Below are 57671 nucleotides of genomic sequence, written 5' to 3' on the forward strand. Positions count from 1 at the left end.
CAATGTGACGGTCTCCTGGAACACCTTCGAGGACCACTTCAAGGGCTCACTCGTCGACCACAGCGACAAGAACTCGGGCGAGGACACCGGGCACTTGAAGGTCACGTACCCTCACCATCACTTCAGCGACGTCTACTCGCGCATCCCCATCCTGCGGTTCGGCACCGGCCACTTCTACAACAACTACGTCCGAGGCGCCGGTACCGCCGCACATTCCCGTAGGGGTGCTCAAACGCACGTCGAGAACAACGTCTTCCGAACGACGAAGATCGCGGTCACGACGGGCCGGAGCAGCGATGTGGACGGCTACGCGAACCTGCGCCGAAACGACCTCGGCTGCGCCGCCACCGAGATCTCCCGTACCCGCACATTCACCAGCCCGCCCTACAGCTGGTCCGCCGGACCCGTCTCGTCGGTCGTCGCCTCCGTCACGGCTCAGGCGGGCGCCGGAAGGCTCTGACCAGGCGGTCCGGACACCCTGCCGGGCCCCCGGTCCCGTCGGGGCCCGGCCGGCGAGGTCCTCCACACTTTGCGGCACGGATATGCGGCACACGGCCTGTGCGGCGTGCCGCTTCCGGGCCCCGGCGGCGACATCGGCAGGGGGTCAGTCTCCGCGCTTGCGCCGCCAGGGCCAGCGCCGGTGCCTGCCGCCCTCTCGGCTTTGCCGTCTGTGCCCACCTTGACGGGCGCGGCTCCAGAACCAGCCGGCCGGTGGCTCGTCGGACCGCCACGGCTCGCGTTCCGGATACCCCTCTTCTTTCCACCGGGCGGCCAGTTGCCGGGTGCGGGCCGCCGGTTCGTTCACATCGGCCGCACGGACGAATGCCTCGTCGAATTCGAGGGACTCCGCCTCCTCACCCACCGAAGAGGATTCCGGACCGCGTGCATCCGCCGGCCCGCCCGTCCCGGAGTCCGGTGTCCCTGAACCCGGGGTCCCGGAGTCCGGCGCCTCGGGCTCTGACGTCCCGTGTTCCGGTGCCTTTTCCTCGGGAGCAGCCGCCTCTTCCGGCTCTCGCCCCGGCCGGGGCTCGTGGCTGCCCTCGCCGCCGCCCGGGCCTCCGGCCCGGTCGCCTCCGCTGGTCATGGCGCATGCGCCTCCTCTTACCTTTCCAGGTTACGAGGGGACCGCTTCTGCTGGTTTCCCGGGCAGGGTGAGAAATGTATGAGAACTACCGACATAAGCGCCACGGGGAATGGGGTGCCTCTGTCAAGGCTTCCACGAGCACTGATGGTGATCTGGACCGGCCGCCGAGGGGCTGCTGAACGGTGTTCACCCCGCCTGGGCGGATGTGTCCGGGGGCAAGGCTTGGGTGAGAAAGGCGCGCATCGCGTCGGCAACGGTGTCGAGGTGGCTTTCGAGGAGGAAGTGACCTCCACCCGCCACCAATTGGACCTGGGCGTTCTCAAGATCCTTGGTGAATGCGCGGGCTCCCTCGGGGCCGAAAATCTTGTCTTCCGCGCCCCAGATGGCCAGCAACGGTACCTGGGTGGTGCGGAAGTACTCGTGGAGCCGGGGATAGAGGGGCGGGTTGGTGGCGTAGTCGCGGAAGAGGTCGAGTTGAATCCGGTCGAGGCCCGGGCGCGAGATCTCCCGGTGATCAGTGGCCCAGGTATCCGGGTCGATCAGTTCTGGTTCGGCGACGCCGTGCAGGTACTGCCACCGAATGGCTTCCTCGCTCAGCGCCTCACGCAGCGCGGCTTCCGTCGAAGGGCTCGGCGACTGCGCGTATGCCCAGACCGGGGCCCAGAAGTCGGAGACGAATCCTTCGTCGTAGGCATTCCCGTTCTGCGTGACGATCGCGGTGACAGCGCGCGGGTGCCGCAGCGCGAGGCGCCAGCCGATGGGGGCTCCGTAGTCCTGCACATAGAGCGCGTACCGCTCCAGGCCGAGATCGCTCAGCAGCCTTTCGGTGACGTCGGTGAGAGCGTCGAAACCGTAGGCGAACTCGTCGGCCGGCGGGGTGGCGGACTGCCCGAACCCCAGGTGGTCAGGGGCGACGACATGGAACCGGTCGGCCAGTGCGGGAATAAGCCGCCGGAACATCCGCGAGCTGGTGGGATACCCGTGCAGCAGGACGATGGTGGGCGCATCGGCGGGGCCGGCTTCCCGGTAGAACACGCGGTGTCCGAGCACGGAGGTGTAGCGATGCCGTATCTCGACCATGAGTAACCCCTTAAAGGTGTGAGTGTGGTTAGGTACGCCACAGGCTGCTTCCCGAGCGGGTAACCTGTCAAGCCCTGCAAGCTGGTTACGAGTGAGGCGGAGGTGGGATGTTCGGCGAGGAAGCGCTGCTCGAAGCGCTGAACAGCACGCCCGTCGTGGACGGGGTTCCACGTGATCTGTGGCTGGATGGTCCCGCGCTGAGCCGGTGGGCGGTCCAGCACGGCGGTGACGGCGGGCCCACGGAGCAGGAGTGGCTCAGGAAGACCCGGGACGCACTCCAGAGGGTGGTTCGCGGAGAGAGCGGACCGGAGGCCCTGACCGCGCTCGTCGCGGGCGCGCACAAGGTGCCCCACCTGAGCGCAGAGGGCCTGGACTGGATCCTGGAAGTCGAAGCGGACCGGCGACCAGCCGTCGAACTGGTCCTCACCTGGGCCCATATCCAGAAGGAACTGCCCGGCAGACTACGGCCGTGCGCGAACAGCGACTGCCGGCTGTTCCTGGTGGACCACAGCCGTGCCAACACCGCGCGATGGTGCTCGATGAGAACCTGCGGCAACCGGCTCAAAGCCCGTCGGCACCACGAGCGGCAACGGCAGGCCGAAGGGAGAACGGCGCCGCCCCGCGCTGACCGGTGAGCCGCCTCTGCTGAGGCGGGAGGTACTCCTGACGCGACCGTGCGAGGCAGGCTGCTGACCCGGGGATCACCAGCATGTCGGGGAGGCACCCTCGCTCCGGATCATGCCGGACACCGACGACCCCGGCGGTCACGTCACGGCCGTCCTGGCCCCTGACGAGGTTGCTGGACCGGCACTCGCGCGACGCGCAGATCGGCATGGAGACCGCCACCCCGGCCGTCCCCGCCATCGACGCGGGAACCGCGTTCTGGCGCAGCGTGGAGCGGCACGAAGTCAGCACCAAGTCAGTACCCGCGCTCTCTTCGACGGTCCTGCCGCGAGGCGGAACGGATCCCGACTGTCCGCTCCGCGAGCGATGCCGCGGACCATGAGGGTCCCCGGTCTTCTCTTTTGTTCGTCCGGGCGGGCAGGCGGCTTGTTTTGGGACGCGTTTCGGAGTTTCCGGTGTGAGAGATTCTCGTCATTCCGCTTTACTGGCGCTGTAATTCTTCGATTGCAGGAGAGCGGCATTCACCAACCGGTCGCGTTATCGGGCTCGTGAAGCGGAACCGGGGATTGTTCGGAAACCGGGAATTGCGGCTTGCTGCCGGAGGTGACGCCGGACGCACGTGTGTGGCGCGCCCCTGCTGTCGTAGGTCCCGGCCGACCGCCCAGCCGGTTCAGCCGCTCCGTGGCGTAGCAGCGCCCGGTGCGCCCTTGTGCCGAGGGGAGGTGCTGACGCCTTCCGCGGGATTCGGGGAGCAGGTGGTGCCGGGTCTGTGAATCGACCGCTCCGAAGGTGCGGCGGCACGAGGGGGCAGGAGTAATGCCCGTCGAATCGGGTCCGGGGTGGTTCGTCGGCGCCTCGGGCGATTGGAGCGGGCAGTGGATTCATGCATTTCGCCGGCCGTGGAAACCTGCGGTTTCCGGTGGAACCCGGACTCCTGACTCGGTTGGCCGGTGCACCGAACCGCACTGGGTTGCCGTGACAGCTGGGTGACAGGTCGATGACAGCCGGTTCCGTGTTCAAAGTCGTTCCGGTACGTGGTCGGCGGGCCGGTCCTTGGGTGTGTCACCTGGGAGGGGTCGCCTTCTGAGGGTGTCGCCTTCCGGGTGAGGGGTGCCGGCCGGATCGCCCGCGGCGTCATGTGACCTGGAAGGTTAAAACCGTCCGTATCCGGAATATCGGACCAACCGTGAAAACGTACGTGTGGTCGAGACATTGAAGAATTGGTCCTGCCGATGTTTTGGATTGGGCTCCCGGTGGAAGTTCAGCGACGACTTGGAGGCTTAGTCGCGTCGGGCAGTTCATGGCGGCGGCATCCTCTGCGGGGAGATAAATCCTCCGCCGAACCCGCCCGATTCGCATATCACTGTGCTAGCTTGTGGCTTGACCATTCCTTGACCAGTGCATGCCTGGCGTGACTTCTCGGATCCGAAGCCGGCCGACTATGGCTTCGTGAAATCGAGTCACTGGGTATGCGCTTTACGCATCGTGACTACGGGGGTGTTTATGCGATGTTTAAATGGGGTATTGCGGCGTTGGCAGGGCATGGGTGCCAGGGGGTTCGGTGTTCGGTAACGAGGCGCCCTGGGAACTCGCTGAACTCATCCACCAATTGCGGCGGAACGCCGGTCTCACCCAGCGGGAAATGGCGGAGCGCGCCAAGATCAGCGTGGCGGGCCTGCGTGACCTCGAACAACGGCGGGTGACGCGGCCGAGAGTCAGCACGCTCCGCCGCATCGCGGCTGCTTTGGAGCTGTCTCCGGCCGAGACACATGAGCTCGTGCGCGTCGGGTCCCTGGGGCCGATGCTGGCCCACGACCTGCGCCTCCGTGTGCTCGGCCCGCAGTCGATCTCGGTCGATGGCGAATCGGTCAATCTCGGCTCGGAGCGGCAGCGCACGATGCTCGCGCTGCTCGCGATCTCCCCCGGCGTCCCGATCAGCCTGGATTTCCTGATCGACGCCGCCTGGGGAGAGGGGGCGGTCCCCAAGGTGGACCTGGTCCGCTCCCAGATGTCGCGGCTGCGCCGGCGGATCCAGCCCAGGGACCAGAAGGAACCCGTCCTGGTCTCGCTGAACGGTGGATACGCGCTTCGGGTGGAGGACGGCCAGCTCGATCTGCTGGTCTTCCGCCGCCTGGTGGCCTCCGCCCGGCGCGACTGCGAGGCCGGCCGCACCGAGGCGGCGGTGATCACCTATCGGCAGGCCATGGGCCTGTTGCGGGACAAGCCGCTCGCCGACCTGCCCGGGGTGCAGGAACTCCCCATGCTGGCCGGCCTCCGGCGCGAGCTGGAGACGGCACTCCTGGAGTACGCCGACTCCGCAGCCGGCATCGGCCGGCACGAGGAGGTGCTCACTCCGCTGTACCGCTTCGCGGAATCCAACCCCCTGCACGAGTCCGTGCACGCCCGGCTGATGACCGCACTGGCCGGCTCCGGACAGCCCGCCGTCGCGCTGGAGCTGTTCGAGACGCTGCGCGGTCAGCTCGCCGATGAACTCGGTGTTGATCCAGGAGCGTTGGTACGCGAGACGCATCAAGCCATCCTGCGTGGTGTGCCCGCACGGGCGCAGCTGGTGTCGGTGCCGCCGTTGCAGGGGAACGCGGACCCGTCGCAGCCGGTTCCGACTCAGCTTCCGGCCGACGTCAACGGCTTCTCCGGCCGGAGCGAGGAGCTCGCCCACCTCGATGCGATATGGGAACAAGGCCGGGCCCAGCCGGCGGTGGTGATCGTGACTCTGCCGGGCAGGCCGGGGGTCGGCAAGTCCAGTCTCGCGGTGCACTGGGCGCACCGCGTCGCCGAGACGTTTCCCGATGGACAGCTCTACGCGGAGCTGGGCCAGTGCTGCTCGGCCGACGTGGTGCGCGACTTCCTGCTCGCGCTGGGGGTCGGGCCCGGACAAGTGCCCGACAGCCTGACCAGCCGGTCGGCACTGTTGCGCAGCCTGCTGACCGGCAAGCGGGTGCTCATGGTGCTGGACAACGCGGTCGGCACCGACCAGGTGCGTCCGTTGCTGCCCGGTTCCCGTGGCTGCGCGGCGCTGGTGACCAGCCGTGATCCGCTGTGCGGGCTGGTCGCGTCGGAAGGGGCCCGGCCGCTGATCGTGGACACACTCCCGGAGGCCGACTCGCTGACATTGCTTCAGCGCAGGCTGGGCGCGGCCCGCGCCATGGCCGAGCCGAAGGCCATGCGCGAGATCCTGGCTCTGTGCGAAGGGCTGCCCGCGGCGCTGGCCGCGGTGGCGACCCGGGCGCTGACCGATCCTCGGCTGTCGCTCTCGATCCTGGCCAAGGAATTGCGTGAGGGGTACCTGCCGGCCACATGGGAGACCGACAGCCCCTTACAGCACATCTCGTGAGAGCCGTTCGAGCCGGCCGTCACCGGGCCGGTGCGCCGTGGTTACGTGCGGGAAGTGCGGGGGACGGCGTAGGAGAATCTGTCCCCCGCCCACGCCGACCGGGAAGCGACTGAGTCGAGCCGTTCGAGAGCCTCGGCAGACAGGGACACGTCCGCCGCGGTGGCGTTCTCCGCGAGCCTGGCGGGGCTGCGGGTGCCAGGGATGGCCGCTACGTCCTCACCCTGTGCCAGCAGCCAGGCGAGAGCCAACTGCCCCGGTGTGATGTCGAGTTCCTCACTCAGCTTCGTCAGCTCGGCAAGGCTCGCGTTGTTCCTCGTCAAGGCGTCGCCCTGGAAGCGCTGGTCGGGGAGGCGGTCGTCGTGGGCGCCCAGCTCCTCCAGCCTGAGCGTGCCGGTGAGGTACCCCCGGCCGAGCGGGCTGAAGCCGACGATGCCGATGCCTAGCCTGCGCGCGAGAGGCACCACATCGTCCTCCAACTCCCGCCAGAACAGCGACCACTCGTACTGGATGGTGCTGATCGGGGCCGCCGCCGCGGCGCGCGCCAGCTCCTCCGGGCTGCTCTCGGAGAGACCGAGATAGCGCACCTTGCCCTCGGCCACCAGCTCGGCCATGACTCCGACGCTCTCCTCCACCGGCACCGTCGGATCGACACGGTGCAGGTAGTACAGGTCGATGTAGTCGGTGCCCAGACGGGAGAGCGAATCCTCGCAGAAGCGGCGGATCCGGTCCGGACGGGCGTTGAGGCTGGGCGGGTCTCCTTGCTTCTCCCGCCAGATACCGAACTTCGTGGCCAGCACGGCCTGTTCACGCCTGCCCGCGATGCCGCGGCCGACGAGTTCCTCGTTGTGTCCGGCGCCGTAGCTCATCGAGGTGTCGATGAGCGTCACACCGAGGTCGATCGCCCGCTGGATGGTCCGTACGGACTCGGCGTCGTCGGCGGGCCCGTAGTCCTGCGACATTCCCATGCACCCCAGGCCGATGGCCGAGGTGGTGAGGCCGTGGCTGCCCAGGGCTCTGGTGATCACGACAGCCTCCCGGGCAGCGCGCAGTAGTTGAGCACCAGCACGTCACGGTGCCCCACCTGGCCAGGGTCGGCCGCCGCGATCGGTGTGACCTGGTGGTAGGTGCGCTGATCGTCCCCGAGCAGCAGGTCACCGGGCTCGGACAGGGTGACGGTGCGCAGCAGGTCCTGCTTCTCGTCGTACGTGGTGCTCTCGCCACCGGTGACGTTGAGCCGGTCGATCAGCAGCGAACCGACGAAGGTGACACCGTCGCGGTGGCGGCCCTCGGGAGCGGGCTGCCCTATCTTCTCGCCGGCGATGATGCGCACCGGATGCAGCTTGATCAGCCACCGCCGGGTGTCGTCCACCTCGGTGAAGATCCGGCCGAGCGATGTCAACAGCGGGGCCAGCAGCGGATCTCCGGTGAAGGCGTCGGTGAGCGGCTCGTACACCCGGTCCACGCCGCCGTTGAGATGGTTGAAGAACTTCTCCTGCCGGTACGGCTCGTGCGGCAGGAGAGTGAGCTCTTCGGTGCCCGGGCTGTACTCGTACTGGCCGTAGCGGCGGTAACGGTAGGTGCCCCCGTCCGCCATGAACGTGTCGATCTCAAGGTCGTCCCAGTTCCGGGCGAACCGCTGCCAGTCCTCGGCGGTGGCGCCCGTGATCTCCGACAGTTCCCGGGACGTCACCAGGTGCTCGCCCGTACCGGACAGCGCGTCCGCGACGGTGCGTGCGGGGCTGCTCAGAGTGGTGTTGCCTGACATGGCGGTCCTTTCCAAGTCGAGCCGCTGCTCTGCCGGGGACGCTCGAACGCGTTCCCCGGCCACCCATACTGGTCCGGTGTCCCGACGGTCGGCGAACACCTCTTGCGGTGAGCGCGGCACCGAGCACGCTGGTCAACCGCGCTGTGACGGCGCTGCGGCGGATGCGCTACGGGGCTCGGGCACGAGGCCGGCCGGTGGGCGACCCGCTGCCCCGGGTTCCGTAGGAAACCCGCAGTGAGCCCTGTTTCACCGCGTGATCCCGTGTGTCACCAGGGCGGCTCGCGGCGCGGGCCCGGCCGTGGCGCGCCCGCGCGCGACCCGTTCCCCCACCACGATGGAACCTCTGATCCGACCGCAGCGGGGAGAACCATGACCGACCGGGGCGCGAAGGCGCACGCCGCGGACGGCGGACCGGACGCACACCGCCGGGCGGCGGCCATCGCCCCGACCCCGTGGGCAAGCCCTGATCGCGAGGAGGCAGCACGTCATGGCCGGAGCGACAAACGGAGTGTTCCACGAGAAGACCTCGCCGTTCCTGCGCGAGAAGCTGGCCGCAACCCCGGCCGATTTCCTGCGGCGGCAGTACCTCGTGGACCCGGCCGAGCCCTCGGCCAAGCCCCTGGAGGTCGACCGGCACTACCACTCCGAGGTCGAGGCGCTCTTCGAGGGCAGGGTGCTGCGCGGGGTGGAGAAGCTGTACCGGCGCACCGTACTGGTCGAGCCGACGAGCGTGTGTGCGGCGCACTGCCGCTGGTGCATTCGCGGCCAGTACGACACCTTCACCCTGCGCGAGGACGAACTCGAACTCATCGCCCGGTACTGCGGGACGGCGCCGGAGAACGCGGATGTGCGAGAAGTCCTCGTCACCGGCGGCGACCCGCTGATGCTGGTCAGACAGCTCGATTTCCTGCTGGACGCGCTGGAGCGGCACGCGCCCAACGTGGAGGTGGTGCGCATCGGCACTCGGGTGCCGCTCCAGGACCCGCGCCGCGTCGATGACCGGATGGTCCGTGCCCTGCGGTCCAGATCGACGTTCCGCATCGAGATCGCCACCCACGTCAACCACCCCGGTGAACTCTTTCCCGAAGTGCGGGCGGCCTACCAGCGGTTGCATGAGGCGGGAGTGACCGTCTACGACCAGACCGTGCTGCTGCGCGGCGTCAACGACGACCTGGACACCCTGGTCGATCTGGTCGAGGAGCTTCGCGGGCTGCGCATCGAGATGCACTACCTGTTCCACTGTGTGCCGCTCCGCGGCATGGACCACCACCGCACGACGTTGGACGAGGGGCTGCGGCTGGCCCGGCGGCTCACCTCGTCCGGCCTGACATCGGGCCGGGCGAAGCCGATGTTCACCGTGATGACCGACATCGGCAAGATCACTCTCTACGAGGGCACCATCCTGGAGAGAGAGCCCAGCGGCCGGGTACTGCTGGCGTCCGGCTACTCCTACGAGGACCGCCTCAAGTGGACCCCCAGCTGGCAGCTGCCGGACAGCGCGCACGTCGGCGACGACGGCCTGCTCCGGGTCTGGTACCTGGACAGCACGGCTGATGCCGCGCCGCTCCCCGTCGCCGTGGGGGCCGAGGAGGGGAACAGGTGAGCGCCGGGGGCCGGCTCATCCCGCACCGTGCCACCTCCGGCGAGCCCGTGCCGCTGTCGTTCGCCCAGCACGGCATCTGGATCGCCGACCAGCTCCACCCGGGCGAGCCCACCTACACCACGCCGATGGCGGTGCGGCTGCGCGGGCCGCTGCGCCGGGCCGCGCTGATCGGGGCGATAGCCGACATCGTGGCGCGGCACGAGGCGCTGCGCACCACCATCCGCGCCCCCGAGGGCAGGCCGTGGCAGTGCGTCCGGGCGTCCGTGCCACCGGCGGTGACCACCACGGACCTCACCGGGTCGCCGCCGGCGGAACGGTACCCCGCCGCGGTGGCGGATGCCACGGAGCGGGCCGGGCAGTACCTCGACCCTGCCGAGCCGATGGGCCGGTTCCACCTCTACCGGCTCGCCGACGATGATCACTTGCTGTTCCTGGCGGTGCATCACCTGGTCTGGGACGGCTGGTCGATCAGTGTCTTCTTCCGGGATCTCTCGGAGTGTTACCGGGCACGGGTCGCCGGCGGCAGGCCGGACCTGCCCGCGCTGCCGGTCCAGTACGCCGACTACACCCTGTGGCAGCGCGACCGGTTCGCCACCGCCGGCACCACATCCGCCGACCTCGACCACTGGCGTGCGGAGCTGTCGGGCGATCTGGCGCCGTTCGAGCTGCCCCGGGTCCTGCCGGGCGGCGGCGACGGCGGCAATGCGGGCGCTGTGACCCGACTGCTCGTACCCGCGGATGAGTTGCGGCCGATCCGCGCGTTCGCCCGCGCCGAGCGGGTGTCGCTGTTCATGATGCTCAAGGCGGCACTGCACGCGGCGTTGCACCGGCTCACCGGTGTGCCGAAGGTGGCCACCGTGTTCCCGTCGGCCAACCGGGACGCGGCCGAACTGGAGAACCTCATCGGGCTGTTCGTCAACCAGCTGGTGCTGCGTACCGACTGCGCCGGTGATCCGTCCTTCCGCACCTTGCTGCACCAGGTCCGGGCAAAGGCCCTGCGCGCCTTCCGCCACGCCGAGCTGCCGTTCGAGTGGCTGGTGCGCGAACTCGGTATCGACCGGGACTCCAGCCGCAATCCTCTGGACCAAGTGCGGCTGGGTTTCCAGAACGCCACCGATGCGTCGCTGCTCGACCTGCCCGGAGTGCACGGCGAAGTCGTCGAGCTGCACAGCGGGGCCGCCAAGGAGAAGCTCGACCTGGTGGCGTGGGAGCAGCCGGCCGGGCTGGAACTGGTCGCGGCCTACAACACCGGGGTGTTCGACGAACTCGCGGCGAACCGGCTGCTGCGCAGGCTGGCACAGGTCATGTCCGCGGCCTGCGCCGACCCCGAACGCCCCCTGTCCGAACTGCCGTTGCTGGTGGAGGGCGAGCAGGTGGAACTGGCGCGGGCAGCTCGGGCCGCGCCGGGCGACGAGCCGGCGGCGACGGTGCACGAGCTGCTCGCCGCCCGGATCGCCCGCGTACCCGAGGCGACCGCGCTGGTGTGCGGCGTCGAATCGGTGTCCTACCGGGAGCTGGGGGAGCGGGCGGACCTGCTCGCCCGGATCCTGCGTGACCGGGGAGTGCGCCGTGGCGTCGCGGTCGGCGTGTACCTCGGCCGCTCGATCGACTTCGCGATCGTCGCACTGGCCGTCTTCCGTGCCGGCGGGTACTACGTGCCGCTGGACCCCGATGTGCCGCCCGCCCGCACCGAGTTCCTGCTGGCCGACACCGCGCCCGCAGCGCTGGTCACCTCCGCCGCGCTCGCTGCGGCCCTGCCTGCGACGGCCGCCCCCGTGGTGGCACTGGAGCCCGGCTGGCACGAACGGATGCGGGATCCCGGCGGGGCACTGGCCGGTCACGGGTCCGGCGCGGACTACGCCTACGTCATGTACACCTCCGGCTCCACCGGCCGGCCCAAGGCGGCCACCATCCCGCACAAAAGCGTCGTGGACGTGGTCCGCCATCAGCAGCGCGTCATGCCGCTCGGGGCCGGCGACCGGGTGCAGCACCGGGCGCCGCTGACGTTCGACGTTTCCGTCATGGAGCTGTTCTGGACGCTGTGCTCCGGCGCCACGGTCGTCGTAGCGCCGGACGCGGCAGCGGACGTGCGGGCGCTGGCCCGGCATGCACAGGCGCAGCGGGTGACCGCGATGTTCCTGGTGCCCTCGCTGATCCGCGCGTTCCTGGCCGCCGGCCCGCCCGCGCTGCCGCACTTGCGGGCACTGTTCTGTACCGGTGAAGCGCTCACCCCGGAGCTGATCCGACGGGTGCGGGAGTTCGCGCCCGAGGTCACCCTGGTCAACATCTACGGAGCGACCGAGGCGTCGGTCTACGCCACCACCTGGTCCCTCCCACCGGGCGACGAAGTGCCGCCCGAGGTACCGGTCGGGGCCCCCAGGCCCGGGGTGCGCTGCCATGTCCTCGATGCCGGGCTGCGACCGCTGCCGGCGGGCAGCCCGGGCGAGCTGTACCAGGGCGGGGACGCGGTCGCCCCGGAGTGCGGCTACCTCGGCCGGCCCGCGCTGACCGCGGAGCGGTTCGTGCCCGACCCGTTCAGCGCTGTGCCCGGAGCGCGCCTGTACCGGACAGGGGATCTCCTGCGGATGTGCCGGGACGGCAGCCTCTACTACGCGGGCCGGGCGGACCGGCAGCTCAAGCGGGACGGCGTGCGCATCGAGCCCGGCGAGATCCAGGCGGTGCTGGAGAGCCGTCCGGACGTGGCGCACGCCCATGTCACCGAGTACACCGAAGGGGACATCAGCCACCTCGTCGCGTACGTGGTGCCGTTGCCCGGGGCGGATGTGGACGTGGCGGCGGCCCGGAGCGCGGCTGCCGCGGCGCTTCCCCGGCAGCTGGTGCCCTCCCGGTACGTACGCCTGGACAGCCTCCCCCTGACGGAGAACGGCAAGATCGACACGCGGGCGCTGCCGCTGCCTGCGGCCTGGGCACCGGACCGGGCGGGGCGGCGCGTGGCGCCCTGCGGCGGCGCGGAGCAGACCGTCACCGAGTGCGTCGCCGAACTGCTCGGCCTGGAACACGTCTGGGCCGACGACGACTTCTTCCACCTGGGCGGGACGTCGTTGCGGGCCGCCGAGCTGGCGTACCGGCTGGGCAAGGAGTTCGGCACGCCGGCGGACGTACGTGCGGTCTTCGAGGCACGGTCCATGGCCGAGCTGGCCGAGCGCGTGGCAGGCGGTGGCGATCACGGCGCGGGGGAGCGCGAGTTGCCGCTCGCCGCCGACGCCCGGCTCGATCCGTCGATCACCGTCGACGGTACGGAACCGGTCGATGCGGAGCGTGTCAGCGACCCCCGGCACGTGCTGCTGACCGGCGCCACCGGTTTCGTGGGCGCGTTCTTGCTGCGCGAGCTGCTGGACCGGACGCGCGCGCATGTGTACTGCCTGGTCCGCGCCACTGACGACGCGGCGGCCACACAGCGTGTCGAGGACGTGCTGCGCTCGTTCGGGCTGTGGGACGGCGCGGTGCCCTCGCGGACGACCGCCCTCGCGGGGGACTTGAGCCTTCCGCTGCTGGGCCTCGGCGAGGGACGGTTCGACGGCCTGGCGGTGACGCTGGACGCCATTCATCACAACGGCGCGAGGGTGAACCACCTGGAGTCCTACGAGCGGCTGCGGCCACCGAACGTCTCCGGCACGGTGGAGGTCCTGCGCCTGGCCACCACCCGGCGGCTGAAGCCCGTGCACTTCGTGTCCACGACCGGCCTGGCATACGGCACCGGCCACAACCCCCCGGTGCTGGCCGAGAACCGGCGAGTGCCGCCGGCCGAAGTGCTGCCCAACGGCTATGTGGCCAGCAAGTGGGTGGCCGAGGAGCTGGTTCATGCCGCGGGCGAGCGCGGCGTACCGGTCGTGACGTACCGCCCTGGCCGGGTCAGCGGCCACTCCGCCACGGGTGCGGCGGGCGCCGATGACGCGTTCTGGAACCTGGTGCGGGCGATGAGCCTCATCGGCGCGGCCCCCGCCCTCGAACTCACCGCGGACCTGGTGCCGGTCGATCACGTGGCAGGCGCGATCGTTCACCTCTCGCGACGACCCGGTTGCTTCGGCACCACGTTCCATGTGACGAATCCGCGGCCGGTACCGGTCGGCCTGGTCATCGACCGGCTGCGGGCGATGGGCCGTCCCATGGAGCCGATCCCGGCAGCGCAGTGGCAAGACCGGCTGTCCTCGGCAGCTGTCGGGGACCCCTCGCTGAGCCTGGTCGCCGCCCAGACCGAGGCCGCCGGTGCGCTCGGCCCCGTCGTGTTCGCCCGGGACAACACCGAGCGCGCACTGGCAGGCGCTCCCGTGCCGGGCGCCGAAGTGAGCGAACAACTGCTGGACCGGTACCTGGAGTACTTCGTCCGCAGCGGATTCCTCCCGGCTCCCTCGGCGAGTGAGCGAAGGTGACCGATTACCTGTCCCCTAAATTCCGGCCACCTCGCACCCGGCTCCCCGCGCAACGCCCGCATTGTCGAGGCGAATCGAACGGAAATCGGCCGGAAGGAGAGGCCGGGCCCCGGTGGACGCCGCGTTCGGAGCCCTCGCTTCCGGCCCGGCGGCCTCCGGGTCGAACATGCCCAACTGGGCAGGGCCGCGAGGGGTATTGGACTAGGGGCTTTCCGGTGAGTAGCGTGCTTTCCTATGTTGCCGGGCCCGGATCGGCCCACATTTCGGTTCGCAGCCGCTTGTCACTCCCTGTCCGTTACACACATTCAGCGATGAGGTAGAAAGTGCCCGCGCAAGAGACGATCAGCCACGACGGGTACGACCCGCACTCCGTGATCGACAAATGGATCCGGGTGTGGGAGGAGCGGCGGGTGTTCGAGGCACAGGGCCTCACCGCTGACGAGGACGGCGAGCGGCCCCGCTCCTTCCTCGTCAGCATGTACCCGTACCCCTCCGGTGACCTGCACATGGGCCACGCCGAGGTGTACGCGATCAGCGACGCCTCGGCCCGGTTCGCCCGGCTGCGCGGCGACAACGTCCTGAACCCGATCGGCTGGGACTCCTTCGGTCTGCCGGCGGAGAACGCCGCCCTCCGGCGCAACCTGGATCCACGGGAGTGGACCTACGGCAACATCGACATCCAGGCCGATTCCTTCCGCCACATCGGAGTCTCCTTCGACTGGCGCACCCGGCTGCACACTTCGGACCCCGAGTACTACCGCTGGAACCAGTGGCTGTTCCTCCGCCTGTTCGAGAAGGGACTCGCCTACCGCAAGTCCGCGGCGGTCAACTGGTGCCCGGTGGACAAGACCGTGCTCGCCAACGAGCAGGTCCTCCAGGGGAAGTGCGAACGGTGCGGAACGGACGTCGAGCCCCGTGAGCTCACCCAGTGGTTCTTCCGCACCACGGACTACGCGCAGCGGATGCTCGATGACATGGCGCAGCTGGAGGGCAAATGGCCGGGAGAGATCCTGGCCATGCAGCGCAACTGGATCGGCCGCTCCGAAGGGGCGTACATCGACTTCGCGGTCGAGGGCCGGGACGAGCCCGTACGGGTGTTCAGCACCCGGCCCGACACCCTGTACGGCGCGACATTCTTCGTGGTGGCCGCCGACTCCCCGCTGGCGGCGGAGGTGTGCGCTCCCGAGCAGCGGGCCGAGTTCGACGAATACGTGCAGAAGGTGCGCACCCGGAACGACGTCGAGCGCCTGGCCACGGACCGGCCCAAGACCGGTGTCGCGCTGAACCGCTGTGCGGTGAATCCGGTCAACGGGGAGAAGCTCCCCATCTACGCCGCCGACTACGTGCTGTCCAGCTACGGCACCGGCGCGGTCATGGCGGTACCCGCTCACGACCAGCGCGACCTGGACTTCGCCAAGGTGATGGGCCTGCCCGTGAGGAGGGTCCTGGACACCGGCGAGCCGGATCCTGCCGAGAGCGGGGTGGCCACCACCGCGGACGGCACGCTGATCAACTCCGGACGGTTCGACGGCCTGAGCAAGCAGGAGGCGATCGCCGCCGTCACCGCCGAGCTGGTCGAGTGCGGCGCGGGCGAGGCGGCGGTGAACTACCGGCTGCGCGACTGGCTGCTGTCCCGGCAGAGGTACTGGGGCACGCCGATCCCGATCGTCCACTGCTCCTCCTGCGGCGAGGTGCCCGTCCCCGACGACCAGCTGCCCGTACGGCTGCCGGAGAGCGGCTACGAACTCCGCCCGGAGAGCGGAGTATCGCCGCTGGCGAGCGCCGCCGAGTGGGCCCGGGTGTCCTGCCCGCGCTGCGGCGGGGAGGCGGAGCGGGACACCGACACGATGGACACCTTCGTGGACTCCTCCTGGTACTTCCTGCGCTATCCCAACCCGGACTACACCGACGGCCCGTTCGACCCGGAGGGTGTGCGGCGGTGGCTGCCGGTGGACGAGTACGTCGGCGGCAAGGAGCACGCCACCGGGCACTTGATGTACGCCCGGTTCATCACCAAGGTGCTCTACGACCTGGGCATGGTCGACTTCGTCGAGCCCTTCACCCGGCTGACCAACCAGGGCCAGGTGGTCATGGACGGCAAGGCGATGAGCAAGAGCCTGGGCAACCTGGTCAACCTCCAGGACCAGATCGCCCGGTACGGGCCTGACGCCGTGCGGGTCACCATGGTGTTCGCGGGCCCTCCCGAGGACGACATCGACTGGGCGGACGTCTCCCCGACCGGCTCGGTGAAGTGGCTCGCGCGGGTGTGGAGGCTCTGCGGCGACGTCGCGACGGAGAGCTCGGGCGCGGTCGAGGACGGCGATCTGCCGCTGCGCAAGCGGGTGCACCGGCTGTTGGCCGAGACCACGGCGCTGATGGAGCGCAAGCGCTTCAACGTGGCTGTCGCCCGCTTGATGGAGCTGACCAGCGCGCTGCGCAAGGCTGTTGACACGGGCCCCGGGCCGGCGGACCCCGCCGTACGCGAGGGCGCTGAGGCCCTCGCCAGGATGCTGTCCTGCTTCGCACCGTTCACCGCGGAGGAGGCATGGGAGCGCCTGGGCGGCGAGGCATCGGTGATCGAGCACGGCTGGCCGGTGACGGACCCCGCGCTGGCCGCCGAGGAGAGGGTGACCTGTGTGGTGCAGGTGGCGGGCAAGGTGCGTGCCCGTCTGGAGGTCGATCCCTCGATCGGTGAGGACGCGTTGCGCTCCCTGGCCCTGGCCTCGGAGAAGGTCGCGGAGGCCCTGGGCGGCGCCGAGGTCGCCCGTGTGATCGTCCGCCCGCCCGGGCTGGTCAACGTCGTGCCGCGCAAGGGCTGAGCGCCGGTACGGCCCGTACCCGTGGTCGTGCCAGGCCGCGCGGATGCCCCGCCAGGACGGCGGGGCATCCGCGCGTAGGGGGCCGGCCGCCGCTCTCAGCCATCGCCCAGTTCGGCGAGGAGTTTCTCGACCTCCTCGTCCGACATGGCCGCCACATGGCGATGCCGGGCCGTGACATCGGCCAGGTGTCCGGGGGCGGGCTCCAGCGCACGCACCTCCCCGGCCAGGGCGGCGATCGTGGCGGCGCCGAACGTGGTCTGAAGAGGCAGGTCCACGCCGAACAGGTCGTTCAGGCGGACGGTCAGCCGGCTTGCCAGGAGGGAGTGGCCGCCCAGGGCGTAGAAGTCGTCGTGGATGTGCGCCGGGCGGTCGGGCAGCTCCAGTACGTCGTACCAGGTGTCGGCGATCAGCTCCTCCAGCGCGTCCCTGGGGCCGACGACCGCCTCCGGCGGCAGCGGGTCGGGGAGGGCGTCGCGGTCGATCTTGCCGTTGACGGTCAGTGGTATGTCATCGAGTACGACGACGAGCGCGGGCACCATGTGCTCAGGCAGCCGGGCCGCGGCATGCCCCCGTACCGCCTCCGCCAGCCCTGGGCCCTCCCCGGGGCGCGGCACCACGTACCCGAGCAGGCGGCCGGACCGGGCGATGACCGCGGCCCGCGTCACCGCGGGGTGCTCCGAGAGCACCGCCGCTACCTCGGCGGGCTCGACGCGGAAGCCACGAACCTGCACCTGGTCGTCGGACCGGCCGTGGAAGCACAGGGCGCCCTCCGGCAGCCTGGCGGCCACGTCACCCGTGCGATAGACGCGGCTGCCCGGCGGACCCGACGGGTCGGGCAGGAACCGCTCGGCTGTCAGCCCGGGACGGTTCAGGTAGCCCCGGGCGAGCCCGGCCCCGCCGACGTACAGTTCGCCGCGTGCCCCGTCGGCGACCGGCCGCGCGTCCTCGTCGAGCAGCTGAACGCGCACCCCCGCGATCGGATGGCCGATGGGAGGCACGCCGGGTGCGCCTGGCGGTACCGTGGCCGCCGTGGTCACGACGCAGGCTTCGGTCGGTCCGTAGTGGTTGACCAGCGCATACGGCAGGCCGGGAGGCGGGGTGGTGGTGAGCGCGTCCCCTCCGGTCAGCAGGGTGCGCAGCCGCGGGGACGGGGTGGGCAGCCGTAGCACTTCCTGCGCCAGTGGAGTGGGCAGGAACGTCACGGTGATCCCTTCGGCCGTCAGCCACGCGAGCAGCCGCTCGGGCCGCGACCGGTCCTCCTCGCCCGGCAGGTGCAGCACGGCGCCCGAGGCGAGTGTGGGCCACACCTCCCACACCGAGGCGTCGAAGCCGAGTGCCGCGACGTGCGCGGTGTGCTCACCCGGCCCGAGCCCGTAGCGGCGCACGTGCCAGGCGACAAGGTTGGCCAGACCGGAGTGCGGGACCATGACGCCTTTGGGAGTCCCGGTCGAGCCCGATGTGTGGATGACGTAGGCCAGGTTGTCCGGCAGCACCGGCACGTCCGGTACGCGCACCGGCCGGGCCGCGACGGCCGCCGCTTCGCGGGTCAGGTCCAGGTGCGCCGCTGCGGCCGGGGCCGGCACCGCCCCCCGCCCCTGAGTGATCAGGACCGCCGGGGCCGCGTCCGCCACCACATGCTCGATCCGGGCGGACGGCTGGGCCGGGTCCACCGGGAGGTAGGCCCCGCCCGCCTTGAGCACGGCGAGCTGCGCGATGACCGACTCCGCGGACCGGCGCAGGTGGACGGCGACCCGCGACTCCGGCTCCACGCCGAGGCCGGTCAGCTGATGTGCGAGCTGATTGGCGCGCTCGTCCAGCTCCCGGTAGCTCAGCGTTCCGGAGGCGCTCACGATCGCGGGGGCGTCGGGCCGGGCAGCCGCGCACGCCGCGACCTGCTGGTGGACGGGGGCGGTCACCGGGTGCTCCCGGCCTCGCGGCGGTGCAGCAGCGGGCGGCGGCGGTGCAGGAAGCCCAGCATGGCGGGCACCGGACTGATGATCCGGGGCCGGGAGCCCACGCCGTCGAGGCGCCGTTCGCGCACGTCCGGCAGCTGCGACCAGTGGCTGGCCGGACTGAGGTGATGTTCCTGGTGGTAACCGTCGTTGAACGCGATGAGGTTGTAGAAGGTGCCGTAGTAACTGACCGAGTCGGCAAGCCGGTCCGAGGGGTCGGCACCGTAATGCCGGAAGTAGTTCTGGATGTTGACGAGGACCAGCGCGACGAAGAAGGCCGGCAGGTAGACCAGCAGCGTCCACTGCCAGGAGATCCATACGAGTCCGGCGAGTGCCAGGCAGTGCGCGGCACGGTCGGCCTGGACCTGACGGAGTTCGTGGGTGCGTCTCGGCTCCCGTTTGTGCGCGAGCGAGAGCAGTTTCCGTTCGCCCGGCCCGACCCGCCACAGCCGGCGCACCATCAGCACTTCCCGGACCCGGTCCGCGAGGGTGTCCAGCGCACCGAGGACGATGTAGCGCCCCAGCGGGGCGTGTTCACCGTCCCGGCCGTCGCGGTAGGTCGAGGACGTGTCACGGGTGGTGCCGTCCTCGCCGACCGGGTCGTTGTTGAAGCGATGGTGGTTGCGCACATGTGTCAGGTGGTACGCCTGCACGGACTGCCCGATGTTGGCGGAGTTCAGCAGCGACCCCACCGCGTTCAGCCGGGCGGACGCGAACCACGGGACGTGGGTGAACAGATGGGAGACCACGATGATGTTGTAAGCGGTCATCACCGCGACGAGTACCCCGCCGCCCACCCCGGCCCACGCCGGGGACGAGTCCCACCGTGTCGCCACCCAGACCGTCAGTGCCGGCTGCGCCAGGCTGTAGCCGAGCAGTAACGCGTCCTTGGGCGTGTGCTTCCAGATCCGCACGGTGACTCCTCAGATATACGAGCGCAGCGAACCGCGGCGGCGCACGTCGAGCGTCGCGCAGTGGAACGAGCCGCCGAAGCTGTTGAAGTTCCGGAAGTTGCACAGGACCGGGGTGAAGCCGAAGTTCTTGAGCGTCTGGATCATCGGCTCGTCCTGACGCTCCACGATCACCCGGTCCTCGTCCAGCATCAGGATGTTCATGTTGATCCACTTGCTGGTCATGTACAGCGGGTGGGCGTCGGGAATGACCGGCTGAGGGGCGGCCATGACGTCCCAGTCCTTGAAGAGGTCCGGCACCTTCGGCACCCGCTCCGGGTTGATGAGCAGCTTCCCCGGGGCCATCGGTACCAGGGTCGCGTCGATGTGCATGGGGTGCGTGTCGCTGAACTCGAACACGTGGACGCGGTATTCGTCACCGAGGTGGCGCCGCAGCCACTCGATGCCGAAATCATTGGTCACATTGCTCTTCTGCGCGATGATGTCGCGCCCGCACCGGGTGAAGTCCGCGGCGTCGAAGGTCGGCTCGAACTCGGTGACGACCAGGCGGGGGGAGCCGTCCGGGCCGGGGCCGTCGGTCCACTCCTGGTCGAACTGCTCGTCCGTCAGCTCGGGCCTCGGACCGGCGCTCCACCTGGCGCCGCCCCGGAAATACTCCTTGAGCAGCGGCCGGTAGGCCAGCGATTCGTAGTAGCGGGAGCGCCAGGCCATCGGGCACTCGATGATGTCGTCGCCGACCACCAGCAGCGCGTCGCGCGGCATCGCGGCGTACATGCCACTGCTGGACCAGTGCAGCGTGCTGTAGGTCGTGCGCTGCGCAATCGGCTCCGGCCGCCGCACGGCCACGCCCTCCGCTTCGAGGATGTGCGCGAACTCCTCCAGCTCCCGGCGCGCGGCCTCGACCCGCTCGGCCGGGAACGGCCGGCCCGCGTGGCGGCGGAACGTCGCGTGCATGTCCTGCGGCAGCACCGGGGGCAGCGCCTCGTGCCACGGCGGGAAGCTCGCGTCGTCGACGATCCCGACGATGACCTCCTCCAGGGGGTCCCACTCGGTGTACGAGCACACGGGCCCGGCCGGAACGGTGTCGTGGGGCTCGGTCATCGGATCTGCCTTTCGGTAGTGCGGGACAAACCTTCCGCCAGCTCCCACCGCAGCACCTCGGGCGCGGTGAGGAACGCGTGGTGGGTCCCGGGTAGTTCGACGTGCCGGAACTGTCCTGGTGCGGCGTAGGTGGCCCAGCCGGCCATCTGCCGCGGGCGGATCTCCACGTCGTACCGCCAGCCGATCGACCGCACGCCGCCGGGCAGGACGACCGGCTCGTCGAGGCGGTACAGCTGGTTGGCCGCGAGGTCGGCACGCATCACCCGCAGACTCATCGCCAGGACGTCCGGGTGCGGCTCGCCCCCCATGGCGCGGGTCTGGCGTGCGAGTTCCACGGTCAGCTGCCGGTCGGTCATCGACAGGTAGCGGCCGTACGGCCCCAGGTGCGGCGCGACCTGGGAGGAGATGAAGACACATGCCGGAGCGGGGAGCCGGCTCCCGGCGATCGCCGCCGCGGTGGCGAACGCGGCCAGCGCGCCCCCGCAGTGGCCGAAGAAGCCGTACGGGCGGTCCAGATAGGGCTCCAGACTGCCGAGGAGCTGTTCGGCCAGCTCCTCGTAGGTGCCGAAATGCGGTTCGCGCAGGCGGTTCTCCCGGCCGGGCGGTTGCAGCAGGCACACCTCGATGTCCGAGCCGCCGTCCGTGATCCGGTGGGGCCACCGGTTGAACATCGAGGCGCCGAGCCCGGAATAGGGGAAGCAGAACAGCCGGGCCGGGCAGTCGTCGCGCGGGGGCCGCAGGAAGGTCTTGTCGCGCGGGCGCCTCACACGATCACCGGCCCGTCCTCGGCCACCGCCGCCCCGATGGCGCGGGCCGCCTCCGGTGACAGTCGTGCGGTCAGCGGCAGGCTCTTGATGCCGGCCGCGAAGTTGGACGCCAGGTGCTCCACCGGGCCGGCGAGCGTGAACCGCTCCACGGCGGGGACGAGCACGCGGAACAGCGCGCCCAGCGCGATCCTCGCCAAAGGTGCGCCCACGCAGTAGTGCGGCCCGAAGCCGAAGGCCACATGCCGGTTGGGGCTGCGGGCGATGTCGAACCGGTACGGGTCGGCGAAGACCTCCTCGTCGCGGTTGGCCGAGCCCAGCCAGGCCACCACCGCGTCACCCTCCTGGATGGGCTGTCCGCGCAGCACCATGTCGCGGGTGGCGTGGCGCATGAAGTGGTTGGCCGGGGAGGACCAGCGCAGCCCCTCTTCGACGGCGGTGGAGGTCAGCGACAAGCCGGCCCGCCAGCGGTCCCACTCGCGGGGGTTCTCGATGAGCGCCAGGACGGTCGCGGCGACGGCGTGCGGTGTGGTCACGTTCGCGCCGAGCAGCAGGCTGTAACAGTTGTAGACGAGTTCGTCGTGACGCAGCGCGCGCCCGTCCGCCTCCATCCCGACCAGGAACCCCACCAGGTTGTCGCCCGGGTCGCGGCGGCGCCTGCGCACCTGGCCGGAGAAGTACGCGAACAACTCGTGGTGGGCCGCGGCCAGGGTGCCGTGCCCCTCGGAACGCCGGTAGCCGGCGTCCTGCGGGGCGATGGCTGCCGTGGTCAGCCGGGCCAACTGCTCCCAGTCCTCTTCCGGGAGGCCCATCAGCGTGCCGGTGAACGCCATCGGAAAGCGTGCACCCGCCTCGGCGATGTCCCACACCCCGCCGTCGAGCAGCGGTGCGAGCATGCGGTGCACCACGCGGCGCACCTGCGGGTTGTGCGGTTGCAGCGCGCGGTGGGAGAGCACCTTGGACATCGGCTTGCGCAGCGCGGTGTGCACCGGCGGATCGCTGGCGGCCATCATCTTGTTGCCCGCGGGGTCGGTGCCGCCCAGTACGGACAACAGCGTGCCCTTGCTGGAGGTGAACCTGGTGTGGTCCCGCAGTACGGCATCGACGTCGTGGTAGCGGGTGACCGACCAGAAGGAGCGCCCGTCCGGCAGCGTGCTGAGGTGGACGGGAGCGTGGCGGCGCATATGAGCCCAGACGGGGTGCGGGTCGCCGGTGGCGTAGAAGTCGTGGTCCGACAGATCGACCGCGCCCAGGTCGCACTCGGGGCCGTGGCACGCAGCGGTGATCCTCACTGGTTCTCCTCCCCGGCGGTGAGCATCCCGGCCAGTTCCGCGATGGTCGGGTGTTCGTAGAAGGCGACCGGGGCCACCGCGCGTCCGTAGCGCTCGTCGATCTCGACGGTGATCCGGGTGGCCATCAGCGAATGCCCGCCCAGCTCGAAGAAGTCGTCGTCCACGCCCACTTCGTCGATCTGCAACAGGTCGGCCCACAGTTCGGCGAGCCACCTCTCGTGCTCGCCGCCCGGGGCGCGGTAGTCGGTGCTCAGCTCCGGGCGGCCGGGCATGGTCGTCGCGGCGAGCCGGGCCCGGTCGACCTTGCCGCTGCCCTTCAGCGGCAGTTCGTCGAGGCGCAGGTAGACCGCGGGGATCATGTAGCGCGGCACGAGCGCGGCCAGGTGGGCGCGGAGTTCGGCCGTGGTGAGCGTGCGCTCGGTCACGTAGAAGGCGGCGAGGATCCGTTCGCCGTGCGACCGCTGGGCGACCACCGCGGCGTCGTCGATCTCCGGGTGGGTGCACAGGGCCGCTTCGATCTCGTTCGGCTCGACCCTGAAGCCGCGGACCTTGAGCTGCGCGTCGGTGCGGCCGAGGAATTCCAGTGCCCCGTCGGGACGGCGACGGGCCACATCGCCGGTGCGGTAGAGCCGCCCGCCGCCCGGAGCGGGGGTGAACGGGTCGGGGAGGAAGCGCGCCGCGGTCAGCGCCGGGTCGCACTGGTATCCGTGCGCGAGACCGGCCCCGCCCGTGTACAGCTCGCCGGCCCGGCCCTCGGGCACCGGCCGCAGCTGGTCGTCGAGCAGATGCACGGTGGTACCGGTGACCGGCACCCCGATGGGCACCCGGCCCTCGCCGACCGGCCCGGTGAGCACGTGGCAGGCCGTGAACGTGGTGTTCTCCGTGGGGCCGTACCCGTTGACCAGCCGGGTGTCCGGCAGTTCGCGCAGCGCTCGGTCCACGTGGGCGGTGGAGAGCACGTCGCCGCCGGCGATCAGGTGCCGGAGCCCGCGCATGCCCCGCAGCCGGTGAGCGGCCACCACCGAGTGGAACAGACCGGCGGTCAGCCACAGTGTGGTGACCCCCTCCCGGTGGACCAGTTCCTCGATGTCGGCCGAGGACAGGTCCTCCGGTGGCGCGACGACCAGGCGGGCGCCGTTGAGCAGCGGGCCCCACAGCTCCAGTGTGGAGGCGTCGAAGGCCATGGGCGCCAGGAGCAGGAAGACGTCGTCGGGCCGTATCGGCAGCAGCTCCTGTTCCAGTACGAGCCGCGCCACCGCCCGGTGCGGGACGCACACGCCTTTCGGGGTGCCGGTCGAGCCGGAGGTGTAGGCGACATACGCCGTGCTCTCGGGCACGGACTCCGGCAGCGGCGCCGTACCCGGGGCCTCGGCCGTGGCCGCCAGCAGCTCGGGTGTCACCACGAGCTGGACCCCCGCGTCCTTGAGCACCAGCGCGCGGCGCTCCTCGGGCTGCTGCGGGTCCAGGGCGAGGTAGCAGCCGCCCGCCTTGAGCACGGCCAGCAGCGTCACCACCAGGTGGACCGATCGCGGCAGGTCCACGGCGACGCGGGCCTCCGGTACCACGCCGAGCCCACGCAGCCGCCCGGCCAGGAGGCCGGCGCGCGCGTCCAGTTCGGCGTACGAGAGGGTGCCGTCGGGCGCGCTGACCGCCACGGCGTCGGGCCGGGCCGCCACTTGACGGGCGAACGCGGCGGTGATGGTGCTCGCGTGGTGCATGCAGTCCTCCTCTGGGTTCTCCTGCTTCGCCGGCCGGGCCGCTCAGCCGCTGTACCGCAGCCCGTCGGGGGCCGCCGTCCATACCGCGGCGGCGGTGGCGATCAGCTGACCGGACGGGGTGTGGACCGAACTGCCGACGCTCACCGTGCGGCCGTGCACGCCGAGCCGCTCGGCGACCACCACGTGGGGCGTGCCCGGCTCCACCCGGCCGGGGATGACGATCGAGAGCCTGCTGAGCACCAACGGGGCCGGACGCCCCTCGACCCAGCCACCGGGACAGTCGAGCACGCACCACAACATGTCCGGGTCGTCGGTGCGCGGGGTCCAGGGGGAGGCCACGGTGTGCGGCCGGCCGGGTACGGGCCCAGGAGCCAGATGCAGTCCGTCCGTGCGGTTGGGGCCACAGGCGAAGCAGTTCGGGAACGGGTGCCCGGTGCGGCCGGGGAAAGCACGGGTCGCGATCTGTGCGGTGGTGAGACCGACCGGAGGAATCGCCCCCGGCGACCGGTCCGCCGGGGAAACGGTGGCGACCAGAGTGTCACCCGCTCGGACGGAGACACGCTTGCCGACGGCCGCGACCGCCATCGGGGTCTCCAGCGGCGGTGCGGCGAGCAGCGTTACAGCCACCGGCGGCTCCAGACCGGAAGCGCGGGCGAAGACCGCGCACGCGTACCCACCGTGGGCTGAGTGCGGAGGACCGTTGAAGGCGCGACCGATGGTCACGCTCGCTGTTGCTCTTGCGCCTGCCACGAGAGGTCATGGTGTCCGGGGGCGTGCGCACCGAGGTGGCAGCCGCCGATGTCCCGGGCGGGCGATCGCCTCTGCTCAGGGCCGCTCCGGCAGGGGCGATACGGGAGTCCCACGGCGGAGGGCGCCGGGCCGCTCCCCGGGCGCGGAAGCACACCGGTTCCCGTACCGAACCCGATGGCGTCCCACCGGGCGGCCGTCTGGTCTCGGCCTCTGTCCCGCGGGGGCGGCACCCGGGACGGCCGAGAGGTGTCAGGCCACCCGGCGACGATGAGGACCGGCCTGTGCGGAGCGACGTGAGGGAGTCTGGAATGGACGTTCCATCCTCTGCCGAGGTGGTGATCATCGGTGGCGGGATCATGGGCACGAGCGTCGCGTTCCACCTCGCCGAGGCGGGCGTGCGCGATGTGGTCCTGGTCGAGCGGGACGAGCTGGGGTCCGGCTCCACGTGCAAAGCCGCCGGCGGGGTGCGCGCACAGTTCTCCGACGCGCTCAACATCCGGCTCAGCGCCCGCAGCCTGGCCGCCTACCGCCGCTTCGGCAGGCAGCCGGGGCAGAACATCGACCTGCACACCGCGGGCTACCTGTTCCTGCTCTCGCGTCCGGAGGACGTGGCGTCCTTCGAGGCGGGCGTCGCCCTCCAGAACGAACTGGGCGTGCCGAGCACGATGGTGGGACCGGACGAGGCCAAGCGCCTGTCTCCGCTGATCGAGACGGACGGACTGCTGGCCGCGGCGTTCTCGCCCGAAGACGGGTACTGCACACCGGAGTCGGCCGTTCTCGGGTACGCCGTCGGCGCCAGACGCCATGGCGCCACGCTCCTGACCGGTTGCGAGGTGCTCGGGATCGACACCCACGGTGGGGAGATCCGCGCCGTGCACACCACCGGGGGCCGGATCGGGACATCGACGGTCGTGTGCGCGGCGGGCGCCTGGTCGTCCGCGGTGGGGGAGATGGCGGGCGTGCGGCTGCCGGTCACCCCGTATCGCAGGCAACTGGCGTTCACCGAGCCGATCGCTCCGCACGTGCGGATGCCGATGACACTCGACTTCGCCTCGGCCTTCTACTTCCGCCGGGAGGGCAGGGGCCTGATGTTCGGCATGTCCGACCCGGACGAGCCGCCGGGCTTCCGGCTGAACCGCACGGACGAATGGCTCTCCAAGCTCGCGCAGAAGATGGCCACGCGGGTGCCCGGCCTGCTCGGCACCGGTATCACCGGCGGGTGGGCGGGCCTGTACGAAGTCACCCCGGACCACAACGCCCTGATCGGAGAATCCCCCGACGTCGGCCGCTTCCTCTACACCACCGGGTTCTCCGGGCACGGCTTCATGCAGGGGCCGGCGGCCGGAGAGATCGTGCGCGATCTGGTTGTGAACAGGGAGCCGTTCGTGGACATCAGCCCCCTGGACGCGCGGCGATTCGAGGGCGCAGCCCGGCTGCGGACGGAGAGCAACTATGTCTGACCAAGCAGGCCCCGACGAGATGACCGCTGCCCCCGCCGACGCCTCGGAGGTGATAGCCGGCTCCTGGCGTGCGGTGCTCGACGTGCCGGCGCTCACCGAGGACGACGACTTCTTCGAACTCGGCGGTGACTCGATCATGGTGACCCGGATCGTGTCCTACCTGCGGCGCGAACTGGGCGTCGAGGTGGACATGGTGCAGGTGTGGGAGACCCCGTTGTTCGGCGAATTCCGGGACGCGGTGAGAGCACAGATGGGAGAGGGAGCGACATGAGCACGGAGACCAGCACCGGCGACGAGAACGAGATCCGCTACAGCGTCGTGATCAACGATGAGGAGCAGTACTCGATCTGGCCTGCGCACCGGGAGACCCCGGCGGGCTGGCGGGAGACCGGATGTGCCGGGACCAAACAGGAGTGTCTGGACCACATCGACACGGTGTGGACGGACATGCGGCCCAGGAGCTTGCGCGAGCGGATGACCGCGAAGGAGGCGTAGAGGCCGGCCAGGCCCCGGCCGGCCTCCGCACGCGGTCCCGCGTCGGTATCGCGTCCCGGGTCAGGTCCACCAGAGGAGTTCGTCACCGGCCAGGCCGGTGAAGCAGGTCAGCAGGAGCCTGCCGTGCTCGGCCGCCGAGCCGCCGCCGAGCACGGCGTGCACCAGATTGCCGTTGATCACGCACAGGTCGCCCGTCGCCACCGGGACGGTCAGCGAGGGATGGTCCGTCAGCAGCTCAGGAGGGTACGGATACCCGCTGTGGCTGACGCCGAGACGCGCGCGGGTCCGGTCGTCGGGCGCGATGTTCCACAGCCGCAGCTGTCCGCGCCCACCGGGGACGTGCGGGTAGACGTTGACCGCCATCACCCGCCGGATGCGCTGGATCTCGAAGCCCGCCTGCATGGGGTCGCCGAGCTGTGCGAGATCGTCGTGGGGCAGCAGCAGGAACTCACGGGAGTCGTTGTTCCAGCACACCGCCTTGGACGAGCCGGCTTTCCGGCCGTCGTGTCCGGCGGGGCGCACCACGCCGATCCGCTCCGCCAGCGAACTCCGCAGCCGCGCGATCGGATCGGTCGCGCCGGCGTACAGCGCACCCACAGCGTCCCGCGTGGTCTCCGCGACGTCCAAGTAGTCCCGGGTGGACAGGTCGATGTGCGACGCGCCGAGGATGTAAGCCTCGACGCCGTCGGCGCCCTCCCCGTGACGAGGGGTGCGGTGCGGGGAATCCCAGAAGTTCTGTGTGAGGGTGGCGCACTCGGCCGCGGGCACGAAGTGCCGTACCCGGTAGGCGGCCAGTCTGCCGTTCAGGACATCCAGTACCCGCTCGATGTCGGGTATGCCCTCGCTCTGGTGCAGCTGGAAACGGTCGGCGGGCAGGACCTCGCCAGTGATCGACGCTGAGGTGACTTCGGTCGTCATACTTCCTCCGGCTGGGCTTCACGCCCATGCTGGAGGGCACACCTGCCGGGAAGACGACACGGGCCCGGCGCCATGTCCGGGCGAACTCGCAGGTGGGCCGCATGCCGCTGCGGCGGCCGCGAGTCGACTACGGAATCTCCGCGCGCCGTCCGGCCCGGCAGCGCTGCTCCGTAGCGTGCCCATAGGCCGGCCCGGCGGCCCGGGCCGAACAGGAGAATTCCACCTGGCGGCGCGTCAACCGGGTGCCCCCCGGGCGCCGCACGGCTCCACGACGATGCACACATGACGGCAGGAAATCAATCGGCGGCGCGCCGCCGGGAACTCCTCGGTCTGCTCCTGCGTCGCGACGGCCTCGCGCGGGACACGATCGGGCGGGCCTCCCGCGATCAACCGCTCCCCCTCTCCTTCGCCCAGCAGCGGCTGTGGGTGCTGGACCGGCTGATCGGGGAGAGCCCCGTCTACACCGCCCCGTTGGCCTACCGGATACGCGGACCGCTCGCTGTGCCCGCGCTGCGGGCCGCGTTCACCGAAGTGGTCACGCGGCACGAGGCGCTACGCACCAGGTTCACCGCGCACGGCACCGAACCCGTGCAGGTGATCGACGAACCGGCACCCGTCCCGGTCGCCCTGGTCGATCTGACCGGGCACCCCGAGGCCGAGGCGGAGGCGCGGGGACTGGCCCGCGAGGAGGCGGCGCGGCCCTTCGACCTCGAACGCGGACCGCTGCTGCGCGTGACCCTGCTCGTCATGGCCCCGGACGACCACGTGCTGCTGCTGAGCATCCATCACATCGCCGTGGACAGCTGGTCCCTGGACATCCTCTTCCGCGAACTTCGCACCGTGTACGAGGCCCACCTCACGGGGCGTCCCTGGGACCTCCCCGAACTCCGGGTGCAGTACGCCGACTTCGCCGCGTGGCAGCGCTCCGCGGCCACCCGCGAGCGCTTCGCGGCGGACCTGGAGCACTGGGTCGCGACCATGCGCGGCGCGCCGCAGATCGTCACCCTGCCGCGGGACCGGCCCCGCCCGGTCGTGCCCACGTACAAGGGCGCGGAGCACCTGTTCACGGTGCCCGGCGAGGCCACCGCGGCGCTGCGGGAGGTGGCGGCGGCGGAGCAGGCCACGCTGTTCATGGTGCTGCTCGCGGTGCTGGACGCGCTCCTGGCCCGCTACACCGGGGAGGACGACGTGGTCGTCGGCTCGCCGGTGGCCGGGCGCGACCTCGCCGAGCTGGAGCCCTTGATCGGGTTCTTCATCAACAGCGTCAACCTCCGCACCGACCTGTCGGGCGACCCCACCTTCCGCGAACTGATCGGCCGGGTCCGGCGTACGGCGCTGGACGCCTTCGACCACCAGAGGCTGCCGTTCGACGCTCTGGTCGAACGACTACAGCCGGTGCGTCAGCTCAGTGTCCACCCGCTGCATCAGATCAGCTTCCAGGTCACCGAGCGGAACGGCCAGTCGGCGGACCTGCTGCTGGCCCAGGTCGAGGGTGGCGTGGGCGAGGTCGCGCCGACCCTGCCGGACGTCGAGGTGACGGCGTTCCCCACCGGCACCGGCACCAACCACTTCGACCTCGCCATGGGGCTGGCCGAAGGGCCGGACGGGCTGGTGGCGCGGCTGGAGTACTCGGCCGACCTCTACGACGCGGAAACCATCGAGCGCTTCGGGGACAGCTTCCGCACCTTCATCCAGGCCGCGGTCGCCGCACCCGACACCCCGGTCTCCGAACTGCCGCTGCTCAGCGGGCGGGAGCGGATACGGGTGCTGGAAGAGTGGAACGACACCGCGCGGCCCGACGCCGACCAGTCCTGCCTGCACGACCTGATCGCCGGACAGGCCCGCCGCAGGCCGGCACAGATCGCCGTGCGCGACGCGGACCGTGAGCTGACGTACGGCCGGCTCGATGCCCGCGCCAACGCCCTGGCGCACCGGTTGCGCGAACTCGGTGCCGGGCCCGAACGCATCGTCGCGGTCTGTGCCGAACGGTCCGTGGAGGCCGTAGTCGCCCTCGTGGGGGTGATGAAGGCCGGCTCCGTCGTCGTCGTTCTCGACCCGGAGCAGCCCGAGTCGCGGCTGCGTCATCTGCTGGCCGACACCGGGGCCCTGGCCGTGGTCACCCAGCGCGCGGGACATTCCGGCCTGCCGCGCGACGTCGTCCCCGTCGTCGAGCTGGATCCGGAACTGACAGTGCTGGCGGACCTTCCCACCACCGCACCGGTCACCGGCGTGACCCCCGACAACATCGCGCACGCCGTCTACACCTCCGGCTCCACGGGTGAGCCCAAGTGCGTTCTCACCCCGCACCGGGGCGCGGCGAACCTCATCGCGTGCGACACCGCCGAGTACGGCCTCGGCCCCGGCGACCGGCTGCTCCAGAAGGCGCCCTTCACCTTCGACGCTTCCATGTGGGAGGTGATCTGGCCGCTGACCGCGGGCGCCACCGTCGTCGTCGCCCGTCCCGGCGGCCAGCGCGACCCGGACTACCTGGCCAGGCTCGTCCAGGACGAGCAGGTGACGCTGATCCACTTCGTGCCCGTGATGCTGCGGGAGTTCCTGGGCACGCCCCGGGTCGCGCAGTGCACCTCGTTGCGGCAGGTGCACTGTGGCGGCGAGGCGATAACGCCGGGCCTGGTGGACCGGTTCCACGAGGTGCTGCCATGGGCGGAGCTGCACAACCAGTACGGCCCGGCCGAGGTGTCGGGGCAGACGAACTTCTGGCGGCTGGAGCCGGGAATCACCCGCGTCCCGCTCGGCCGCGCGGCGTGGAACACGCGCACATACGTCCTCGACCGGCACGGCGCCCCGGTGCCGCAGGGCGTGACCGGCGAGTTGTATCTGGCGGGCACGGGGGTGGCCCGTGGCTACCACGGCAAGCCCGGACCGACCGCCGAGCGGTTCCTGCCCGACCCGTTCGGCCGGCCCGGCAGCCGGATGTACCGCACCGGCGACCTGGTGCGCTGGATCGGCGACGGCAACCTGGAGTTCGTCGGCCGCGCCGACCACCAGGTGAAGATCCGCGGCTTCCGGATCGAACCCGGGGAGGTGGAGGGGCACCTCACAGCCCACCCCGAGGTGCGCGAGGCGGTCGTCGTCGCCCGTAGCGGCCCCTCCGGGGACAAACGGCTCGTGGCCTATGTCGTGGCCGCGGAGGAGTCCGTGACCGCCCGGCTGCGCGCGCACCTGAGCGAACGAGTGCCCGAGTACATGGTGCCCAGCATGATCGTGCGGCTCGACGCGCTGCCGCTCAACCGCAACGGCAAGGTGGACCAGCGGGCGCTGCCCGAGCCCGCCGTCACCGCGCGGGACGCGCTGGTGCGGCCACGCACCCGGGAGGAGCGGCTGTTCGCCGACATCTGGTGCGCTGTGCTCGGGCTCACCGAGGTCGGCGCCGACGAGAACTTCTTCGCCCTCGGCGGAGACTCGCTGCGGGCCATCGAAGTGGCCACGCGCGCCGGCGAGGCGGGCTACCGGATCACGCCCAACCAGCTGTTCCAGCACCAGATCCTGGCCGACCTGGCCGCCGAGGCGAACTTGTCCGAGGCCGGGCCCGCACCGGTCGCGGAGCAGGAGGAGATCACCGGCCGCAGCCCGCTGACACCGATCCAGCGCGCCTTCTTCGCGGACGGCGACCCGGAGCGCGACCACCTCACCCAGTACACGGTGCTCGAACTGGCGCCGGACCTTGAGCCGGACACCGTCGATATCGCGCTCGACACACTTGTCGCGCACCACGACCAGCTACGTGCCGCGTTCACCCGGAATTCCGGCGGCTGGGTGCAGGAGATCCGCCCGCACAAGCCCTGCCGCCGCATCGAGCACCTGGCGCCGGACGCCGGAGTCGAGGCTGCCTTGCGCCACGCGGTCGAGGGCTTCGCCCTCGGTGACGGCGTGGTCCTGCGCGCCGCGCTGACGGGCCGGACCCTGGTGCTGGCCGTGCACCATCTGTGCGTGGACGTGGTGTCCTGGCGGGTGCTGCTGGAGGACCTCGGCACCCTTTGCCAGGGCGGTGACCTGCCTGCGAAGACCACATCCTTCCGGACATGGGCGAACCGGCTGCACGAGCGGGCCTGCGGCCCGGAGCTCACGCGGGAGGCGGAGAGGTGGCGGGCGCTCCTGCCCGGGGTGTCGCGACCGCTCCCGCGCGATCGCGGCGAGCCGGGGGCCGGGGGGACGCGCGAGGCCATGGCGATCGTCGAGGCCGCGCTCTCCGAGGAGGACACCCGCGCCCTGCTCACCGAGGTGCCCGCCGCCTTCCGGGCCGAGGCGAAGGACACCGTACTGGCGGCACTCGCGATGGCGCTGCGCCGCTGGACCGGCTCGCCGGACGTGCTCGTGGACGTGGAGGGTCACGGCAGGGAACCGCTGTTCCCCGATGCCGATCTGACGCGCACCGTCGGCTGGTTCACCTCCGTGCATCCGGTCGCCGTACGGGTCGCCGACCCCGACGACGTGGTGGGCTGCCTGGCCGCGGTGCGGGAGACGGTCGCGGCGGTACCCGGCCGGGGCATCGGCTACGGCCTGCTCTCCCACCCGGGCGCCGGGGGTCCTCCGGCCGGGCTCGCCCGCGCCGAGGTACAGCTGAACTACCTGGGCCGTACGGACGACACCACCTGCGCGCACGGCCGGTTCACCCCCGTCGGCGACCCAGTGCGCGCCCTCGGCGCGGGCAGCCGGCCCCGCCCCTACCCGGTCGAGGTCGTCGCGCGGGTGGCCGATGGCCGGTTGCGGGTCGCGGTGTCCTACGACACCGGGGCGTTCGAGGCGACGAGCATGGAGGCGGTCGCCGCCGGAGTCGTCACGGCCCTCTCGGAGATCGCCGAGGCCGCCACCCGTCCGGACACCGGCTTCCGCATCGGCGCGGACTTTCCCCTCGCCGGACTGTCCACCGCCGAACTGGCGCGCCAGTTGGGCCCGTGCCGGGGCGTCGAGGACATCTGCCCGCTCTCCCCGGTGCAGGAGGGCATCCTCTTCCACACGCTGCAGGCCGATGACGCCCGGCTCTACACCACCCGCCTCTCCTGGCAGGCGGGCGATCTGGACCCGGACGCTTTCGCCCAGGCGTGGCAAGAAGCGGCGAGCCGGGTGCCGGTGCTGCGGACCCGGGTCATGTGGCGGCTGGTGGACCGGCCGCTCCAGGTGGTCCTCGACCGGGTGCGGTTCCCGGTCGCCCGGCTGGACTGGTCCGCGCGACCGGCAGCGGAACGGGACCGGGCGCTCGATGAACTCCTCACGTCCGGCCGGGGGTTCGACCTGGAACAGGGCCCCCTGGTCCGGGTCACCCTGATCGACGAGGGCGCCGACGGGTGGCGCGTGCTGATGGAGGCCCACCACCTGGTGATCGACGGGTGGAGCAGTGCGATCCTCGTCGATGACGTGCTGGCGCTGTACCGTGCCATCCGCGACGACGCTCCGGCGCGACGCCCGGCCCGCAGGCCGTTCCGTGACCATCTCGCCTGGCTGGCCGCCCGGGACCGCGCACCGGACCAGGAGTTCTGGACCCGTTACCTGGCCGGATTCACCCGGCCCACTCCGCTGCCGCCGGGCCGGGAGACCGGCCGGCCCGGTGAGCACGAGCTGCATGACGTCGGACTGCCGGAGGGGCTCGGGGAACGGCTGGACGCCTTCGTCCGAGCCGCTCGGCTCACCCGCAACACCGTCTTCCAGGCCGCCTGGGGGCTGGTGCTCGCCTGCCACGCCCGCACGGACGACGTGGTCTTCGGCGCCACCGTCTCCGGCCGCTCGGGACTGGCCGGTATCGAGCAGATGATCGGCATGTTCATCAACACGCTGCCCCTGCGTGTACGCATCGGATCCGCCTCTGCGCTGGACAGCTGGCTCCGCGACATCCAGGAAGCGCGTGGCCGCATGCCCTCGGAGCACACCCCGCTGACGACCGTCGCGCGCTGTGCCGAAGTCAGCAGGCGTACACCGCTGTTCAGCACGGTCGTGGTGTTCGAGAACTATCCGGTCGCGGACGAGGTCCGGGCGGCCTTGCGCGGCGGCGGACGGCCCGGAGCGCTGCGGGTCGCCGACTCCAACAACTACCCGCTGACGCTGATCGTCGAGGACGGTCCCCAGCCCGCGGTGCGGCTGATGTTCGACAACGGCCGGTTCGACAGCGGCCAGGTGGACCGCGTCGGGCGTGGCCTGGCCGCCGCGCTGACCGCGATCACCGACCCGGCGTGCACCTCACTCGCCGACGTCATGACCCACATCGACGCCACCCGCGCGTCCTGACCGCCCGGAGGTGTGTATGTTCCACGACCTGGCCGACGCGCTGGAAGAGATCCTGCCGGAGATCCTGCTCGGCACGACCACCCCCGGCGTGGCGGTCGCACTCGCCACCAGCACCGAACTGCGGGGGATGGGCGCGGGGTACGCCGACCTGGCCGGCGGGGTGCCGATGACGGGCACCTCGTCCGCGACCGCCGGTTCACTGAGCAAACCGCTGGTCGGGCTGTCGCTCACCCGCCTCGCCGAAGCGGGTGCCATCGAGGTGGACGGCCCGATCGCACCGTTCCTGCCGCCCGATGCCCGGCCCGCCAACCCGGAAGCGGAGCAGCCGGTCACAGCGGGCATGCTCACCGCGCACACCGGTGGTTACCGCACCGACATCATCGACGCCGAGCTGACCCGGCCCCGCCCGATCACCGAGTACGTGGCGCTGCGTCATGAGGCCGGGACCACTCCGGAGTACGGCGGAGTGTGCCCCCTGTACGGACCGCCGGGCCGGTTCGCCTACTCCAGCTTCGGCATGTCCGTGGTGGGCTGTGCCATCGAGCAGGTGACGGGCGAGAACTACTCGTCCTATGTGGACCGTTCGATCCTCAAGGCGCTGGACATGGACTCCTCCGCCCTGCCCACCGGTTCCGGAGAGCCCTCCCGGTGGGACGAACTGGTGGAGTCCCCCGGCCACGCCACCGGGTACATGGGATTCGGGCCATGGTGCGTGCCCTCGCCCGTCTACCACTCGGCGACCTACCCGGGCGCCGGCCTGGTGACCTCCCCCCTCGACTACGCCCGGCTGTTCCAGTCGCTGCTGCGGACCGCCAAGGGCGCGGAGGGCGTGGTCTCTCCGGCGGGCCTGGCGGCGATGCTGCGCCCGCGGGTCACCCGCTCCAGCCCGGTCACCCCGGACACGTTCGCGGGGACAGGTCTGGAGATGAGCGATCCGGGGCGGGACGGCCGGCTGTGGTGGTGGGGCCACTCCGCCGCCTACCCGTGGGGGTACTGGTGGGACGCGCGGGTCTACCCGGACCTCGACCTCGTCGTGGTGGCCATGGCCAACAAGTGGGACATGATGCGGCTGCACAACCCGGCCGACCGCAACGCCGCCGGCGTCGTCGCCCAGTGGGCCGCCCGCTGGGCCGCCTCCGGTGTGCCACCCCGGCGACGGCGAGCCGTCGGCCGCCGGGAAGCTCTCACGCCGGGCCCTGAGACCTCCTCGCTCATGGGCGCTGTGGTCGGGGAGCGGGCCTACGCGGCGCTCGGACTCACCGGCCGGTTCGACACCGCCACGGTGCGGTCCATGGCGGAGCGCACCCGCCCGTACGACGGCACGCCGACGCCCGGCCCGGACACCGACGCGTTCGCGAGCGGTGTCGCGGACCTCGCGGCCCTGGCACCCGATCCGGAACGTATCCGCCGGTACGCCCGCGAGCGGGGCCCCGAGGCCGCGCTGTGGGCGCTCGAATGCGGCGCCACCGCGGCGGAGTTCCCGCTGCCCGCTCCTGTGTTCTGCGCACCCCACCGATAAGGGGCCTCGATGTACCTGACCCAGCCACTGCACCGGGCCCTCCAGCAGTACCCGGACCGGATCGCGACCGTCCACGGCGACCGCGAGCGCGATTTCGCCACCCACACCGACCGCGTGGCCCGGCTGGCGGCCGGGCTGCGTTCGCTCGGGGTCGCCGCCGGCGACCGGGTCGCCATGTACGCGTTGAACTCCGACCGCTACCTGGAACACCTCATGGCCGTGCCGTGGGCGGACGCGGTGCTCGCCCCGGTCAACACCCGCTGGACCGAACCGGAGGTGGCGCTCGCCCTGAACGACTGTGACGCCCGGGTGCTCATCGTGGACGACGCGTTCGCCGGTTCGGTGACGGCGCTGCTCGACAGCTGCCCGGGTATCAGGCAGGTGGTGTACGCGGGCGAGGGTACGACTCCGGAGGGCTGCACGGATTACGAGGAGCTGATCGCCGCGAGCGCCCCGGCGCCGGACGCGCGCCGCGAGCGAGACGCGCTGGCCGCGTTGTTCTACACCGGCGGCACCACGGGTGCGCCCAAGGGCGTCATGCTCAGCCACACGAACCTGCTCACCTCCGCGCTGGGCTGCCTGGCGTCGGGGTTCCTCGCCACCCCCGGCGGCTGCTTCCTGCACACCGCGCCGATGTTCCATCTCGGCGACCTCGCGCACTGGGTGATGCAGTCGGTGGCGGGCAACACCCAGGTGACCCTTCCGGGCTTCGACCCGCCCGCGCTGCTCGCCGCGCTGCCCGCGCACGGTGTCACCGATTTGTTCCTGGTGCCGACCATGCTGCGGCTGCTGCTCGATCACCCGGACTTCGACCCTGGAGCCCTCGCCGGCCTGCGGCGGCTGGTGTACGCGGCCTCGCCCATGCCAAAGGAGTTGCTGGACCGGGTCGCGCGCCTGCTCCCGCATGTCGAACTGGTGCAGGCGTACGGCATGACGGAGCTGTCGCCCGCGGCCACCCTGCTCGGTCCCGCCGAACACCGCGGCCCGCACCGTTACTCGGCCGGCCGGGCCGCGGCGCACGCCGAGGTCCGCGTGGTCACCCCGGACGGCGAGGAGGCCCCTCCCGGACAGGTCGGGGAGATCAACTGCCGGGGCGGGCATGTCATGCGGGGGTATTGGGGGAGGCCCGAGCAGAGCGCCGAGGCGGTGCGGGGCGGCTGGATGCGCACGGGCGACGCGGGCTTCCTGGACCCCGAGGGCTACCTGTACGTGGTCGACCGGATCAAGGACATGATCATCACCGGCGGTGAGAACGTCTGGTCCGCGGAGGTGGAGGACGCCCTGCACGAGCATTCCTCCGTGGCCTCCTGCGCCGTGATCGGAGTCCCTGATGACCGGTACGGCGAACGGGTGCACGCCGTGGTGGTACCGGCCCCCGGACCGCTTCCCACAGCCGCCGAACTCGACGGCCACCTGCGCGGCAGGCTGGCGGGCTACAAGGTGCCACGCGGCTACGACTTCCTCGGCGAACTGCCGCTGTCCGGCACGGGCAAAGTCCTGAAGCGCGAACTGCGCGACCGCTACCTGACCCCGGCGCCACCGGCACACCCCGTAGCAGGCCCATGAGGCCGCGCCGACCGAGCGCCGTCCGGCGGGTTCGCGGCGAGCGGCAGAGCAGCCGGAGGGCCCACCGCCGCCGTCCGGCTCCGCGACGACGCGCCCGGACGGCGGTCCGCCCGCTGTGACGTCGTCGTCCGCTGACCACTGAGGAGGGAATGACCGTGGCGAACCCGACGGTGTTCATGTTCGCGGGGCAGGGCTCGCAGTTCTACGGCATGGGCAGGGAACTGCGCACGGCGCACCCGGTGTTCGAGCACACGCTGCGGTCGCTCGACACCATGTTCGCCGACGCCGGGCTGCCGGGTCAGCTGGATGAGCTGTATCGCACCGACAGGAGCCCGCGCGACTCCTTCGACCGTTTCGCCCACACCCATCCGGCGATCCTCATGGTCGAACTGGGCCTGCTGGACGTGCTGCTGGCCGAGGGCATCACGCCGGACTGCGTACTGGGCACCAGCCTGGGCGAGTACGCTGCCGCGACCGCCGCCGGGGTCCTGGACCGCGAGGACCTGACCCGCGCGGTCACCGCCCAGGTGCGGCTCACCGAGGACCTGTGCCCGCCCGGCGGCATGCTCGCCGTGCTCGCCGACGCCACCCGGTTCGACCCGGAACAGCCCCGTTGGCGGGGGCTGGAGCTGGCGGCCGTCAACTACGCGCGGCACTTCGTGGTGTCCGGCGCACCGGACGCGCTGGACGCGGCCGAGCGGGCGCTGAGCGCGGAGGGCACCGCCTGCCAACGTCTGCCGGTGCGCTACGCCTTCCACTCCGCCCAGGTGGATGCGGTGGCCGAACCGTACCGGCGGATGATGGCGGACATCCCGCTGAGCGCCCCCAAAGTGGATCTGGTCTCCTGCGCGACCGGCGCGGTCACCGACGAGGTGACACCCGAGCACATGTGGAACACGGTGCGCGGCCCGATCCGCTTCCAGGACGCGGTCCGGACGCTGGAGGCGCGGCACGACGGGGTGCGCTACATCGACCTGGGCCCGTCCCCGACGCTGGCGAACTTCGCCGTACAGTCCTTCAGCACCGGATCGGGAGCGCGGGCGGGAGCCTTGCTCCATCCCTTCGAGCCTCCGCACACGGCACTGGCGAAGATCAGGGAGATGTGCCGCCCGGCCCGTGTCCCGGCCCCTGCCCGCCCCCCGGCCCCCGCCCCGGTCCGCCGGTCCGCCGGTCCGGCGGCGCTGCTGTTCCCCGGCCAGGGATCCCAGCGGCGGGGAATGGCCGACGGACTGTTCGCGCGATTCCCCGGCCTGGTCGCGGAGGCGGACGACGTCCTCGGCTACTCGGTCGAGGAGCTGTGCCGCTACGACCCGAGAGGTGAGCTGGACCGGACCGAGTTCACCCAGCCCGCGCTGTTCGTCGCCAACGCGCTGCACTACCGCGCCTGGCAGCGCGAACACGGCGACCGGGCAGCGTTCTTCGCCGGCCACAGCCTCGGCGAGTACTCCGCCTTGTGGGCGGCCGGTGCCTTCGACTTCGCCACCGGACTGCGACTGGTGCGCAAACGCGGCGAGCTGATGGCCGCGGCGCCCGAGGGCGCCATGGCCGCGGTGGTCGGACTGGACGAGGACCAGGTACGGAGGGTGCTGTCGGACGGTGCGCCGGCCGCCATCGACGTGGCCAACCTCAACGGCGCCGGTCAGGTGGTGGTGTCCGGCCCCCGTCAGGCGGTGCTCGGTGCCAAAGCCGCCTTCTTGGCCGCCGGTGCCACCGGATATGTTCCGCTGCGGGTGAGCGGCGCCTTCCACTCCCGCCAGATGGCGGCTGCCGCGGAGGACTTCGCCGGATTCCTCGCGCATCCGGCCCTGCGGGCCCCCCGGTTGCCGGTGATCGCCAACACCACCGGGGCGCCGTACCCCGACGGCGACATCCGCCCCGCACTCACGGCCCAGCTCATCAGCCCCGTCCGCTGGGAGGAGAGCGTGCGGTACCTGCTCTCCCAGCAGGTGTCCGAGCTGGTGGAGGTGGGGCCCGGGACGGTGCTCACCAAGTTGCTGGACAAGATCCGTACCGCCGCACCGACCGCGCCTGCCGTGGCGGCGCCACCGGAGCGGAAGCCGGACACCGACCGCCGCCGGACGGCCGCGACCGGTACCCGCACCCCGGACGCACCCGAACGCGCCCTGGGCAGCGACCGGTTCCGTGCCGCGTACGGGGTCCGGCACGCCTATGTGTGCGGATCCATGTTCCGCGGCATCGCCTCCGAGGCCATGGTCGCCAGAGCCGCCCGGGCCGGGCTGCTCGCCTTCTACGGCGCCGGTGGACTGGCCCCGGAGGCCGTTGACGCGGCGCTGGGCCGGCTGCGGTGCGAGGTGGGCGACCGCACCTTCGGGGCGAGCCTGTCGCAGGGACCGGGCGAGGAGGAGGTGGTGGACCTGCTGCTGTCCCACGGGGTGAGCGTGCTGGAGTCCTCTGGTTCCACAGACGTCACCCCCGCGCTCGCGCGCTACCGGCTGCGCGGCCTGGCCCGGGGAGCCGACGGCGAGGTGGTGGCGCACCACCGTGTCCTGGCCAAGGTCACTCTGCCCGAGGCGGCGGAGGCGTTCCTGCGTCCGGTACCGGACGCGCTGGTGCGCGCACTGCGGGGCAGCGGCGCCGTCACAGCCGAGCAGGCCGAGCTCGCCGCGCTCGTGCCCGCCGCCGACGACATCTGTCTGGAGGCGGACTCCGGCGGACACACCGACCGCGGCGCTCTCGCGGTGCTGCTCCCCACGGTGCTGCGGCTGCGGGCCCGCTGCGGAGCGGAAGGGGTGCGGGTGGGCGCCGCGGGCGGGCTCGGTACCCCGGAGGCCGTCGCCGCCGCGTTTTCGCTCGGTGCGGACTTCGTCCTCACCGGGTCGGTGAACCTGTGCACCGCCGAGTCGGGAATCAGCGACGTGGCCAAGGACATGCTGGAGGGCATCGCGGTCGGCGACACGGACTACGCCCCCAGCGCCGGGGGGTTCGAGACGGGCGGGCAGACGCAGGTGCTGCGGCGTGGTGTCTTCTTCCCGGCACGGGCGCGCAAGCTGCTCGAACTCCACCGTGCCCACACCTCGCTCGAGGAACTGGACGAGCGGACCCGCGACATGCTTGAGCGGCGGTGGTTCCGCCGCCCGCTGGAGCAGGTGTGGCATGACACCCGGGCGTACTTCGCGGAGCACGACCCGGAGGAGGCGGAGCGCGCCGAGCGCGATCCGCACCACCGGATGGCCCTGGTGTTCCGCTGGTACCTCGCGGAGAGCCAGCGCCTGGCGATCGAGGGCGTGGAGGACCGCCGCGTCGATTTCCAGATCCACTGCGGACCGGCACTCGCCGCGTTCAACGACTGGGTGTCCGGCACGGATCTGCAGCACTGGCCCGACCGCCACATCGACCACATCGCGGATCGACTGATGACTGCCGCGGCCCACCACCTCGCAGGAGTGATCCAATGAGCAAGCAGCCGCGGAACGCAGGGATCGCGGTCGTCGGCATCGGGTGCCGCTTCCCCGGCGCGAGCGATCACCGTGAGTTTCTCGCCAACCTCACCGAGCGGGTCGATGCCGTCCGCGAGATCCCCGCCGACCGCTGGGACGCCTCCGAGTGGTACGACCCGGACCGGAGCGCCGAGGGCCGCTCCGTCAGCAAATGGTGTGGCCTGATCGAGCGCCCGTACGACTTCGATCACCGGTTCTTCGGTATCGCGCCGCGTGAGGCCCGCCTGCTGGATCCGTTGCAGCGGCTGCTGATGGAGGTCACCCAGCACTGCGTGGAGGACGCCGGCACCACCGTCGCCGTACTGGGAGCGTCCCGCACCGCGGTCTACGTGGGCAACATGGAACGCGACCACATGGCCGAGCTGACCAGCCCCGGACACACCGTGGAGAGCCACTCGGTGCTCGGCGTCTACGACTGCCTGCTGGCCAACCGGCTCTCCCAGGCGTTCGGGCTCAGCGGCGCGAGTCTGGCGGTGGACGCCGCATGCGCCTCGTCGCTGGTGGCCGTGCACCTGGGCATGCAGGCGCTGGCCACGGGCGAGGCGGACCACGTGCTGGCGGGCGGGGTGAACCTGAACCTGCACCATTGGAAATACATCGGATTCTCCAAGTCCAAGATGCTCAGCCCCACCGGCCGCTGCCGCACCTTCGACCGGGACGCCGACGGGTTCGTGCCCGGCGACGGCGTGGGCATGGTGCTGCTGCGCAGGCTCGATGACGCGGTACGCGACGGCGATCACATCTACGGGGTCATCCGTGGCAGCGCCGTCAACCACGGGCGCAAGCGCGCCACCATCACCGCGCCCACCGTGGCATCCCAGCGCGAGGTGGTCTCCGAGGCGATCGGGCGGGCGGACGTGAGCCCCGCGGACATCACCTTCGTCGAGACCCACGGCACCGGCACGTCACTGGGCGACCCGATCGAGGTGGAGGCGCTGCGCCAGGTGTTCGCGCCGGCCTCGCGCGGCACCGGCTGGTGCACGCTGGGCGCTGTCAAGTCCGGCATCGGGCACCTGGAGGGCGCGGCGGGCGTCGCGGGGCTGATCAAGGTGCTGATGATGATGTCGGAGCGCCGCATCGTGCCCAACTTGCACATGCGCGCCCTCAACCCGCTCATACGGCTGGAGGGTTCGCCGTTCCGCCTGGCCTCGGACAACGCCGCATGGCACCCGTCCGCTCCGGGGGTGCCCCGGCTGGCCGGGGTCAGCTCGTTCGGCTTCGGCGGGGTGAACGCGCACCTCGTCGTCGAGGAGTACGTACCCGGTGAACGCCCGCCCGCGCCCGTCAGGCCCCTGCCGTTCCTGCTGTCCGCGGCCTCGGCGACATCCCTGGAGAAGCTCACCGAGCGGTGGCGGCGATCCCGCCCGGACAGTCGGCCGGCCGACATCTGCGCCACTCTCGCGGTCGGCCGCACACATCTGCCGTACCGGCTCGCGGGCGTGGTCTCGGGGACCGAAGAGATCACGGCCCTGGTGGAGGGGGAGCGGCCCGAGACCGGGCCGGAAGCTCCCTGGACGCTGCGGGTCGGTCTGCTGGATGTCCCCGACGACGTCGAGGCGTTCGTGGAGACGTTCTCGCAGGTGATCGACCCACCGCTGGAGGAGATGCTGCGTGCCGCCGACCCGGGCCCGCGGCAGCGGAGCGCGTACACCACCGCGGTGACTTCGGCGCTGCTGCGCTTCGGCCTGCGCCCGGCCCAGGTGCTGGCGAGCGGGCCGGGCATCTGGTCCGCGCTGGCCGCGCTGGGGATGCTGGACCCGGCGACCGCGGCCGGCCTGGCCGCGGGCGGAACGGCGCGGGGCACGCTGCGCGCCCCCTCGCTGCCGCTGGCCGTACCGGGTACCGGCCGAGTGGTGACACCGTTCAGGCTCGATGCCGCCTATCTCGGGCAGCTGCGCGAGGCGGCGGTGGGTACCGCGGAGCTGGCCGGCCTGGCCGAGCTGGCGAGCGGACTGGACGCTCAGCGGACGTACCAGCACAACGTGGCGGACTGGCGCCGGGCACTGCGGGAGCGTGGCCGCGGTGACGAACTCACGGGAGGACCGGACCGCGCCACCGACCCGCTCGTGACCGCCTTGGCCACACAGAACGCGGTGGACCGGCTGAACCGCAAGTGGGGTCTGCCCCTGACCCGGCACCTGGCGGACGCGAATGCCGTGGAGTTGCTGGACCTGCTGCTGGACGGCGTGGTCGAACCGGGCGACGTACTCGACCTGATGGCCGGTGAATCCGTCGCCCCCCGTCACCCGGACCGCGCCGACCTGGCGGACGAGGACCGCTATCCGGCGCTGCGCGGGCTGAGCGGCATGCCCGACGACCTGGCCGGGGTCGATGCCTGGGCCAAGTTCGCGGATCTCGCCGGGCCCGCCGGGGCGGCGCCCGACGGGCACTCGGTCGTGGCGGTGGGCGGCGATACCGGCGATGTCCTGGTCACCTCCGGGGCCGACCCGTTGACCGGGCCGTTGACGCAGCTGTGGCGGCGGGGGGTGGAGGTGCGCTGGGGGGACCATCCGGTGGCCGCCGCCGGGAGCAAGGTCCCCCTGCCCACCACCCGGTTCGACAGCGTGGAGCACCGCATCCCGCCGGTCGGGCGGGCCGAACCGGAGCCTGCCGACCCGGAATCCGCCGACGGGGACGGCCCCGGATCCGCTGCCACCGGAGCCGCCCCGGAGGCGGCCGTCGAGGAGGGCGTCACCGGGGAAGTCGAGGAGGGCGTCACCGGGGAAGTCGAGGAGGGCGTCATCGAGGAAGGAGCCGTCGAGGCAGGCGTCGTCGAGCTGCGTGCCGAGTGGGAGACCACCGAGCGGGTGCCCGCGCCCGCCGCGGACCCGGTGCTGGTGATCCTCCCCTCCGGCGCCGCAGGCGCGCACCTCCCCGAAGAGTGCCTGCCCGGCCGGGTACGCACCATCGATATGACGGCGCTGCCGGGCGACGACGACCCCGCGGCGTGGCGCCGGGCCATCGGCGAAGGTGTGCCGCCCGGCGCGGTGGTGCTCTGCTGCACCGGGTCCGCCACCGAGACCGCCGTCGCGGCCCTGCGGGTGGCGAACGCGGTCTACGGCCAGGGCACGCGAGTGCTGGCGGTCGGCCCGCTGGTGGGCGGCATGGTCTCTCCCGAACTGGCGGCGCTCACCGGTCTCGCCAGGAGCCTGGCGCGGGAGACCCGCTCCGTACCGTTCCGCGCGGTCGCGGTCCCAGGCCCCCTCGACGCCCGCTCCACCTGGGAGTCGGTCGCCGAGGAGCTCGGGCGGTCGGACGGCACGGAACTCGTCCGCTACGCGGAGGGCCGCCGGCTCACCCGCCGCTACGTCCCCGCCCGGCCGGCCCCCGCCGCCCCCGCCGCCCCCGCCGCCCCCGGGGCCCCGGGCATCCGCCCCGGCGGCGTCTACCTGCTCACCGGCGGCACCGGCGGCCTCGGCCGGCTGGTCACCGAACATCTGCTGGCCGTGCCGGGAGTGCGGGTCGCCGTGGTGGGCCGCTCGCCGGTCCCCGGGGAAGACGGGCGGGACCGGCTGGCCTACTTCCGGGCCGACGTGTCGGACCCCGTCCAGGCACGCGAGGTGGTCGGCCGGGTACGTGAGCACTTCGGCACGCTGACCGGAGTCCTGCACGCCGCGGGCGTGCTGCGGGACGGGTACCTGGCGCAGAAGCCCGCCGAGGACCTGCGCGCGGTCTTCGCACCGAAGGTGCTCGGCACTCTCCACCTGGACCGGGCCACCCGGGACGAGCCGCTGGAACTGTTCGTGCTGTTCTCGTCGATGGTCGCCGCGGTCGGCAACCCCGGGCAGGCCGACTACGCGGCTGCCAACGCCTTCTTGGACCAGTTCGCCGAAGTGCGCGAATCTCTGCGGGCAGTGGGAGAGCGGTCCGGGCGCACCCTGTCGATCGGCTGGCCGGTGTGGCGTGACGGAGGCATGACCGTCACCGACCGGGGCGTACTCGGCCCCGGGGCGGGGGTGTTGCCCATGCCGACCAGCACGGCGCTGTCGGTGCTCGACCGCCTGCTCGTGAACGCCACCGGAGCCCGGCCGTTCGTCCACGGCGTCCCGCACCGGGTACCCGAGCTGCTCGACCCCCTCCCGGCCCCTGGCACACCGGCCTCTGGCACCCCGGCCCCCGGCGCCCCGGCCGGTGAACCGGCGGAGCGCGGCGCCGACGCGGCGCCGGAGGCCGATCAGGCCCAGCTGGTCGCCTGGGCCGAGGAGTACGTGTCCGAAACCATAGGGGAGTTGCGCGGAGTCCCCGCCGAGGACGTGGACCTGGGCATGCCCCTGGATCAGTACGGACTGGACTCCATCGTGATCACCGAGTTCAACGCCCGGACCGAGGCGCGGCTCGGCTCCGTCGGAGAGACGCTGCTCTTCGAAAGCCGCACGCTCGGAGCCGCCGCGGCACGGATCGCCCAGCTGCGCCCGGCGGAACTGACCGCCTGCTACGGTGCGTCGGCCCCGGAGCCCGGGGCCCCGGCCGCCCCCGACACCGGCCACCGCTCGGCGGCTGGTCGTGGCGGCGCCGAGGTGGTGGACACCCGCGGCGCCGAAACGGTGGACATCCGCGGCGCCGAGGTGGCGGACGACGATGTGGCGGTCATCGGGCTCGCCGGGCGGTACCCCGAAGCTCCGGACCTGGACGCCTTCTGGCACAACCTGCTGCGGGGCCGCGAGTCCGTGACCCGGATACCGGAGACCCGCTGGACTCCCGGCGCCGAGACCTACTGCGGGCAAGGCGCGTTCCTCGACGACGTCTACGCGTTCGACCCGCTGTTCTTCAACATCTCACCCCGCGACGCGGAGCTGATGGACCCGCAGGAACGCCTCTTCCTCCAGACCGCGTGGCACGCGTTCGAGGACGCCGGGTACCCTCCGGGCCGCCTCGGTGACCCCCATGCCCCGGGGGCGCGCCCGGTGGGCGTGTTCGTGGGTGTCACCTCACAGACCCACCTGTTGTGGGGGCCGGACCAGCAGCGTGCCGGCAATCCGGTGGTGCCGCCGTCGCCGCAGTGGTCCGTCGCCAACCGCGTCTCCTACTGGTTCGACCTGCGCGGACCCAGCATGCCGGTGGACACCGCGTGCGCGTCCTCGCTGACGGCCATCCACCTCGCGGCGCGCAGCATGGCACGCGGAGAGTGCCGGATGGCCCTGGTCGGCGGCGTCAACCTCTACCTCCACCCGGCCAAGTACGACTGGCTGTGCAGCCTCCAGATGCTGTCCCGCACCGGTCACTGCCATACCTTCGGTGCCGGGGCCGACGGGTTCGTGCCCGGCGAGGGGGTGGGCGCGGCGCTGCTCAAGCCGCTGCGTGCCGCGCTCGCCGACGGCGATCCGGTCCGCGGCGTGATCAAGGGCAGCGCGGTCAACCACGGCGGTCGCACCACCGGGTACACCGTGCCCAGCCCGGCCGCGCAGGCCGAAGTCGTCTCCGCCGCGCTCGCGCGGGCCGGGGTCCAGCCGGCCACCGTGGGATACGTCGAGGCGCACGGCACCGGCACCGCCCTCGGCGACCCGGTCGAGGTCGAGGGGCTCACCCGGGCCTTCGCCGGAGTGCCGGCGAGACATTGCGCTATCGGTTCGGTGAAGACCAACATCGGGCATCTCGAATCGGCGGCGGGCATGGCCGGACTGACCAAGGTGCTCCTGCAACTGGAGTCCGGCACGCTCGTGCCCTCCCTGCACAGTGCGGAGCCGAGCCCGCGCATCGACTTCCCCGCCACGCCCTTCACCGTCCAGCGCGAGGTGGCCGACTGGCCCGGCACGGCCGGGAGCGGCCTGCCCCGGCGCGCGGGCATCAGCGCCTTCGGCGCGGGCGGCGCGGGCGCGCACGTGGTCGTGGAGGAGGCGCCGCGGCAGCGGTACCCGCGCGGTGCCGAGCGCGGCGAGCACCTGGTCGTGGTCTCCGCCTACGACCGGGAGCGGCTGGCCGAGCACTGCGCCAACCTGTCCGAGGCGATCCGCAGCCGTGCGGACGAGCTGCGCGTGTCCGAGGTCGCCTACCAGCTACAGGTGCGCCGCGAGCCGCACTCCGAGCGGCTGGCTCTCCTGGCCGGCGATCCGGTGGCACTCGCGGACCGGCTCGCCGCCTTCGCCGCGGGCCGGGAGCCGGCGGGCGACCACTGGACGACCGTCCGGGACCGGGACGCCCGCAGGCGCCTGCTGGAGCGGCTTCCGGAGGCGCTCGCCCGGCGCGACTGGGGCGCGGTGGCCGCGGCGTGGGCGGCGGGCGCCGATGTCCCGTGGGAGTCGCTGCACGACGGTCCGGCTCCGCAGCATGTACGGCTGCCCGGCTACCCGTTCGCACGCGAGGGCTGCCGACTGCCCGGGATACCCCACGCGGCGACGGCAGCGCCCCCGGGGGCCCGGACGGCGGCGCCGGAGACCGCGCACCCCTGGGTGCGCGAACAGCCGGGGGGCGGTGTCACCGCCGAGTTCACCGGGGACGAGGCGGTGCTGGCGCAGCACAGGGTGGACGGGACCCCGGTCTTCCCCGCCGCGGGGTGCGTGGAACTCGTCCGCGCGGCGGCGCACGCCGAGCCGGGCGCGGGCCGGCTGGTCCGGCTGCGCAACAACGTGTGGTCCACGCCGATAGCTGTGCCGGAGCCCCGCACTCTGCGGGTGTCACTGGGGGACGGGCACCACGGCGACTGCGGCGGCCACGGCGAGTCCGCCGACTATGAGGTCACCGGCCCGGAGGCCACCCACGTGACCGGCAAGGTCGAGACGGCGCCCGCCGGGGACCTGCCGCCCCTGGACCTGGCGGCGATCCGGGCCCGGTGCACGAAGACGGCGAGCGGGGAACGCCTCTACTCCGCGCTCCGTGAGCGCGGCCTCGACCTCGGGCCCTTCTACCAGGGTGTCCAGTGGCTGCACTGGAGAGGTGACGAGGCGCTGTCCGAACTCCGCCTTCCGGAGGGCGGCCACGGCTGTGTGCTCCACCCCGGCCTGCTCGACTCCGCTTTCCAGGCGTCGCTCTGGCTGCTGGGACAGCGGTTCGAGCGGCTGTACCTGCCGTTCAGCATCGGCACCGTCGAGATTCTCGGGGACGTACCCGCCACCCCCCTGGCGCATGTGGTGATGCGCAAGGCGACCGCCGAGGGCTGCAAGCTGGAGGTGCACCTGGCCGACGAGTCCGGGCGCGTCGTGCTGCGGGCGCTCGACTTCTGGGTCCGTCCCTGGCCCGGCGGCGGGGAGGCGTGGTCCGGCTTCCGCCCCGAATGGGTGGAGGAGGAGCGGGGTGCGAGCGCCGTCCCGGCATCCGCCCTGATCCTGGCGCCCACCGACGACGCGGGCGCGCGACTGGCCGGTGAGCTGACCCGGCAGGCGGGGACGCCGGTGCTCTCGTCCGTGGCGGTGCCGCACCACGACCACCACACGAAAGCGGGCCCCTTCCAGCCGCACCCGGACTCCGACGCGGACTTCGAGGCCCTGCTGGCGGCGGCAGGACCGGTGGACACCGTGCTCTTCGCGTGGCCGCGGGCCGGGGGGAGCGATGTGGAGGCACAGCTGGCCGACGGGCTGCTGCCCCTCTCCCGCCTCGCCCGGGCGATGCTGCGATCCGGTGACAAGAGGCCGGTGCGGCTGGTGTGCGCCGTTCCGGACGGCGTGCCCGGGTACCAGGCCCTCGGGGGCTTCCTGCGTACGCTCACCAGGGAGAGCCCCCGCGTCTCCCATCTGCTGGTGGCCGGCGCCACGCCGGAGCAGTTGGCGGCCGAGGCGCTCGGTGGCGCTGATGGCACCGAGGTACGCCACCGCGGCGGCAGCCGTACCGTGCGGCGGTGGCGGCGCCACACTCCCGCGCCCGCGACGGCCCCGGCAGTGCGGGACAGCGGGGTCTACCTGATCACCGGCGGTGCCGGCGGACTGGGTGCCCATGTCGCCCGCCGGCTCGCCCGGATGGCCGGTGCCCGGGTGGTGCTCGTCGGCCGCTCCGCCGAGGACGAGCGCGTCGCCAGGATCATCGACCAGGTGAAGGCAGCGGGCGGCCAGGCGTGTTACGTCCGCGCCGATGTGTCCACGGCCGAGGGCGCGCGCACCGCGGTAGGGGCGGCCCAGACCGCGTTCGGCGCTCCGCACGGGGTCTTCCACTGCGCCGGTGTGCTGCGTGACGGATACCTGGTGCACCAGGACCCGGGGCGGCTGCGCGACGTCGTCGCCGCGAAGGCGTTCGGTGCCGTGCACCTCGACGCGGCGGTGGCAGACCACCAACCGGACTTCTTCTGCCTGTTCTCCTCCGTGGCCGCCGCGGTGGGCAGCGCGGGCCAGGCGGGCTACGCCTATGCCAACGCCTTCCTCGACGCCTTCGCCGAACAGCGCCCCGGCCGGAGCGTCTCGGTCGGCTGGCCGCTGTGGGCAGACGGCGGGATGGGGGTGGACGCCGAGGCCGCCGAGGCTCTGCGGGTGGCATTCGGACTGCGGCCACTCGCCACCGAAACCGGGCTGGCAGCGCTGGATACGGTGCTGGCGGGCCAGGACCGGCAGCTTCTGGTCGCCCCCGGCGACGGTGCCGTACTGGCGCGGACGCTCGGCGAGACAGCCGGACCCGCCACCGCCGCGCCACCCGTACCGGCCACCGGGGCCGAGGAGCGGCCCGAAGTGGTGGCGGACGGCTCCGCCGCCGTCGCCGAGGTGCTCGTCACCGAGATGGCCGCCGTGGTCAAGCTCGACCCGGCGCGGATCGACCCGGAACGGCCGATCGGGGACTACGGGTTCGACTCGCTTTCCTTCACCACGCTGGCCAACCGGCTGGTGGAGAGGCTCGGAGTGGACCTCACCCCGGCGCTGTTCTTCGAATACACCACGGTGGAGGACGTCGCACGCCACATCGCCGGCACCGACGCACAGCTCGCGACCCGGCTCGCCCCTGCCCGCCGGACAGCCCCTGAACCGGCCGCGATCCCGGCTGCGGCTCCGGCCGCGACCTCGGCTGCGACGTCGGCCGCGACCCTGGCTGCGAGCCCGGCCACGAGCCACGAACCCCCCTCCCGCCCGTCCGGGAACGAACCGATCGCGATCATCGGCATGCACGGCATGCTGCCGGGCAGTTCGGACCTGGGCGAGTTCTGGCGCAATCTGGCTGCCGGACGCGACATGGTCACCGAGATCCCCGCGGAGCGGTGGGACTGGCGCGAGTACTACCACCCCACCGCCGGGCCGGGCCGGACGAACAGCCGGTGGGGCGGCTTCGTGCCCCAGGTGGACCGGTTCGACGCCCGCTTCTTCGGCATCCCGCCACGCGAGGCCGAGTTGATGGACCCACAGCAGCGGCTGTTCCTGGAGACCGCGTACAAGACGGTGGAGGAGGCGGGCTACCGTCCGGCCGACCTGGCGAAGAGCCGCACCGGTCTGTTCGTCGGCGCCGCCAGTCACGACTACTACGACCTGCTGCGCGAAGCGGAAGTGCCGGTCGAGGCGTTCACCACCACCGGCATGTTCCACGCCATCCTCGCCAACCGGGTCTCCTACCTGCTCGGCCTCACCGGGCCCAGCTTCCCCATCGACACCGCTTGTTCCAGCTCGCTGGTGGCGCTGCGCTCCGCCGTGGAGTCGATCCGCGCGGGCAGCTGTGACACCGCGATCGTCGGCGGGGTCAACCTGTTGCTGTCACCGACGGTCTTCATCTCGTTCGCGCGGGCGGGCATGCTCAGCCCCACCGGCCGCTGCCGCACCTTCGACGCGGGAGCCGACGGCTATGTGCGGGCGGAAGGGGTGGGCGCACTGCTGCTCAAGCCGCTCGCGCGGGCCGAGCGGGACGGCGACCACATCCACGCCGTCATCCGGGGCAGCGCGGTCAACCACGGCGGCAAGGTCAACACCTTGACCACGCCCAACCCGAAGGCGCAGGCAGACCTCCTCGTGCACGCCTTCGAGGAGGCGGGTGCCGATCCGGCCACCGTCGGATACCTGGAGCTGCACGGCACCGGCACGGCACTCGGCGACCCCATCGAGGTCAACGGGGTGAAGCGGGCCTTCACCGAGCTGCGCGACCGTGCCGGACTGCCGCCGCTCACCGGACCGACCACGCTCATCGGCTCGGTCAAGTCGAACATCGGCCACCTCGAAGCGGCTGCCGGGCTGGCGGGGATCTTCAAAGTGGTGCTGGCCATGAAGCACGGCCAGATCCCCGGCAACCTGCACCTGGAGGAGGTGAACCGGCAGATCGGCCTCGACGGCTCCCCGCTGTCCATCGTGGACCGCACCATGCCGTGGCCACGGCCGAAGGCCCCTGACGGCACCGAACTGCCCCGCCGCGCCGGGGTCAGCTCCTTCGGCTTCGGCGGGGTGAACGGACACGTGCTCCTGGAGGAGTACGCCGCAGCCCCGCCCGAACCGGCCCCGTCCGGCAAGCAGGTGTTCGTACTCTCCGCACAGGGCGAGGAACGCCTTCGCGAGTACGCGGCCCTCCTCGCGGACGCGGTTCGGCCGCTCGACCGGGTCGGGGGCGAGCCGGGTCCGGAACAGTCCCGGCCCGAACCGGGTCCGGAGCTGGTCGCCGAAGTCGCCGCCGTCCTCGGTGTGGACCCCGAAGACGTGCCGTGGGACGAACCGCTGGCCGACCTGGGAATGTCCCCGCGGCAAGCCCGTCTGCTCGCCGGCCGGCTGGATCCGGCGCAGCTGCCCGGCCGGCATCCGGACACACTGACCGCGAGCACGGTGGCGGAGCTGGCCATGGAGACGCCACCGGGCGAAGGGGACGGGCTTTCCCCGGCGGGCCACCTCGCCGACATCGCGTACACGCTCCAGGTCGGCCGCGAACCCATGGCGCACCGTCTGGCCGTGGTCACCGGCTCGGCAGCCGAACTCGCCGACGAGCTGGCCGCGTTCGCCGCCTCCGGCGTGCCGGGACCGCACACCCGGGTGGGCGTGGCGGAAGAGGGCCGTGGCACCGTCACCGAGGGCGGCCCCGACGAGCTGGCCGAGGGGTGGGTCGCCGGCGCCACGCCCGACTGGACGGCTCTGCACGCGGGGCGGGCCCCGAGGCGGCTCAGCCTGCCCACCTACCCGTTCGCCCGCGACCGCTACTGGGTACCGGGGTCGGCCGCGCCCGGACCGCGCCCGCTGGTGGCCGGGCCGGGCACGCCGGACGGCGACGGCGTGGTCTACCGCGCTCGTCTGCACCGCGCGGACCGCATCGTGGACGAACACCGGGTGCACGGCTCGCCCGTGCTCGCCGGAGTGGTGCAGGCCGAGCTGGCCGCGGCGGCGCTGGCCGCACACCCACACCCTGGCGGGCCGCGCCGCCTGACCCGGATGGCCTGGTTGCGTCCGCTGGTGGTGCCCGAGGACGGGTGTGAGGTGCTGGTCCGTCTCACCGAGCGGGACGGAAGGATCGCCCACGAGCTGCGAACGGCCGACGGCACCACGTACAGCACCGGCCTGTGGGTGCCCGCTGACGTGCCCGGTGACGACGCCGCGGAACCGTCCGCGCCGTATGACCTGGATGCCGTCCGGCGCCGCTGTACCAGGGAGTTCGGCCGGGAGGAGATCTACCGCACGTTCGAGAGGATCGGCATCGTCTACGGTGAGCTGTTCCGCGGACTGCGGCACGCGGTCGCCGGTGAGGGCGAGCTGCTGGCCCGGTTCACGGCCGAGGTTCCGCTGCCGGACCGGATGATCTTCCACCCGACCGTCCTGGACGCCGCTCTGCAGTCCGTCACCGTGCTCACCGGGGCGGAGCCGGGCGCTACCCGGTTGCCGTTCGCGGCCGAATCGGTCGAGCTGCCGGCCCCGGCGCCCACCACGGGATACGTGTACGTGCGCTCCCGGAGCGGCGAGGAGCACGAGGTGACGGTGCTGGACGAAACCGGCCGACCATGCGTGCTGCTGCGCGGGGTCGTCGTGCGGGCGGAGCGGCACGGCTTGTTCTACCGGCCCCGCTGGCAGCTCGCCGACGCGGCGCCCGCCGAGCCGGTGCACGGGCCCGCCCTGATCGTCTACTCGGCTGGTTCGGCGGAACTGGCCGACGCGTTGGCTGCCCGCCATGAGGGTCCGGTGCACCTGGTCAGCGTGGCGGAGATCGCCCGCACCGGCCTGGCCGACCGCCTGCGCGGGCTGGGGGAGGTGCGGCAGCTGTGGTTCCTCGCCCTGGCGGCCGGCGCCGACGGGGGCGCGAAGGCACTGTCCCGACTGGTCCGCGGGCTTGCCGAGGCCGACATGATCCAGCGGGTGCGCTCCATCCGTTCGGTCACCTCCGGCGCACAGGATGTGTGGGGCAGACGGGTCGCCGACCCGGTCGCCGCCGAGCTGACCGGGATGAGCAAGGCCCTGGCCAAGGAGTATCCGCGGACCGGGGTGAGCTGCGTCGATCTCGCGGACCCGGTGGTCAGCGCCGAGCAGGCCGCTGACGCGCTGCTGGCAGAGCCCGCTCACCAGAACAACCCGGAAGTCGCTCTCCTGGGTGGCCGCCGGCTGGTCCGCGTGCTGCGCCCGGTCCATCTGCCGCCGCCTGCCCGGCAGATGTTCCGCGAAGGCGGCAGTTACCTGATCGTCGGCGGGGCGGGCGGCATCGGCCTCGCTCTCGCGGAACATCTCGCGAAGACGGTCTCGGCCCGGATCTTCCTCGTCGGGCGCCGCCCGCAGGACGAACGGATCGACCACGCGCTGGCCGGGCTGGGCCGGCTGGGCGGGCAGGCCACGTACCACCAGGCGGATGTCACCGACCTGGACGCGATGCGCGCGGTGGCGGCCAAGGCGCGCACGCACGGGCCGCTGCACGGAGTCGTGCACGCGGCGATGGTGCTGCGCGACGGGATCGTGGAGCGGTCCAGCGACGAGGCGTTCCACGCGGTCCTCGCTCCCAAGACCGACGGAATGCGCGTGCTCGGTGAGGTGTTCGCAGCCGATCCGCTGGACTTCCTGCTGGCCCTCTCCTCGGTGCAGTCGTTCACCGGTGCGGCGGGACAGGCCAACTACGCCGCGGCCTCCACCGCTCAGGACGCGTACACGCATCAGCTCGCCACCGAACTGCCCTTCCCCGTGCAGCTCGTCGGGTTCGGTCCGTGGGCGCGCGTCGGCCGGGTCGCCGGCCGGTACGAGAGCCTCAGCGCCCGCGGGTACCGGCCGATCGAACCGGAGGAGGGCATCGACGCGATCGAGCGTGTGCTGTCCGCCGGCGAGCGCGCGGTGGTCGCGCTGCGCGCGGACGAGCCGGTACTGGCCGCGATCGGTGTCGAGCGAGGCCCGGTGGCCCCCGCGGCTTGGCCGGTCCCCGCTCATGAGGGGGGAGCGGAGGAGCGGGAGGCGCTGGACGCTTTCATCGGGGAGGCCCTGTGGCATGTCCTGGGCGGGCTCGGCCTGTTCGCCCGCCCCCGCGAGCGGCACCGGGTCGAGGACCTGCCGGATCTGCTCGGCGCACTGCCCCGGTACCGGCGGCTGGTCACGGCGCTGGCACACGTCATGGTGCGCAGCGGCCACCTCGTGCAGGAGGGCGGAGCGGTGGCCGTCCCGGTGACGGGGGCGCGGCCGGCGCCGCCCGATCCAGCGCCGCTGCGTGCCCGGTTCCCCAACCTCGGTGCCCGGCTGGACCTGGTGGTGCGCTGTCTCGACACCATGCCCGAGGTGCTCACGGGTGCCCGGGAGGCCACCGAGGTGCTGTTCCCCGGTGGTTCCGCTGATCTGGTCACCGCGATCTACCGGGGCGAGTCACTGGCCGACTACTGCAACATGCTGGTCGCCGGGCAGGTCGTGGCCCAGGCGGGGGACGGCGTGCGGGTGCTGGAGATCGGCGCGGGGACGGGGAGTACCACCGAGGTTGTGTTGTCCGCGCTGGCCGAGGCCGGTACGGCGGCGGAGTACGACGTCTCCGACGTTTCCCCGGGTCTGCTCCGGCAGGCACGGGCCCGGCTGGACCGGCAGGGTGTGCGCTTCCGGGTCTTGGACATCGAACGCCCCGCCGACGCACAGGGGTTCGCCGGGGAGAAGTACGACGTGGTGGTGGCGGGGAACGTCCTGCACGCCACCCGCGACCTGGATGCGGCGCTGGCCGGGGTGCGTGAACTGCTCGCTCCGGGCGGCCGACTGGTGCTGAGCGAGGTCACCACCGTACAGCCTTTCCACACCGTGACTTTCGGTCTGCTCGACGGCTGGTGGCGGTTCGAGGACGAACACCGCAGACTCCCCGGCTCGCCCCTGCTGGACCCGCACATGTGGCGCGATCGCCTTGAGCGGGCGGGCTTCCGCGACGTGACCGTCCTCGGCACGCCGGCCGGGCCCGGGGCCCTCCCGCAGCGGGTGATCGTCGGGACCGCCGAGGAAGACCGGGCGGCAGCCGTGCGCGGCATGCGCCGGGCCGTGCCCGCCCAGCCCATGTCCGCAGAGCACGTGTCCGCCAAGCCCGCGTCCGCCGAATACCTCTCGGCTGCGGCCATTCCGCCCGCACCTCGCTCTGCCGGGGCCGCGGCAGCCGGAGGGCACAGCGACGTGGAGGTCCGCGCGCTCGTCACCGAACGGGTGGCCGGGTGCCTGGGTCTGCCGGTCAGCGACATCCGGCCGGACTTCCCGCTGTCCGACCTCGGCATCGACTCGATCGTCGCTGTCGAGCTGACCAACCAGCTCAATGACGCCCTCGGCATCGTGCTGAAGACGATCGTGGTCTTCGAGCACCCGACGATCGACGCGCTCACGGCACACATCGTCGAGCGGTACGGCGACAGTGTCGCCCCGGGGCCCGCACCGCGCCCCCGGCCGGAGGGGGGCGGCACGGGGGAGACCGCGCCCGCCCCCCAGCCGGACGCGGCGCCCGGACCCGCCCTTGCGCGGGGTGCGGCCACGGGGTTCCGAGCCGTCCGGTTCGAGCGGCCCGGCAGCCCGCAGCGCCTGCGGATCGTGCCGATCGAGCCGGTGGCGCCCGGCCGGGGCGAGATCGAGGTCCAGGTCAGGGCGTTCCCGATCAACTTCTCGGACTTCCTGCTCGCCAAGGGGCTCTACCCGATGATGCCGGACTTCCCTTTCACCCCCGGCGTGGAGGTGTCGGGGTCGGTCCGCCGGGTCGGACCGGGGGTGTCCCGGTTCTCCCCCGGGGACGAGGTGATCGCGCTGACCCGGCCCGAGATGGGCGGCCAGGCCTCGGTGGTGGTGACCGGTGAGGACTTCGCGGTGGCCAAGCCCGCGCACGTGAGCCATGAGGCGGCCTGCGGCTTCCTGGTGCCGTTCCTGGCCATGTACCTGGCCTTCGAGCGGGCAGCGGTGCGGCCCGGCGAGCGGGTGCTCGTCCCCGCGGCCACCGGCACCACCGGTCTGATCGCGGTGCAGTTGGCCGGGCTCGCGGGCGCGGAGGTCATCGCCACCGCGGGCGGGGAACACAAGATCGCCCACCTGGCCGGACTCGGAGTACGGGAGGCCATCGACCACCGCCATGCCGACGTGGTGGGCGAAGTGCTGCGCCGGACCGGTGGCGTGGGCGTCGATGTCGTGGTGAACACTCTCGGCGACGGTGCCGCGCAGCAGGGGATCGACGTCCTCGCCCCGGACGGGCGGTACGTCGAGATCGCAGTGTTCGGGCTCCAGGCATCCTCCGGGCCGGACCTGTCGAGGCTCGTCGACAACCAGAGTTTCCACAGCTTCAACACCAAGAAGTTCTTCCTGCGGCACCCCGACCGCCGGGACGAGGTGCTCCATGCCGCCGCGGAGCACCTCGCCTCCGGCAAGGTCACCCCCACCGTCACCCATGTCCTGCCGTTCAGCCGGGTGGCCGAGGCGTACGCGCTCAAGGAGGACCGAGCGCTCATCGGCCGTGTGGTGGTCACGGTCCCCGACCCGGAGGAGGAATCCGTCAGCGAGCGGCTACGAGCCGTGCTGGCCCGGGAATTCGGCGCACATGCCGCGACGCTCTGCGATGCCGACCTGCGGCGCCTGGCCGAGCGGATCAGCACCGGCGACGCCGCCCCGTAGCGAAACAGCACCACGGCAGCAGACAGGGACTGACCTGCGGCAGCGGCGGTGTCGGCAGTTCTTCGGCGTGTCCGCCCCCTACCGGTGCGGCTCGTTAGTTTGACGTCTCGGAACGGACAGGGAGTCCACACCTGCGAGGAGTGCGTATGCCCGGCGACGTCGAACCTCTGAGTCCCACCGACGACCTCATGGAGATGGTGGTCGGAGGCTGTACCGCGCAAGCCATCTACACCGCCGCGAGGCTCGGGATCGCGGACGTGCTCGCCGAAGGCCCGAGGACAGCCGACGAGATCGCCGTCGAGGTCGAGGCGCACCCGGACGGTGTCTACCGTCTGCTGCGCGCCCTCACCACGCGGTCGATCTTCGCCGAGCAGCCGGGCAAACGCTTCGCACTCACGCCGATGGCCGACGCACTGCGCTCCGACGCACCGAACTCGGTGCGTGCCCTGGTGCTGATGGCCGGGCATCCCATCACCTGGGAGACCTGGGGACAGCTGACCCACTCGGTAGTGACCGGTGAACCGGCCTTCTGGAAGCTGCGCGGGATGCGGGTCTTCGAGTACCTGGCCCGTGACGAGGAGTACGCCGACCTGTTCAACCAGGCCATGACGTTCAGTTCCAGCATCGAGATCCCCACGATCCTGGAGGCGTACGACTTCAGCCGGTTCAGCACGATCGTGGACGTCGGTGGCGGGCAGGGACGGCTGCTGGCCGCGATCCTCCAGGCGACGCCGGAGGCCAAAGGCATATTGGTGGACATCGAGTCGGTCACCGCGAGCGCGCCCCCCGTGCTGGCGGAAGCGGGAGTGGCCGACCGCTGCGCCATCCAGAGCGGTTCCTTCTTCGACGCCGTCCCGACCGGCGGGGACGCCTACGTGCTGAAGCACGTCCTGCACGACTGGCCGGAGGCCAAGGCGACGGAGATCCTGCG

Annotated in this window: 26 protein-coding genes and 1 pseudogene (2 of these 27 only partly in view); 15 read left to right on the forward strand and 12 right to left on the reverse strand. The window is 71.9% G+C overall.

What is annotated here, in order from left to right; genetic code table 11:
* A pseudogene (locus tag ABD339_RS14530) lies at positions 1 to 460 on the forward strand (pectate lyase family protein); it begins 483 nt to the left of the window's first position.
* Between the two features lie 144 nt (positions 461 to 604).
* Here ABD339_RS14530 and ABD339_RS14535 read toward each other — a convergent pair.
* Positions 605 to 1084: an SGM_3592 family protein gene (locus ABD339_RS14535; RefSeq protein ID WP_344566007.1), complete on the reverse strand. Its 480-nt coding sequence runs from the start codon at positions 1082 to 1084 to the stop codon at positions 605 to 607.
* 186 nt (positions 1085 to 1270) lie between these two features.
* Positions 1271 to 2164, reverse strand: a complete 894-nt coding sequence (locus tag ABD339_RS14540; RefSeq protein WP_344566009.1) for an alpha/beta fold hydrolase — start codon at positions 2162 to 2164, stop codon at positions 1271 to 1273.
* Positions 2165 to 2271: 107 nt separating this feature from the next.
* On the opposite strand from ABD339_RS14540, the gene ABD339_RS14545 reads away from it, so the two are divergent.
* Together ABD339_RS14545 and ABD339_RS14550 are read left to right on the forward strand one after the other, a co-directional pair.
* On the forward strand, positions 2272 to 2799 hold the full coding sequence (locus tag ABD339_RS14545; RefSeq protein ID WP_344566011.1) for a CGNR zinc finger domain-containing protein: 528 nt from the start codon (positions 2272 to 2274) through the stop codon (positions 2797 to 2799).
* Positions 2800 to 4349: 1550 nt separating this feature from the next.
* Complete coding sequence (locus ABD339_RS14550) at positions 4350 to 6140, forward strand: BTAD domain-containing putative transcriptional regulator (RefSeq protein WP_344566013.1); 1791 nt, start codon at positions 4350 to 4352, stop codon at positions 6138 to 6140.
* 41 nt (positions 6141 to 6181) lie between these two features.
* On the opposite strand, the gene ABD339_RS14555 is transcribed toward ABD339_RS14550, so the two are convergent.
* Entirely contained in the window at positions 6182 to 7165 is a 984-nt protein-coding gene (locus ABD339_RS14555; RefSeq protein WP_344566015.1) for an aldo/keto reductase, read from the reverse strand.
* On the reverse strand, positions 7162 to 7905 hold the full coding sequence (locus tag ABD339_RS14560; RefSeq protein ID WP_344566017.1) for a 2OG-Fe dioxygenase family protein: 744 nt from the start codon (positions 7903 to 7905) through the stop codon (positions 7162 to 7164). Before ABD339_RS14560 ends, ABD339_RS14555 begins: the two co-directional genes overlap by 4 nt.
* A gap of 487 nt (positions 7906 to 8392) precedes the next feature.
* Here ABD339_RS14560 and ABD339_RS14565 point away from each other — a divergent pair, with 487 nt between their 5' ends.
* The 3 genes from ABD339_RS14565 (at position 8393) to leuS (ending at position 16718) form a co-directional block, all read left to right on the forward strand.
* The gene (locus ABD339_RS14565) at positions 8393 to 9508 is read left to right on the forward strand and encodes a radical SAM protein (protein WP_344566019.1); all 1116 of its coding nucleotides are present in this window, start codon (positions 8393 to 8395) and stop codon (positions 9506 to 9508) included.
* The gene (locus tag ABD339_RS14570; protein WP_344566021.1) at positions 9505 to 13899 is read left to right on the forward strand and encodes a non-ribosomal peptide synthetase; all 4395 of its coding nucleotides are present in this window, start codon (positions 9505 to 9507) and stop codon (positions 13897 to 13899) included. The genes ABD339_RS14565 and ABD339_RS14570 overlap by 4 nt, the downstream gene beginning before the upstream one ends.
* A gap of 323 nt (positions 13900 to 14222) precedes the next feature.
* A complete protein-coding gene (gene leuS, locus ABD339_RS14575) occupies positions 14223 to 16718 on the forward strand; it encodes a leucine--tRNA ligase (protein WP_344566023.1) in 2496 nt (831 codons plus the stop codon).
* A 95-nt stretch (positions 16719 to 16813) separates the two neighbouring features.
* On the opposite strand, the gene ABD339_RS14580 is transcribed toward leuS, so the two are convergent.
* Genes ABD339_RS14580 through ABD339_RS14610 form a run of 7 tightly spaced genes read right to left on the reverse strand, consistent with a single transcriptional unit; the run spans position 16814 to position 25083 of the window.
* Positions 16814 to 18634, reverse strand: coding sequence for a non-ribosomal peptide synthetase (locus ABD339_RS14580; protein ID WP_344566025.1), 1821 nt, complete (start codon positions 18632 to 18634; stop codon positions 16814 to 16816).
* A complete protein-coding gene (locus tag ABD339_RS14585; protein ID WP_344566027.1) occupies positions 18631 to 19584 on the reverse strand; it encodes a fatty acid desaturase family protein in 954 nt (317 codons plus the stop codon). The genes ABD339_RS14580 and ABD339_RS14585 overlap by 4 nt, the downstream gene beginning before the upstream one ends.
* 9 nt (positions 19585 to 19593) lie before the next feature.
* Positions 19594 to 20682 (reverse strand): amidinotransferase, encoded by a 1089-nt coding sequence (locus tag ABD339_RS14590; RefSeq protein WP_344566029.1) that lies wholly within the window; start codon positions 20680 to 20682, stop codon positions 19594 to 19596.
* Positions 20679 to 21449, reverse strand: coding sequence for a thioesterase II family protein (locus ABD339_RS14595; protein WP_344566030.1), 771 nt, complete (start codon positions 21447 to 21449; stop codon positions 20679 to 20681). The genes ABD339_RS14590 and ABD339_RS14595 overlap by 4 nt, the downstream gene beginning before the upstream one ends.
* Complete coding sequence (locus tag ABD339_RS14600; RefSeq protein WP_344566031.1) at positions 21446 to 22738, reverse strand: cytochrome P450; 1293 nt, start codon at positions 22736 to 22738, stop codon at positions 21446 to 21448. Before ABD339_RS14600 ends, ABD339_RS14595 begins: the two co-directional genes overlap by 4 nt.
* A complete protein-coding gene (locus ABD339_RS14605) occupies positions 22735 to 24456 on the reverse strand; it encodes a non-ribosomal peptide synthetase (RefSeq protein ID WP_344566032.1) in 1722 nt (573 codons plus the stop codon). Before ABD339_RS14605 ends, ABD339_RS14600 begins: the two co-directional genes overlap by 4 nt.
* A 42-nt stretch (positions 24457 to 24498) precedes the next feature.
* Positions 24499 to 25083 carry a hypothetical protein gene (locus tag ABD339_RS14610; RefSeq protein WP_344566033.1) on the reverse strand — a complete coding sequence of 195 codons (585 nt, stop codon included), beginning with the start codon at positions 25081 to 25083 and terminating at the stop codon, positions 24499 to 24501.
* A gap of 431 nt (positions 25084 to 25514) precedes the next feature.
* On the opposite strand from ABD339_RS14610, the gene ABD339_RS14615 reads away from it, so the two are divergent.
* Genes ABD339_RS14615 through ABD339_RS14625 form a run of 3 tightly spaced genes read left to right on the forward strand, consistent with a single transcriptional unit; the run spans position 25515 to position 27161 of the window.
* Positions 25515 to 26666, forward strand: coding sequence for an NAD(P)/FAD-dependent oxidoreductase (locus ABD339_RS14615; RefSeq protein WP_344566035.1), 1152 nt, complete (start codon positions 25515 to 25517; stop codon positions 26664 to 26666).
* Positions 26659 to 26937, forward strand: a complete 279-nt coding sequence (locus ABD339_RS14620) for a phosphopantetheine-binding protein (protein ID WP_344566036.1) — start codon at positions 26659 to 26661, stop codon at positions 26935 to 26937. The genes ABD339_RS14615 and ABD339_RS14620 overlap by 8 nt, the downstream gene beginning before the upstream one ends.
* The gene (locus ABD339_RS14625) at positions 26934 to 27161 is read left to right on the forward strand and encodes an MbtH family protein (protein ID WP_344566037.1); all 228 of its coding nucleotides are present in this window, start codon (positions 26934 to 26936) and stop codon (positions 27159 to 27161) included. Before ABD339_RS14620 ends, ABD339_RS14625 begins: the two co-directional genes overlap by 4 nt.
* Positions 27162 to 27221: 60 nt before the next feature.
* On the opposite strand, the gene ABD339_RS14630 is transcribed toward ABD339_RS14625, so the two are convergent.
* Entirely contained in the window at positions 27222 to 28079 is an 858-nt protein-coding gene (locus tag ABD339_RS14630) for a hypothetical protein (protein ID WP_344566039.1), read from the reverse strand.
* Between the two features lie 282 nt (positions 28080 to 28361).
* Here ABD339_RS14630 and ABD339_RS14635 point away from each other — a divergent pair, with 282 nt between their 5' ends.
* The 6 genes from ABD339_RS14635 to ABD339_RS14660 all read left to right on the forward strand — a co-directional run.
* Positions 28362 to 34319, forward strand: coding sequence for an amino acid adenylation domain-containing protein (locus tag ABD339_RS14635; protein ID WP_344566041.1), 5958 nt, complete (start codon positions 28362 to 28364; stop codon positions 34317 to 34319).
* 16 nt (positions 34320 to 34335) lie between these two features.
* Positions 34336 to 35838, forward strand: coding sequence for a serine hydrolase domain-containing protein (locus ABD339_RS14640; RefSeq protein WP_344566043.1), 1503 nt, complete (start codon positions 34336 to 34338; stop codon positions 35836 to 35838).
* Between the two features lie 9 nt (positions 35839 to 35847).
* Positions 35848 to 37404, forward strand: a complete 1557-nt coding sequence (locus tag ABD339_RS14645; RefSeq protein WP_344566045.1) for a long-chain-fatty-acid--CoA ligase — start codon at positions 35848 to 35850, stop codon at positions 37402 to 37404.
* A gap of 149 nt (positions 37405 to 37553) precedes the next feature.
* A complete protein-coding gene (gene fabD / locus ABD339_RS14650) occupies positions 37554 to 40820 on the forward strand; it encodes an ACP S-malonyltransferase (RefSeq protein ID WP_344566047.1) in 3267 nt (1088 codons plus the stop codon).
* Positions 40817 to 56740 carry an SDR family NAD(P)-dependent oxidoreductase gene (locus tag ABD339_RS14655; RefSeq protein WP_344566051.1) on the forward strand — a complete coding sequence of 5308 codons (15924 nt, stop codon included), beginning with the start codon at positions 40817 to 40819 and terminating at the stop codon, positions 56738 to 56740. Before fabD ends, ABD339_RS14655 begins: the two co-directional genes overlap by 4 nt.
* A gap of 146 nt (positions 56741 to 56886) precedes the next feature.
* Positions 56887 to 57671 carry the 5' portion of a methyltransferase gene (locus tag ABD339_RS14660; protein ID WP_344566052.1) on the forward strand. It continues 238 nt past the right edge of the window, so the window shows 785 of its 1023 coding nt (coding positions 1-785); the start codon lies at positions 56887 to 56889; its stop codon lies beyond the right edge, outside the window.

Source organism: Streptomyces axinellae, from assembly GCF_039532135.1.
Classification (GTDB): domain Bacteria; phylum Actinomycetota; class Actinomycetes; order Streptomycetales; family Streptomycetaceae; genus Streptomyces; species Streptomyces axinellae.

Excerpts from the sequence above, each read along its gene's own strand:
- ABD339_RS14615 (WP_344566035.1), top strand. The coding sequence starts at position 25,515 with ATGGACGTTCCATCCTCTGCCGAGGTGGTGATCATCGGTGGCGGGATC.
- ABD339_RS14655 (WP_344566051.1), top strand. The coding sequence starts at position 40,817 with ATGAGCAAGCAGCCGCGGAACGCAGGGATCGCGGTCGTCGGCATCGGG.
- ABD339_RS14625 (WP_344566037.1), top strand. The coding sequence starts at position 26,934 with ATGAGCACGGAGACCAGCACCGGCGACGAGAACGAGATCCGCTACAGC.
- ABD339_RS14560 (WP_344566017.1), bottom strand. The coding sequence starts at position 7,905 with ATGTCAGGCAACACCACTCTGAGCAGCCCCGCACGCACCGTCGCGGAC.
- ABD339_RS14565 (WP_344566019.1), top strand. The coding sequence starts at position 8,393 with ATGGCCGGAGCGACAAACGGAGTGTTCCACGAGAAGACCTCGCCGTTC.
- ABD339_RS14640 (WP_344566043.1), top strand. The coding sequence starts at position 34,336 with ATGTTCCACGACCTGGCCGACGCGCTGGAAGAGATCCTGCCGGAGATC.
- ABD339_RS14620 (WP_344566036.1), top strand. The coding sequence starts at position 26,659 with ATGTCTGACCAAGCAGGCCCCGACGAGATGACCGCTGCCCCCGCCGAC.
- fabD (WP_344566047.1), top strand. The coding sequence starts at position 37,554 with ATGACCGTGGCGAACCCGACGGTGTTCATGTTCGCGGGGCAGGGCTCG.
- ABD339_RS14645 (WP_344566045.1), top strand. The coding sequence starts at position 35,848 with ATGTACCTGACCCAGCCACTGCACCGGGCCCTCCAGCAGTACCCGGAC.
- ABD339_RS14635 (WP_344566041.1), top strand. The coding sequence starts at position 28,362 with ATGACGGCAGGAAATCAATCGGCGGCGCGCCGCCGGGAACTCCTCGGT.
- ABD339_RS14605 (WP_344566032.1), bottom strand. The coding sequence starts at position 24,456 with ATGCACCACGCGAGCACCATCACCGCCGCGTTCGCCCGTCAAGTGGCG.
- ABD339_RS14540 (WP_344566009.1), bottom strand. The coding sequence starts at position 2,164 with ATGGTCGAGATACGGCATCGCTACACCTCCGTGCTCGGACACCGCGTG.
- ABD339_RS14545 (WP_344566011.1), top strand. The coding sequence starts at position 2,272 with ATGTTCGGCGAGGAAGCGCTGCTCGAAGCGCTGAACAGCACGCCCGTC.
- ABD339_RS14630 (WP_344566039.1), bottom strand. The coding sequence starts at position 28,079 with ATGACGACCGAAGTCACCTCAGCGTCGATCACTGGCGAGGTCCTGCCC.
- ABD339_RS14590 (WP_344566029.1), bottom strand. The coding sequence starts at position 20,682 with ATGACCGAGCCCCACGACACCGTTCCGGCCGGGCCCGTGTGCTCGTAC.
- ABD339_RS14535 (WP_344566007.1), bottom strand. The coding sequence starts at position 1,084 with ATGACCAGCGGAGGCGACCGGGCCGGAGGCCCGGGCGGCGGCGAGGGC.